The organism is Leptolyngbya sp. GB1-A1, assembly GCF_039962475.1.
GTDB lineage: Bacteria > Cyanobacteriota > Cyanobacteriia > Elainellales > Elainellaceae > Leptolyngbya_A.
Map to the genome: position 1 here is coordinate 230,686 of NZ_JAMPLI010000003.1, position 56,927 is coordinate 287,612.

The 56,927-nt window shown below is 52.1% G+C and carries 56 protein-coding genes (1 of these 56 running past the window's edge); 35 read left to right on the plus strand and 21 right to left on the minus strand.

The window, feature by feature from the left end; all coding sequences use genetic code 11:
- Both psaA and psaB read left to right on the plus strand, forming a co-directional pair.
- Positions 1–1,570, plus strand: the 3' portion of a protein-coding gene (gene psaA, locus NDI45_RS04820) for a photosystem I core protein PsaA (protein ID WP_190792056.1). The gene continues 698 nt to the left of window position 1, outside the view; 1,570 of the gene's 2,268 nt are visible here — the last part of the coding sequence; its start codon lies off the left edge, out of view; the stop codon is at positions 1,568–1,570.
- 208 nt (positions 1,571–1,778) lie between these two features.
- Positions 1,779–4,007: a photosystem I core protein PsaB gene (gene psaB / locus NDI45_RS04825; RefSeq protein ID WP_190792055.1), complete on the plus strand. Its 2,229-nt coding sequence runs from the start codon at positions 1,779–1,781 to the stop codon at positions 4,005–4,007.
- Positions 4,008–4,324: 317 nt separating this feature from the next.
- On the opposite strand, the gene NDI45_RS04830 is transcribed toward psaB, so the two are convergent.
- Both NDI45_RS04830 and NDI45_RS04835 read right to left on the minus strand, forming a co-directional pair.
- On the minus strand, positions 4,325–4,849 hold the full coding sequence (locus tag NDI45_RS04830; RefSeq protein WP_348246652.1) for a hypothetical protein: 525 nt from the start codon (positions 4,847–4,849) through the stop codon (positions 4,325–4,327).
- Positions 4,850–5,014: 165 nt separating this feature from the next.
- Positions 5,015–5,164 (minus strand): ribbon-helix-helix protein, CopG family, encoded by a 150-nt coding sequence (locus NDI45_RS04835; protein ID WP_348246653.1) that lies wholly within the window; start codon positions 5,162–5,164, stop codon positions 5,015–5,017.
- 102 nt (positions 5,165–5,266) lie between these two features.
- On the opposite strand from NDI45_RS04835, the gene NDI45_RS04840 reads away from it, so the two are divergent.
- Both NDI45_RS04840 and NDI45_RS04845 read left to right on the plus strand, forming a co-directional pair.
- Complete coding sequence (locus NDI45_RS04840) at positions 5,267–5,395, plus strand: hypothetical protein (protein WP_348246654.1); 129 nt, start codon at positions 5,267–5,269, stop codon at positions 5,393–5,395.
- Positions 5,395–5,601 carry a hypothetical protein gene (locus tag NDI45_RS04845; protein WP_348246655.1) on the plus strand — a complete coding sequence of 69 codons (207 nt, stop codon included), beginning with the start codon at positions 5,395–5,397 and terminating at the stop codon, positions 5,599–5,601. The genes NDI45_RS04840 and NDI45_RS04845 overlap by 1 nt, the downstream gene beginning before the upstream one ends.
- Positions 5,602–5,727: 126 nt before the next feature.
- On the opposite strand, the gene NDI45_RS04850 is transcribed toward NDI45_RS04845, so the two are convergent.
- Positions 5,728–5,979, minus strand: a complete 252-nt coding sequence (locus tag NDI45_RS04850) for a (2Fe-2S) ferredoxin domain-containing protein (RefSeq protein WP_348246656.1) — start codon at positions 5,977–5,979, stop codon at positions 5,728–5,730.
- A 56-nt stretch (positions 5,980–6,035) separates the two neighbouring features.
- Between NDI45_RS04850 and NDI45_RS04855 the strand changes: the two genes are divergently transcribed.
- Together NDI45_RS04855 and NDI45_RS04860 are read left to right on the plus strand one after the other, a co-directional pair.
- Complete coding sequence (locus NDI45_RS04855) at positions 6,036–6,242, plus strand: hypothetical protein (protein WP_348246657.1); 207 nt, start codon at positions 6,036–6,038, stop codon at positions 6,240–6,242.
- 18 nt (positions 6,243–6,260) lie between these two features.
- On the plus strand, positions 6,261–6,416 hold the full coding sequence (locus NDI45_RS04860) for a hypothetical protein (protein ID WP_348246658.1): 156 nt from the start codon (positions 6,261–6,263) through the stop codon (positions 6,414–6,416).
- A gap of 45 nt (positions 6,417–6,461) precedes the next feature.
- Here the strand turns inward: NDI45_RS04860 and NDI45_RS04865 are convergent, their stop codons facing one another.
- Positions 6,462–7,037, minus strand: coding sequence for a YraN family protein (locus tag NDI45_RS04865; RefSeq protein ID WP_348246659.1), 576 nt, complete (start codon positions 7,035–7,037; stop codon positions 6,462–6,464).
- A gap of 181 nt (positions 7,038–7,218) precedes the next feature.
- Between NDI45_RS04865 and NDI45_RS04870 the strand changes: the two genes are divergently transcribed.
- Entirely contained in the window at positions 7,219–7,686 is a 468-nt protein-coding gene (locus NDI45_RS04870; protein WP_348246723.1) for a pentapeptide repeat-containing protein, read from the plus strand.
- Positions 7,687–7,794: 108 nt separating this feature from the next.
- On the opposite strand, the gene dnaG is transcribed toward NDI45_RS04870, so the two are convergent.
- Entirely contained in the window at positions 7,795–9,789 is a 1,995-nt protein-coding gene (dnaG, locus tag NDI45_RS04875) for a DNA primase (protein ID WP_348246660.1), read from the minus strand.
- Between the two features lie 87 nt (positions 9,790–9,876).
- On the opposite strand from dnaG, the gene NDI45_RS04880 reads away from it, so the two are divergent.
- The 9 genes from NDI45_RS04880 to NDI45_RS04920 all read left to right on the plus strand — a co-directional run bounded on the left by NDI45_RS04880 (position 9,877) and on the right by NDI45_RS04920 (position 20,347).
- Entirely contained in the window at positions 9,877–10,005 is a 129-nt protein-coding gene (locus NDI45_RS04880; RefSeq protein ID WP_348246661.1) for a hypothetical protein, read from the plus strand.
- A 20-nt stretch (positions 10,006–10,025) separates the two neighbouring features.
- Positions 10,026–11,363 (plus strand): N-acetylmuramoyl-L-alanine amidase, encoded by a 1,338-nt coding sequence (locus NDI45_RS04885; protein WP_348246662.1) that lies wholly within the window; start codon positions 10,026–10,028, stop codon positions 11,361–11,363.
- Between the two features lie 103 nt (positions 11,364–11,466).
- Complete coding sequence (locus NDI45_RS04890; RefSeq protein WP_348246663.1) at positions 11,467–13,050, plus strand: NAD(P)H-hydrate dehydratase; 1,584 nt, start codon at positions 11,467–11,469, stop codon at positions 13,048–13,050.
- 136 nt (positions 13,051–13,186) lie between these two features.
- Entirely contained in the window at positions 13,187–13,948 is a 762-nt protein-coding gene (locus NDI45_RS04895; RefSeq protein ID WP_190792047.1) for a response regulator transcription factor, read from the plus strand.
- A 149-nt stretch (positions 13,949–14,097) separates the two neighbouring features.
- Complete coding sequence (locus tag NDI45_RS04900) at positions 14,098–15,528, plus strand: ATP-binding protein (protein ID WP_190792048.1); 1,431 nt, start codon at positions 14,098–14,100, stop codon at positions 15,526–15,528.
- A 303-nt stretch (positions 15,529–15,831) separates the two neighbouring features.
- The gene (locus tag NDI45_RS04905) at positions 15,832–16,635 is read left to right on the plus strand and encodes a pseudouridine synthase (protein WP_348246664.1); all 804 of its coding nucleotides are present in this window, start codon (positions 15,832–15,834) and stop codon (positions 16,633–16,635) included.
- Between the two features lie 39 nt (positions 16,636–16,674).
- Positions 16,675–17,514 carry a RodZ domain-containing protein gene (locus tag NDI45_RS04910; RefSeq protein WP_348246665.1) on the plus strand — a complete coding sequence of 280 codons (840 nt, stop codon included), beginning with the start codon at positions 16,675–16,677 and terminating at the stop codon, positions 17,512–17,514.
- A 238-nt stretch (positions 17,515–17,752) separates the two neighbouring features.
- The gene (locus NDI45_RS04915; RefSeq protein WP_348246666.1) at positions 17,753–19,372 is read left to right on the plus strand and encodes a 2-isopropylmalate synthase; all 1,620 of its coding nucleotides are present in this window, start codon (positions 17,753–17,755) and stop codon (positions 19,370–19,372) included.
- Positions 19,373–19,582: 210 nt separating this feature from the next.
- The gene (locus NDI45_RS04920; protein ID WP_242067313.1) at positions 19,583–20,347 is read left to right on the plus strand and encodes a carbohydrate ABC transporter permease; all 765 of its coding nucleotides are present in this window, start codon (positions 19,583–19,585) and stop codon (positions 20,345–20,347) included.
- 2 nt (positions 20,348–20,349) lie between these two features.
- Here the strand turns inward: NDI45_RS04920 and NDI45_RS04925 are convergent, their stop codons facing one another.
- From NDI45_RS04925 to NDI45_RS04950, 6 genes are all read right to left on the minus strand, one after another.
- Entirely contained in the window at positions 20,350–21,252 is a 903-nt protein-coding gene (locus NDI45_RS04925; RefSeq protein WP_348246667.1) for an ABC transporter permease, read from the minus strand.
- 82 nt (positions 21,253–21,334) lie between these two features.
- Entirely contained in the window at positions 21,335–22,066 is a 732-nt protein-coding gene (locus NDI45_RS04930) for a type II CAAX endopeptidase family protein (protein ID WP_348246668.1), read from the minus strand.
- Positions 22,067–22,101: 35 nt separating this feature from the next.
- Entirely contained in the window at positions 22,102–24,336 is a 2,235-nt protein-coding gene (locus NDI45_RS04935; RefSeq protein ID WP_348246669.1) for a glycoside hydrolase, read from the minus strand.
- Between the two features lie 163 nt (positions 24,337–24,499).
- Positions 24,500–24,730 (minus strand): NifU family protein, encoded by a 231-nt coding sequence (locus NDI45_RS04940; RefSeq protein ID WP_190791839.1) that lies wholly within the window; start codon positions 24,728–24,730, stop codon positions 24,500–24,502.
- An 85-nt stretch (positions 24,731–24,815) separates the two neighbouring features.
- On the minus strand, positions 24,816–25,472 hold the full coding sequence (locus tag NDI45_RS04945) for a DUF3386 domain-containing protein (RefSeq protein WP_190791835.1): 657 nt from the start codon (positions 25,470–25,472) through the stop codon (positions 24,816–24,818).
- 107 nt (positions 25,473–25,579) lie between these two features.
- On the minus strand, positions 25,580–27,529 hold the full coding sequence (locus tag NDI45_RS04950) for a serine/threonine-protein kinase (protein ID WP_348246670.1): 1,950 nt from the start codon (positions 27,527–27,529) through the stop codon (positions 25,580–25,582).
- Positions 27,530–28,072: 543 nt separating this feature from the next.
- Between NDI45_RS04950 and NDI45_RS04955 the strand changes: the two genes are divergently transcribed.
- Entirely contained in the window at positions 28,073–30,031 is a 1,959-nt protein-coding gene (locus NDI45_RS04955; protein WP_348246671.1) for a primary-amine oxidase, read from the plus strand.
- 71 nt (positions 30,032–30,102) lie between these two features.
- Here the strand turns inward: NDI45_RS04955 and NDI45_RS04960 are convergent, their stop codons facing one another.
- The 4 genes from NDI45_RS04960 to mnmG all read right to left on the minus strand — a co-directional run bounded on the left by NDI45_RS04960 (position 30,103) and on the right by mnmG (position 36,533).
- Complete coding sequence (locus tag NDI45_RS04960; protein WP_190791838.1) at positions 30,103–30,921, minus strand: hypothetical protein; 819 nt, start codon at positions 30,919–30,921, stop codon at positions 30,103–30,105.
- A 175-nt stretch (positions 30,922–31,096) separates the two neighbouring features.
- Entirely contained in the window at positions 31,097–33,037 is a 1,941-nt protein-coding gene (locus NDI45_RS04965) for a hypothetical protein (RefSeq protein WP_348246672.1), read from the minus strand.
- A 117-nt stretch (positions 33,038–33,154) separates the two neighbouring features.
- Positions 33,155–34,225: a hypothetical protein gene (locus NDI45_RS04970; protein WP_348246673.1), complete on the minus strand. Its 1,071-nt coding sequence runs from the start codon at positions 34,223–34,225 to the stop codon at positions 33,155–33,157.
- 397 nt (positions 34,226–34,622) lie between these two features.
- Positions 34,623–36,533 carry a tRNA uridine-5-carboxymethylaminomethyl(34) synthesis enzyme MnmG gene (gene mnmG, locus NDI45_RS04975; protein ID WP_190793098.1) on the minus strand — a complete coding sequence of 637 codons (1,911 nt, stop codon included), beginning with the start codon at positions 36,531–36,533 and terminating at the stop codon, positions 34,623–34,625.
- A 206-nt stretch (positions 36,534–36,739) separates the two neighbouring features.
- Here mnmG and NDI45_RS04980 point away from each other — a divergent pair, with 206 nt between their 5' ends.
- Complete coding sequence (locus NDI45_RS04980) at positions 36,740–37,681, plus strand: alpha/beta fold hydrolase (RefSeq protein WP_348246674.1); 942 nt, start codon at positions 36,740–36,742, stop codon at positions 37,679–37,681.
- 86 nt (positions 37,682–37,767) lie between these two features.
- Here the strand turns inward: NDI45_RS04980 and NDI45_RS04985 are convergent, their stop codons facing one another.
- The gene (locus tag NDI45_RS04985; protein WP_348246675.1) at positions 37,768–38,955 is read right to left on the minus strand and encodes an HhoA/HhoB/HtrA family serine endopeptidase; all 1,188 of its coding nucleotides are present in this window, start codon (positions 38,953–38,955) and stop codon (positions 37,768–37,770) included.
- Here NDI45_RS04985 and NDI45_RS04990 point away from each other — a divergent pair, their 5' ends adjacent.
- Positions 38,956–39,111, plus strand: a complete 156-nt coding sequence (locus tag NDI45_RS04990) for a hypothetical protein (RefSeq protein WP_348246676.1) — start codon at positions 38,956–38,958, stop codon at positions 39,109–39,111.
- A 411-nt stretch (positions 39,112–39,522) separates the two neighbouring features.
- On the opposite strand, the gene NDI45_RS04995 is transcribed toward NDI45_RS04990, so the two are convergent.
- On the minus strand, positions 39,523–39,993 hold the full coding sequence (locus NDI45_RS04995; RefSeq protein ID WP_190793109.1) for a tetratricopeptide repeat protein: 471 nt from the start codon (positions 39,991–39,993) through the stop codon (positions 39,523–39,525).
- A gap of 458 nt (positions 39,994–40,451) precedes the next feature.
- Between NDI45_RS04995 and NDI45_RS05000 the strand changes: the two genes are divergently transcribed.
- Positions 40,452–40,772 (plus strand): hypothetical protein, encoded by a 321-nt coding sequence (locus NDI45_RS05000; protein WP_348246677.1) that lies wholly within the window; start codon positions 40,452–40,454, stop codon positions 40,770–40,772.
- A 56-nt stretch (positions 40,773–40,828) separates the two neighbouring features.
- On the opposite strand, the gene NDI45_RS05005 is transcribed toward NDI45_RS05000, so the two are convergent.
- Positions 40,829–41,206: a hypothetical protein gene (locus NDI45_RS05005; RefSeq protein WP_190793102.1), complete on the minus strand. Its 378-nt coding sequence runs from the start codon at positions 41,204–41,206 to the stop codon at positions 40,829–40,831.
- 173 nt (positions 41,207–41,379) lie between these two features.
- Complete coding sequence (locus NDI45_RS05010) at positions 41,380–41,697, minus strand: DUF4090 family protein (protein ID WP_190793103.1); 318 nt, start codon at positions 41,695–41,697, stop codon at positions 41,380–41,382.
- 403 nt (positions 41,698–42,100) lie between these two features.
- Between NDI45_RS05010 and gndA the strand changes: the two genes are divergently transcribed.
- The gene (gene gndA / locus NDI45_RS05015) at positions 42,101–43,507 is read left to right on the plus strand and encodes an NADP-dependent phosphogluconate dehydrogenase (protein WP_348246678.1); all 1,407 of its coding nucleotides are present in this window, start codon (positions 42,101–42,103) and stop codon (positions 43,505–43,507) included.
- 418 nt (positions 43,508–43,925) lie between these two features.
- On the plus strand, positions 43,926–45,428 hold the full coding sequence (locus tag NDI45_RS05020) for an ATP-dependent DNA helicase RecQ (RefSeq protein ID WP_348246679.1): 1,503 nt from the start codon (positions 43,926–43,928) through the stop codon (positions 45,426–45,428).
- 154 nt (positions 45,429–45,582) lie between these two features.
- Here the strand turns inward: NDI45_RS05020 and NDI45_RS05025 are convergent, their stop codons facing one another.
- Complete coding sequence (locus tag NDI45_RS05025) at positions 45,583–46,818, minus strand: SpoIID/LytB domain-containing protein (RefSeq protein ID WP_348246680.1); 1,236 nt, start codon at positions 46,816–46,818, stop codon at positions 45,583–45,585.
- A gap of 415 nt (positions 46,819–47,233) precedes the next feature.
- Here NDI45_RS05025 and NDI45_RS05030 point away from each other — a divergent pair, with 415 nt between their 5' ends.
- The 12 genes from NDI45_RS05030 (at position 47,234) to NDI45_RS05085 (ending at position 55,620) form a co-directional block, all read left to right on the plus strand.
- The gene (locus tag NDI45_RS05030; protein ID WP_348246681.1) at positions 47,234–48,310 is read left to right on the plus strand and encodes a ribonuclease Z; all 1,077 of its coding nucleotides are present in this window, start codon (positions 47,234–47,236) and stop codon (positions 48,308–48,310) included.
- 101 nt (positions 48,311–48,411) lie between these two features.
- Positions 48,412–48,999 (plus strand): biotin transporter BioY, encoded by a 588-nt coding sequence (locus NDI45_RS05035; protein WP_190794045.1) that lies wholly within the window; start codon positions 48,412–48,414, stop codon positions 48,997–48,999.
- A gap of 4 nt (positions 49,000–49,003) precedes the next feature.
- Positions 49,004–49,492, plus strand: coding sequence for a signal peptidase II (gene lspA / locus NDI45_RS05040; RefSeq protein ID WP_190794044.1), 489 nt, complete (start codon positions 49,004–49,006; stop codon positions 49,490–49,492).
- Positions 49,493–49,612: 120 nt separating this feature from the next.
- Positions 49,613–49,948 carry a rubredoxin gene (locus NDI45_RS05045; RefSeq protein WP_190794043.1) on the plus strand — a complete coding sequence of 112 codons (336 nt, stop codon included), beginning with the start codon at positions 49,613–49,615 and terminating at the stop codon, positions 49,946–49,948.
- 213 nt (positions 49,949–50,161) lie between these two features.
- Positions 50,162–51,166, plus strand: a complete 1,005-nt coding sequence (locus tag NDI45_RS05050) for a photosynthesis system II assembly factor Ycf48 (protein ID WP_348246682.1) — start codon at positions 50,162–50,164, stop codon at positions 51,164–51,166.
- A gap of 261 nt (positions 51,167–51,427) precedes the next feature.
- The gene (gene psbE / locus NDI45_RS05055) at positions 51,428–51,679 is read left to right on the plus strand and encodes a cytochrome b559 subunit alpha (protein ID WP_190794041.1); all 252 of its coding nucleotides are present in this window, start codon (positions 51,428–51,430) and stop codon (positions 51,677–51,679) included.
- Between the two features lie 33 nt (positions 51,680–51,712).
- The gene (gene psbF, locus NDI45_RS05060; RefSeq protein WP_088893281.1) at positions 51,713–51,847 is read left to right on the plus strand and encodes a cytochrome b559 subunit beta; all 135 of its coding nucleotides are present in this window, start codon (positions 51,713–51,715) and stop codon (positions 51,845–51,847) included.
- 10 nt (positions 51,848–51,857) lie between these two features.
- Positions 51,858–51,986, plus strand: coding sequence for a photosystem II reaction center protein L (locus NDI45_RS05065; protein WP_088893282.1), 129 nt, complete (start codon positions 51,858–51,860; stop codon positions 51,984–51,986).
- Between the two features lie 122 nt (positions 51,987–52,108).
- Positions 52,109–52,228 carry a photosystem II reaction center protein J gene (locus NDI45_RS05070; RefSeq protein ID WP_088893283.1) on the plus strand — a complete coding sequence of 40 codons (120 nt, stop codon included), beginning with the start codon at positions 52,109–52,111 and terminating at the stop codon, positions 52,226–52,228.
- 508 nt (positions 52,229–52,736) lie between these two features.
- Complete coding sequence (locus NDI45_RS05075; RefSeq protein WP_348246683.1) at positions 52,737–53,870, plus strand: ABC transporter substrate-binding protein; 1,134 nt, start codon at positions 52,737–52,739, stop codon at positions 53,868–53,870.
- 112 nt (positions 53,871–53,982) lie between these two features.
- Complete coding sequence (locus NDI45_RS05080) at positions 53,983–54,810, plus strand: ABC transporter ATP-binding protein (RefSeq protein ID WP_190794039.1); 828 nt, start codon at positions 53,983–53,985, stop codon at positions 54,808–54,810.
- 48 nt (positions 54,811–54,858) lie between these two features.
- A complete protein-coding gene (locus NDI45_RS05085) occupies positions 54,859–55,620 on the plus strand; it encodes an ABC transporter permease (protein WP_190794038.1) in 762 nt (253 codons plus the stop codon).
- 25 nt (positions 55,621–55,645) lie between these two features.
- Here NDI45_RS05085 and NDI45_RS05090 read toward each other — a convergent pair whose 3' ends face one another.
- Positions 55,646–56,086 (minus strand): DUF1824 family protein, encoded by a 441-nt coding sequence (locus tag NDI45_RS05090; RefSeq protein WP_190794037.1) that lies wholly within the window; start codon positions 56,084–56,086, stop codon positions 55,646–55,648.
- A 431-nt stretch (positions 56,087–56,517) separates the two neighbouring features.
- On the opposite strand from NDI45_RS05090, the gene NDI45_RS05095 reads away from it, so the two are divergent.
- Positions 56,518–56,826 (plus strand): hypothetical protein, encoded by a 309-nt coding sequence (locus NDI45_RS05095; protein WP_190794036.1) that lies wholly within the window; start codon positions 56,518–56,520, stop codon positions 56,824–56,826.
- The last annotated feature ends 101 nt before the right edge of the window (positions 56,827–56,927 follow it).

Below are 56,927 nucleotides of genomic sequence, written 5' to 3' on the forward strand. Positions count from 1 at the left end.
TCCTCCGAATCAGATTCCCCTGCCTCATGAGTTTATTCTCAACTCCAGCTTGATGTCGGATCTCTATCCCAGTTTCTCGAAGGGTCTGACTCCCTTCTTTACCCTGAACTGGGGTGAGTACGCTGATTTCCTTACCTTCAAGGGTGGCTTGAACCCTGTAACTGGCGGTCTATGGCTGTCGGATACGGCGCACCACCACTTGGCTCTGGCAGTCCTGTTCATCATTGCGGGTCATATGTACCGTACGAACTGGGGCATTGGTCACAGCATCAGGGAAATCTTGGAGAACCACAAAGGTCCGTTTACGGGCGAAGGTCACAAGGGTCTCTATGAGAACCTGACCACCTCTTGGCACGCGCAACTGGCTGTTAACCTGGCAATGTTGGGTTCGCTCACGATTATCGTGGCGCAGCACATGTACTCGATGCCGCCCTATCCGTACCTTGCAACGGATTACCCGACACAGCTCTCGATCTTCACCCACCATATGTGGATTGGAGCATTCTTCATTGTCGGTGCGGGTGCACACGCGGCTATCTTTATGGTGCGTGACTACGATCCGGCAAGAAACATGAATAACTTGCTCGATCGCGTCATCCGTCACCGGGATGCCATCATTTCTCACCTCAACTGGGTTTGTATTTTCCTGGGCTTCCATAGCTTCGGTCTGTACATTCACAACGACACGATGCGTGCTCTGGGTCGTCCCCAAGATATGTTCTCGGATACGGCGATTCAGCTCCAGCCCGTGTTTGCTCAGTGGATTCAAAACATCCACACGCTAGCTCCTGGTGCAACTGCACCAAACCAGCTAGAGCCTGTGAGCTATGCCTTCGGCGGCGGTATCGCTGCAGTGGGCGGCAAGGTTGCCATGATGCCGATCGCCCTGGGCACGGCAGACTTCATGGTTCACCATATCCATGCCTTCACGATTCACGTGACGGTGCTGATTCTCTTGAAGGGCGTGCTGTTTGCTCGTAGTTCGCGTCTGGTTCCAGACAAAGCGAATCTGGGCTTCCGCTTCCCTTGCGACGGTCCCGGTCGGGGCGGCACCTGCCAGGTTTCTGGTTGGGATCACGTCTTCCTCGGTCTGTTCTGGATGTACAACTCTATTTCGATCGCTATTTTCCACTTCTCCTGGAAGATGCAGTCGGATGTGTGGGGTACGGTCGCACCAGATGGAACGGTTTCCCATATCACGGGCGGCAACTTTGCTCAGAGTGCAATCACCATCAACGGATGGCTGCGTGACTTCCTGTGGGCACATGCAACTCAAGTGATTGGTTCTTACGGTTCTGCGCTGTCTGCTTACGGTCTGCTGTTCCTGGGCGCACACTTCGTCTGGGCGTTCAGTCTGATGTTCCTGTTCAGTGGTCGCGGCTACTGGCAAGAACTGATTGAGTCGATCGTTTGGGCACATAACAAGCTGAAAGTTGCGCCTTCGATCCAGCCTCGTGCTCTGAGCATTATTCAGGGTCGGGCAGTCGGTGTTGCTCATTACCTGCTGGGCGGCATCGTTACGACTTGGGCGTTTTTCTTGGCTCGCATCATTGCTGTTAGTGGTAGCTAGTGATTCTTAAGCTGTCTCTCCTCTAGACCCCTGGATGCGAACGATGGGGGGCGAACTCTAAGCGAGGCTATGAATTTAATAGGATTCTTCAATGAATCTGAAAGGCTCTAAACCTTCGTATTGTTCAAACTCCATCGTCTACAGTCCAGATGGGCCAAAGCTAGATGGCGAAAAGCTAATCGCTAATTAAGAAAATCAATTCGGACTTATGGCAACAAAATTCCCAAAATTTAGCCAGGGATTGGCTCAAGACCCGACTACCCGTCGGATCTGGTATGGGATTGCCACTGCCCACGATTTTGAGAGCCACGATGGCATGACGGAAGAAAATCTTTACCAAAAGATTTTCGCTTCCCACTTTGGTCATTTGGCAATCATCTTCCTCTGGACTTCTGGTAATCTCTTCCACGTCGCCTGGCAAGGTAACTTCGAACAGTGGGTCAAAGATCCGCTCAATGTGCGCCCGATCGCCCATGCGATTTGGGACCCCCATTTCGGTCAAGCTGCGGTGGACGCCTTCACTCGTGCAGGCGCGTCTAACCCTGTCAACATCGCTTATTCCGGTGTTTATCACTGGTGGTACACGATCGGGATGCGGACCAACGGCGAACTCTATGCGGGTTCTCTGTTCCTGATGCTGCTGTCGGCGATCTTTCTGTTCGCAGGCTGGCTCCACCTTCAGCCAAAGTTCCGTCCGTCGCTGTCCTGGTTTAAGAATGCTGAATCTCGCCTGAACCACCACTTGGCTGGTTTGTTCGGGGTTAGCTCTCTGGCTTGGGCAGGCCACCTAATCCACGTGGCAATTCCTGAGTCGCGCGGTCAGCACGTTGGCTGGAACAACTTCCTGACGACCCCTCCCCACCCTGCTGGTTTAGTTCCTTTCTTTACTGGCAACTGGGGCGTGTATGCCGAGAATGCAGATACTGCTAACCATGTCTTCGGTACGTCTGAAGGCGCGGGTACTGCAATCCTTACCTTCCTGGGCGGCTTCCATCCGCAAACTCAGTCCTTGTGGCTGACGGACATGGCTCACCATCACCTGGCGATCGCGGTCCTGTTCATCGTGGCAGGTCATATGTATCGCACTAACTTTGGTATCGGTCATAGCATCAAAGAAATGCTGGATTCCAAAGCAGGTCTGACGAGTAGAAAGAGCGAAGGTCAGTTCAACCTGCCCCACCAGGGCTTGTATGACACCATTAACAACTCGCTGCACTTCCAGCTTGGTCTGGCTCTGGCAGCTTTGGGTGTCATCACCTCTCTGGTCGCTCAGCACATGTATTCCCTGCCGCCCTACGCTTTCATGGCGAAGGACTACACCACGCAGGCTGCGCTCTATACCCATCACCAGTACATTGCTGGATTCCTGATGGTTGGTGCGTTTGCTCATGGTGCAATCTTCTGGGTACGGGATTACGATCCGGCTCAAAACCGGGGTAACGTGCTCGATCGTGTTCTAAACCACAAAGAAGCAATCATCTCTCACCTGAGCTGGGTGTCGCTGTTCCTAGGCTTCCACACCCTGGGTCTGTATGTTCACAACGACGTGATGCAAGCTTTCGGTACGCCTGAGAAGCAAATCCTGGTCGAGCCTGTGTTCGCACAGTTCGTTCAGGCGGCTCACGGCAAACTGCTCTATGGGTTCGATACGCTGCTGTCTAACCCTGATAGCCTTGCTTCCACCGCTTGGCCCAACCATGCGAATACCTGGTTGCCCGGTTGGTTGGATGCTATTAACAGCGGTACGAACTCGCTGTTCCTGACGATCGGTCCTGGCGACTTCCTGGTTCACCATGCGATCGCTCTGGGTCTGCACACCACCACTTTGATTCTGGTCAAGGGTGCGCTGGATGCTCGCGGCTCGAAGCTGATGCCCGACAAGAAAGACTTCGGCTACAGCTTCCCCTGTGATGGTCCGGGTCGTGGCGGTACTTGCGACATCTCTGCCTGGGATGCGTTCTACCTCGCGATGTTCTGGATGCTGAACACGATCGGCTGGACGACGTTCTACTGGCACTGGAAGCACCTCGGTGTATGGCAGGGCAACGTGGCTCAGTTCAACGAGTCTTCGACTTACCTGATGGGCTGGCTGCGTGACTACTTGTGGCTGAACTCTGCTCAGCTAATCAACGGCTACAACCCCTACGGCATGAACTCGTTGGCAGTCTGGAGCTGGATGTTCCTCTTTGGACACCTAGTTTGGGCTACGGGCTTCATGTTCCTGATTAGCTGGAGAGGCTACTGGCAAGAGCTGATCGAAACGATCGTTTGGGCGCATGAGCGCACTCCGCTGGCGAACCTGCTTCGCTGGAAGGACAAGCCGGTTGCACTGTCGATCGTTCAGGGTCGTCTGGTTGGTTTAGCTCACTTCACGGTTGGCTACATCCTGACCTACGCTGCCTTCCTCATCGCATCGACTGCCGCAAGGTATGGTTGATAGGGCGATCGAGCTTAGTTAGATAATAGAGTCCCTCACCTTCGGGTGGGGGATTTTTGTTTGTGGGGTGTGTTGGATTCGCCCCCTAAATCCCCCAATTCTGGGGGACTTTGAGAGTTAAAGAGGAGAATTACCGTTAACAATAAGTGAGCTCTCTAATTTGCCAGGTAAGGCAACAGTTCAAAGTTACCTGTTGGAAAGTAAAGGATTACAATTCCTTTGGAGCAGAAGTTATGTGGGCAACCTGTATTAACCAACTCGCGCCGTTTTCGAATGAGTTAAGAGCAGAAGTGCCAAAGTTTATAAGGAAAGCAACTTTAAGATTGCACTAGACAAAACTTTACTAAGGGAGTATTAACTGTCCCTACCCAGAAATCACAAATCTCAACTGTGGTGTACGTAGTACCTGTATAGAGAGGAGTAGTGTATTGAGGAGAATGATTTCTGTAAGCGAGTTGAAGGTGATATGTACCAAGCTCAAGATTGGAAGTTGACCAGACTGCACCGTAGCTAATGTACCCGCTAAGGCGAAAACAACTTTGGGATACCCAGGATAGACCCACAGTTGTCCAGAAGGTTGCCCTCTCTCCTGGATCAATCAATGGAATGTCCTGATTAGTCATGCGTCGTCGCGCATTGCTATTTGCACTCGCCTGCACTTGCTGTCCACTGCTGTTAAAAATTTCTGGAAAAAATCCAGGGAGATTAAAGCGGTAGGAAATCAAACTTTGATTGATAATGTGAACGCCAAAATAGAAAGGAACATACTCTCCAGGCTGAGGTACTTGGATAGTCTGTACAGGTAGCATGGTTTCAAACAGAATGCCATCAATTTCAACCACGCTACTTCTCCCTGCTGAACTAATATTGCTAGCTTGCCCTAAAACCAATTTGTAGCGATGCTAACTCTGGGCTAATCCAACTCGTCTAATCTGTGCTTCTCGATCTTTTCTTGAATTTCAGGCTTACTGAGCCATTGCTCGATCGCCTCTACCACGATCGCCCTACTACTTTCCCTGTCTAGCCTGTAGTGCCTCCCTCAACAATTGCTCAATCACGAAGGTTAACGATCGCTGGTCTTTTGCGGCGATCGCTTCCAACTGCTCTCTCAGGTCATCTGGCAGATAGATACTTGTCTGACGCTTCTTAGTAGTCATAGCCTGCTCTAGAACTAACTTAGAGCGATGTTAAGCGAGCTATTGCAATTGAGGGTAATCTACACTAGATTAGATCAGATTAATTTATTTGAGGTTTCGCCTATGGTCACACTATCCGCCGATGAGGTCGCCGTCCTGAAGTCCATCCTCACTGCACTCCGGGGCATCAAGATTCGCGATATCGATAAAGCTCTCGTGATTCTGTCCAAAGCAGAGCGAGGAGCAAAATGATGATTGTTCTTACTGATACACAAGCGATCGTCGTTCATCGCTTGCTCACCTGTATTCTGCTGAACGAAACCTACGTTCTGTCCGATGTGGAGGATGCTTTGGTCTGGACGAGTCCAGAGAACCGACAGATTCTTTGTCCGTTCGATTCGCTTTGGGCGAGAAATCTGGCTCAGGAGATTGTGACCCAGTTGCGGCAGGGTTCGTGATTGAGGCGATTAATCAGGGGGCTGTTTGAGGCGTGTTTGCGATTTTGTAGCCCCCTCAATTCCCAACTTGTGACTGCCGCTCTAAAAGAGCAAGGGGAACTTTGAGTTATAGAGCAGCTTTGGGGTTTAGGAATCGATCGCCCAACGCTTCGCAATCTCGATCGCCTCTTCAGCCCGAACGCGCCGATACCAAATCTCATCCGGCAAAACCAGCACCATTGGACCATTACCGCAATGCCCTAAACAACCGCTACCAATCACAGGAACTTCTGAGATTTTGTGATTTTGAAATGCAGCGAGGACGGCTTTAGAACCTGATTTACGGCAGGCTTTATTTTGACAAACCAGGATTGTGCAAGGAGGGCGATCGACTGCCATAGAGATACTTATATAGCTTTGTATTGTTTGCTCAATTTCTAGCTAGCAGGAGTGAAATGACTAAGAAAATGAAGCTCTATTGTGAGTATGGAGGATGGCCACTTTGGGGTGTGGATGAGATTGATAATATCGATCCGGCTACGTTACCCCTTAGTGAAGGTTTAATCAATCGATTGAATCAATGGCAATCCGCCTATAATGCTACTCTTGCTGACTACCCACCCGAATCTGGCTTTCCTAGTGAGGAGGCGCGGGAGCAATGATATCGAGAAGGTGTAGAAATGTGGGTGCAGCTACAGCAAGAGCTGGGCTCAGATTACGAGGTGTACTATCCATTTGCTTATAACGGAGAAGGACGGCTCTTTAAGGTCGATGAATTGCCAGAAGAGTTGAGAGCTAAATGGTTAGACGGTGGTACTGCTGACTCATTTCAATAGCGATCGCTATTTCTCATCAGTAAGGTCTTCTTTATAGGGACGAAATTAGGGTTCTGAAAAGGCATTAACGATATATTGTTGAAGCGTTAACTCATAGCCATTAAAGACGATCGCCTGACCCAATTCGATCGTAAGCGGCAAAGAAAGCTGAGACTCGCTGTGAAGCACTTCCCCGTTAGGGGTAATCGACCGCTTCGCGCAGCCGCCATAGGCGGATCGCTTCACAGAACTTCGGACAGGTTTACAGGATAACAGAGCGATATCAAAGCGACAGGGAAGATCCGCCAGGTGAGGATGTTCGGCGAGGAAGAGTTGGGCGGCTTGCCAGAGTTTTGTCTGTTTTTGGGGGGTGATGGAGAGGAGACCGTTTTCGTCCCAGTTGCCTTTGCTGCGGGCTTTGACTTCCACAAAGGCTAAGGTGTCAGGCTGGGTTGCAACAACATCGAGTTCTCCGTAGAGGCAGTGCCATCGCTGGTGCAAAACAGTCCAGCCTTGAGCAGTGAGCCAGTGAGCTACAAAGGATTCTGCCAGATGTCCGGTCTGTAGTGCGGCTTGTTTAGCCCGATCGGCTGGCGGCTTCGCAGTTTCCCTTGCGGATAATCGTTTTCTGGGCGACTTCATAAATGGCAATAAGAGACTTTAAGCGAGCCGATGAGACGGTTAACAGATTCAGGTAGGATCAAATCACGTTCTGTAATGCAGGACTGATCTAAAACTGATTCGTCGTTTTTTTAGTCTGCCCATGTACGCTTGGTTGTGTCGGCTGCGATTTCTCCAAAAAGAGAGCTTCTTCGCATCGGTTATGTGTGGTGTCGTTTTGAGTTTAAGCCTGATTTGCCTGAGCGGTCTGCTGCCGTCGATCGCCCTGGCGGAGGACTACAATCGAGAATTCCTGGTCAATCGAGACTTTTCGGGCAAGGATCTGACCGACTCCAGCTTCACAAAAGCCAATATGCGCGGCAGCAATTTGAGCAATACCAATTTACGAGGCGTCAGCTTCTTTGGCGCAAATCTGGAGGATGCCAACCTGGAAAGCGCGAACTTAAGCACCGCAACCCTGGACTCGGCGCGAATGGTGGGAGCTAATCTAAAGAATGCCGTTTTAGAAGGGGCGTTTGCCTTCAACACCAAGTTCAACAACGCTGTGATTGAGGGTGCAGATTTTACCGATGTGCTGCTGCGCGAAGATATGCAAGACATCCTTTGCCAGAATGCAAGCGGTACAAACCCAACCACAGGACGCGAAACCCGCGAGACGTTGGGCTGCTAGAAAAGCATTTCTACCAATCTCAAAGTCCCCCAAAGTTGGGGGATTTAGGGGGCAATGTAGGACTTTTGCCACTTCTCTAAAAGCCTCTTAAAGTGAGCTATCAGGAAATCAAGGCATACTCTCAGTTTGATGCAGCTCCGCCTCAGAAGGATCGGTTGCTTCGCAGTCCCCCGAAGCGGTGATCGCCCCACCCAAATCAAAATCTCCAACCCACGGCACTCCTGCCAAATCTGCAAACGAAACCCGCCGCTGCTCTTGCTCCAGTTCACGGATGCGCTGCTTCTCGGCGTACATTTGCTGCTGGTAATACTGTGCCAATTCGAACGACTGAATACAGTCTGTTTGCTTCCACAGATCATTAAAGTGGCGATAGCGTTTTTCGCACATCACCTGCTCCAGGCAAGCCGCCGCTGCTCGAATGACCAGAGGGGCACGTAGAATATCTCGGTGTGATTTCTCGTCTAGCTGAAACAGCGGATAGAGTTGCGCGACCTTATCATCTGGACAGCTATCCTGTAGCAGATTGAGTAGATCGTTTGAGGCAATCGCCTGATTCTGAGCATCGAGAATTTGCTGCCACAAATAGCGATGGTGGGACAGGCTGAAGTCTAAATCCCGCTCGTCTAGCGCCTCCATGATCATCGATCGATACTCGGGTGCATGGAGATAGAGGCGCAAAAGCTGTGCTTCGGATTCTTCTAAAAGGCTTCGATCGCCCGGACGCTGCCATTTTTGCGATCGACCATGCCACCGCTGCCCCCGAACTTGAGTTCGCAAATCGGCTTCAAGCTGGACGGCAAATCGAGCATTACCCTGACTCAGAAGTTCCGCACAGCGATGGATATAGTGCGTTCTCAGGCTGGCGTTGGGCAGATTGCCCAGTAGCTTAACAATTTCTTGATTGCTTTGCTGAAACTGATCTGCCTTCTGAAGGTCTGCCTGTTGGAGAATCTGCTGAATCTGCCAGTCTAGCCACAGGGGAGCATTCTTAAGTAGATCCTGATAGTCCGCAGCGGAGTTTGCCTTGAGGAATTCATCCGGGTCTTTGCCCTGCGGCAGATTGAGAATGCGAAGCTGCACTTCTCCCTGATATGCCAGGTCTGCCACTTCCCCGATCGCCCGTTCTGCGGCTTTTACACCTGCTGCATCGGCATCGAAGTTAAACACAATCTGCTTTGATTCGGTGTAGCGCAAGAGCTGGCGCACCTGATGCAGGCTCAGCGCAGTTCCAAGAGAGGCAACGACATTCGTAATCCCGGCAGCATGAAGGGCAATCACATCAAAATAGCCTTCGACCACCACCGCCCGATCGCTTTTCGCAATAGCGCCTCTCGCTTTATCAAGCGCAAACAGCGTTTTCCCTTTGTCAAATAGTTCCGTCTCTGGTGAGTTCAGGTATTTCGGCTGCTCATCTCCCAGCGATCGTCCCCCAAAACCAATGACTCGCCCCTGAAGATCATGAATGGGAATCATTAATCGATCGCGGAATCGATCGTAATACCCCTTCCCTTCCTGACGCGGCACAATCAGCCCTGCCTGCTCCACAAGCTGAACGGCAAACCCCTTTTGCTCTACCAGATAACCATAGAGTGTCTGCCACCCTGCCGGAGCATAGCCCAACTGAAACTGCTGAATCGTGGTTTCGCTCAACTGCCGCTTTTCCAGCAGATAGGTTAACGCTGTTTCTCCCTGAGGTTGTCGCAGTGCGTGCTCAAAAAACCTTGCCGTCAGAGCCAACACCTCATAAAGCTGCTCCCGCAAAGAAAGCTGCCGCTGAAACTCCTGCCGTTCTTCGGGTTCGAGCGTCTTAATTGAAACCTGATACCGACGCGCCAGATCCAGCACCACATCGGCAAACGATCGCTTCCCCAACTCCATCAAAAACTTGATTGCATTCCCGCCTGCGCCACAACTAAAGCAGTAATAAAACTGTTTACCCGGACTGACGCTAAAGCTGGGTGATTTGTCGTCGTGGAACGGACATAGCCCGGTGAAATCCTTGCCTCGCTTCCGCAGCACCACATACTCCGAGACGACATCCACAATGTCTACTCGCTGTTTCACCTCATCGATCGTATCGGGATGCAGGCGGGGGATTTCCATAGTCGACGGGTTGAGTTGGGCAAATCGAAAATGATTCTAAGTCCACTTATAGTCTCTCAGATCCACAAATTTCGATCGCTTCTAGCGATGAGACTTTGGAATCTCGGCAGCATCTCATCGGTTGCTTCGCAGTTTCCCGTAGGGGTAATCGTGCCCAAAAGCGATATCGAAAAAGTTGTATCGATCGATGCCCGAATTCGCTACACTTCTGCTTGATCGACAGCTCAAAAACCACAATGACACGAATCTTTGTAGCAGCAGCCTACGGCGAACCCGAAGACCAGCACAGCACGCTTCCGGGTGAAATCGATCGCGTCTTGGCAGTCCAGGAGACGGTTCTGCTGCGCGATCGGGTGGTGCAGTTTTTACGATCGCGAAACTATGATGCTGTTGCCGTCCCCGATGAAATGAGTTTAACGCAGGCGATCGACTGGATTAATCGGCGTAGTCAGCAGGGAGATCTGGCTCTGTCGCTTCAGGTTGCTAGCTCGACCCATACGCTACGGGGAGCGGCTGTCTATCATGTTGCTTATAACGATGAGCGGCGGCTGCAAGCGTCTCAACTCCTGCAAGCCTATCTGCGGCGTGTCCCCCAGTTTTCGAGTCGCGGAGTCAAGTCCGACACCCAAACTCTGCTCGGTCGGCTCACCTTTTGTCGGGATACGATCGTGCCTGCCCTGCATCTGGAAGCAGGCTGTCTGAATCATGCAGACGATCGCCAGATTCTTCAGGGTCAGCGACAGGAAGTTGCGCTGGGCATCGCGGAAGGATTGGCAGTCTGGAGCCGATCGCTCAATTCAGGACAAACGGCAGGAAACTCACTCATTTCGCTTCAGGTGAATGGCGCAGAATATCCCGAAAAAGGAGTGCTGCTGGATGGCAATGCCTATATCCCGATCGATCTGATTGATCAGATGGGAATTGAACTGCCGCTCAGTCCGTCCATTCACCGCATCAACTACGGCAATGTGGTTTATGCACGAGCGATCGACCTGCGGGACTTTAATCTTGCTTTCACCTGGGACAGTAAGAATCAGACGCTCAATCTGCGATCGATTTTGTCTACTTTGCCCACGGCGATCGATCGGATTATGGGACGGGGAACCGCTTCCGAAGTGCAGATGATGATGTTCCTCAAAAGCTCTAACCCTGATAGCCTGACGAAGTTCTACGAAGTGCCCAAACTCTACATCGACGAAGGCAAAATTGAAGGCGTGAACCACGATATTGCCTTTGCCCAGATGTGCCTGGAAACCCAGTATCTTCAGTTCTCAGATTCCGTAAAGCTAGAACATCATAACTTTGCCGGATTGGGCGGCGCGACAGTGGACGAAATTGGAGCCAAATTTACGACGCCACTGCTCGGCATCCGGGCACAAATTCAGCACCTCAAAGCTTATGCCTGTGCAGAACCGCTCGTTCAATCTCCTGCCGACCCCCGATTTCACCTCGTCCGACGCGGCATTGCTCCCACCGTGGCAGATTTAAGCGGTCGCTGGTCGGCTGACCCAGATTACGGAACGAAAATTTTGGCGATCGTTAAACGACTCTACGAATTCGCCGATCATCTGTAGAACTTAACGATGTAGAACTTAATGACGTAGAACTTAATGACGTTACACTGCTCTTAACGCTCTGGTTTCAGGCATTCAGAAAAAACAGAGGGTTAGCGGCATCATGACGAAATCGATTAAACAGCGATCGGTACAAATCCAGCAGTTTGTCGTCACCGCAGCGCAGATGAGCCAGATCGAGGGGCGGATGTTTGCGGCGGGAATGCCTGTTGCAGCACTGATGGAAAAGGTGGCGGGACGAATTACGCAGCGTTTGATTGATTTGTATCCGCTCGATTGCTTTCCCCAAGTCGGAATTCTGGTCGGACCCGGACATAACGGCGGCGATGCGCTGGTCGTAGCACGGGAACTGCATCTGCGGGGCTATCGCGTGATTTGCTATCAGCCGATCGATAAACTCAAAGAACTGACCGACTGCCATGCCCGTTATGCGGCAAGTTTAGGCATTCCCACAACGGCTCAGGTAGCTGACCTGCAAGACTGCGATCTAATCGTGGACGGACTGTTTGGCTTTGGTTTAACCCGATCGATCGAGGGAGAACTTGCCGCCGCGATTCAGCAAATTAATCAAGGAAAGGGAGCGATCGTCAGTATTGATCTGCCTTCGGGACTGCACACTGATACCGGAGCCGCATTGGGAACCGCGATTTGCGCCGATTACACCTTTTGCCTGGGACTCTGGAAACGTGCATTTCTTCAGGATGCTGCTCTCGCCTATACGGGAACTGCTGAACTAATCGACTTTGGGCTGCCCCTTGCCGATATTTACGCCATTCTGGGAGACGTTCCTGCCCTTCAGCGCATTCTGCCTGCGGCTGCCCTGGCTGCCCTGCCGCTGCCTCGTCCTGCTGTCACCCACAAATACAAACAGGGACATCTACTGCTGATTGCGGGGTCACGTCGCTATTCGGGGGCGGCTTTATTAGCGGGACTGGCTGCTAGAGCCAGCGGGGTAGGAATGCTATCGATCGCTGTTCCCGAAGCTCTGAAGCCCATTCTGGTGGCACAGCTTCCAGACGCACTAATCATCGGTTGCCCAGAAGATGAGACGGGCGCAATTGCTCATTTACCTGAGGAAATCAATCTCAGTCAATACCAGACGATCGCTTGCGGACCCGGACTCACCCCCGAAGCGCGATCGATCGTTTCCCATTTGCTAAATCAGGAAGTTCCTTTGTTGCTGGATGCAGACGGATTAAATATCCTCTCCGGTTTGGGCGCAACGGCAACATTACAAGAGCGATTGGTTCCCACGGTTCTCACGCCGCACTGGGGCGAATTTAAGCGGCTCTTTCCTGAAATTGCAGAGACGCATAGCGGAGATTCGATCGCGGCAGTTCAGGCAGCAGCCCAGGCAAGCGGGGCAATCGTTTTACTAAAGGGGGCACGAACGGCGATCGGCAATCCGGCAGGTCAGGTCTGGCTCAACCCTGACAGTACCCCAGCGTTGGCACGAGGCGGCAGTGGGGATGTGCTGACTGGCCTAATGGGCGGCTTGCTGGCGCAGGGCAGAATGGGGGAAGCGGCAATCGAGGCGATCGCAGTGAGCGCAGCGTGGTGGCATGCGCAGGCAGGCATTTGGTCAGCCCGAGACCGCACGGAATTAGGAGTTGATCCGGTGACGCTGGCACAGTCGCTGTCGCCTACATTGCAGCACTGGCAGCAGCACTGGCAAAAGAATTATTAAGCTAGTCCAATTTTCTGTAACTTTAATAACAGTAATTAGAATAAGTTCCCGTTCCGACAGCGATTAGATGGGACTCTGGTAAGATGGGCAATAAAGTAACGCAAAATAAGTAATACAAAGTAAGCAACAATATAATATGCTGCCTACCTTTTCTCCAGAAACCGCAAGATACAAGCAGGAAGTTAAGCTCGGACGGGTTTTGCTCGTTGAAGACGAAGAGCTGATTCGAGAAACGATCGCCCTCACCCTGACTGAAGAAGGTTACGAGGTTACGACCGTAGAAGATGGTCGCAAGGGTCTAGACCTGATCAGTCGTTCTGGAGAACTGGGACAGTCTGAAGCTTTACCCTTTGAACTCATCATTCTCGATCTAATGCTGCCCTATGTCAATGGGCTGGATCTTTGTCGTCTGCTGCGGCACGAAGGAAGCAGTGTCCCAATTCTGATGCTGAGTGCAAAAGGCAGTGAAACCGATCGCGTGGTAGGACTGGAAGTGGGCGCAGATGACTATTTAACCAAGCCCTTTGGAATGCGAGAACTGGTTGCCCGCTGTCGAGCCCTGCTGCGTCGCCACTACCATACTCAGCAACAGGTTCAGGAGTCGGTTTTGCGCTTCCATGAAATAGCGCTTTATCCGCAGGAATGCCGGGTGACGGTTCGCGGCGAAGAAATTAATCTATCGCCCAAGGAGTTTCGCATTCTGGAACTGTTTATGGCAAATCCTCGGCGCGTCTGGTCTCGCGAGCAGCTAATCGAGCGTATCTGGGGTCCCGATTTTATGGGCGACAGTAAGACCGTTGATGTGCATATTCGTTGGCTGCGCGAAAAGCTAGAGCTTGATCCGAGCCGTCCCGAATACTTGCTAACGGTGAGAGGCTTTGGCTACCGCTTTGGCTAATCGGGTGGAAACGGATTTATTCCGTTGAAACAGCTATTTTTCCGGGTAATCGCCTGACCACTGCCGCAATTTACAGGTACGCTGGGGTAACACGATCGTAGATCAATCGTTTTCTGGCAACCTTCAACAAACTGGCAGTGATTTGAGCCGTGGCGGTTCTGTATTTCTGGGTCGGATTACTCATCGGATTAGTGCTTCTAGTCTGGCAACAGTCGCGCTCGAATGCGAGGCTGAAGAAACTGTTGCGCGAAGTTCGATCGCCTGATCAGGATGTTGATTTTTCAGCGACAACGCAGCTTTCCCGCGCTTTGACTTATCAGCGGCAGCAGCTTGAGCAGCTTCAGCAGGAAGTGCAAACCTATCAACAGGTGCTTCAAATTGCGCCGATCGGCTATTTGCAGGTAGACGACGAAAATCGGCTGCTCTGGTGCAATGCTCAAGCAAAAGGTTTATTGGGAATCAGCGGCGATCACCCTGCGGCAAAGCCGCGCTTGCTGCTGGAACTGGTGCGCTCCTACGAGCTAGATGATTTGATTGAGCAGACTCGCACTGCCGCAAAGCCCTGCCAGAGCCACTGGACGTTTTATCCGGTGAGTGCTGATCCGTCGCGGCTCTCGGAGCAGCCTGCCTATGCCGTGCGAGGCTATGGCATTCCCTTGCTGGATAATCAGGTGGCGATCTTTCTCGAAAACCGTCAGGAAGCCATGACCCTGCTGCAACAGCGCGATCGCTGGGCATCGGATCTAGCACACGAGTTCAAAACCCCCCTAACTTCGATTCGGTTGGTGGCTGAAACGCTGCAACTCCGCCTGGAGCCGAGCCTGCGTGGCTGGATCGATCGCTTGATTAACGAAACGGTGCGCCTGAGCAATCTAGTGCAGGATTTGCTGGATCTCAATCGCATGGAGCGCGGTTCGTTTGAAACCCTTCAGCTTCAGACGGTGGATCTGGTCGGTCTGCTGCATTCGGTTTGGGAAATGCTGGAGCCGCTCACCCGCGAAAAGCATTTGCACCTGGACTATCAGGGACCCGATGACCTGCTGATGCAAATTGACCCCGCACGAATTCATCGGCTGCTGATGAACCTGCTGGATAACAGCATTAAGTACAGCCCGATCGACTCTACGATTCAGGTGCGCGTTTCGCTGGAATCTGCTTCGAGCAAACCAATGACAGAAGGGCGAATGGCTCAAGAGGCGATCGTCCGAATTGACGTAATCGATGCCGGACAGGGGTTTCCAGAAAAATCATTGCCCCACGTATTCGAGCGATTTTATCGGGCTGATCCGGCTCGTGCCCGTCATCTGGAAGCAAATTCCTCTGAATCTCAGGAGCGACACAATCCGTTTGACTGGTATGCTCAGGGCGGGAGTGGGTTAGGGCTGGCGATCGTGTGGCAAATCGTTGAGGCGCATCGTGGCTCGGTCAGTGCCCGCAATCATCCTGAGACCGGAGGCGCATGGCTTCAGGTAAGGCTGCCGCTGCTGTTTACCCATCGGGCGATTACCCCTGCGGGAAGCCGCGAAGCAACCAACACTCCGATCGCGGCTCCCAACGCTTCATCAGAATCATCGGGATAGAATTACCGGGATAGCTCAATAAAATCGATAAGATGAATCGGTAGCGATCGGGTTGAGCAACGGTTTGAGAAGTCATCGCGGTCACCCGAACTGCCTTCCTGGCAGGTCAATTCTGGGGAAACTGCCTACTTCCAGGTCTCAAAGTTCCCTAGCATTGGGGGATTTTGGGGGGCAATGTAGCACCTCGAATCCTCCTCAAACAACCTTAAGGGGCAGGGGCAAAACCTCGATTGCGAAGCGTAATATCCTTGTCTTAGCTGAACTGGCAACATCGATCGATTCAATCCGCAATCACAAAGCAGCATGGCAGAACGGATACAAAAAATCCTATCCCAGCGGGGAATTGCTTCTCGGCGACAGGCGGAGCAGATGATTTTGGCTGGGCGCGTGCGGCTCAATGGGGAAGTCGTCGGCTTGGGGCAAGTGGCTGACCCGGAGCGCGATCGAATCGAGGTAGACGGGAAATCCATTTCGCGAAAACGTCCTCCCAGGCTCTACCTGCTGTTGAACAAGCCTGCTGGAGTCGTTTCAACCCGCCATGACCCAGAAGGACGTACCACCGTCTTAGATTTGCTGCCGCCAGAATTGCGCGATGCGGGCGTGTATCCGGTCGGGCGGTTGGATGCGGCTTCCACTGGGGCACTGCTGCTGACGAATGATGGAGAAATGACCCTGGGACTCACTCATCCCCGACATACGATTGCCAAACTTTATCGCGTTTGGGTGAAAGGGCATCCATCTCCGGCAACGCTGACTCGCTGGCGGCAGGGCGTGATGCTGGAAGGGCAAAAAACGCTGCCTGCTCGGGTGCAAATTGTGCAAACCAAGCCTGGTTCCCCTCAAGAGGGGAGTGCTTCGCAACGCACCCTGCTGCAAATTGAACTGCGGGAAGGACGCAATCGTCAAATTCGCAAAGTGGCAGATCTGCTGGGGCATCCGGTGATTCGGCTGCGGCGGATCGCCATTGGCGCGATCGATCTGGGACAATTACCGGAAGGACAATATCGATCGCTCACCGATGACGAGATTAGGGCTTTGAAGGCACAAATCAAACCGCGAACCAGGCAAGAGTCTGGGAGGCAGCACGGGCAAACTGAGCATCAATAAACTGAGCAGAATGGTGATGTGGAGCGGGCGAGGTAGACGATGACAAGAGAATCCCAGCGACAGCAAGAGCAGCTTGAACGGCTAATGCAGATTGGCGGCTATTTGCGCGAAGTCCGCGAAGCTCAGGGTTGGACCCTAGAAGAAGTGGCAGGGCGAACGCTGATTCCATCTCGTCTGCTGCGGGCACTGGAAGAAGGTAAGATTCAGCAGTTGCCTGAGCCTGTGTATATTCAGGGATTTATCCGCCGCTATGCGGAGGTTATGGGGCTGGATAGTCATGCGATCGCCGAAGCCTTTCCTGCCACCAGTACGATCAAGCAGGCAACGCCAACCTGGGGCATTTCTCCAGCACAGCTCCGCCCCGTGCATCTCTATATTGCTTATATCGTGCTAATCGTGGCATCGGTAACTTGGCTCTCGCATTTAATGAGCCGATCGGCTCCACCCCCCGTGCCGCAGATTAATTCTGCTCTTCCCGCGCCTGCAAATCCTGCTCGTCCTGCTGCCAGCCCCGCCGCATCCAAACCTAAGCCATCGCCCAATGCCAGCAGCAATGCAGCCGATCGCCAGCCCGTGCAGGTGGATGTGAAGCTCAAAGCGCAGTCCTGGCTTGAAGTTGAGGCAGATGGCAGGGTTACAATCGCCGAAGTTTTGCCCGAAGGCACAGAGCGAACGCTAACTGCAAATTCTCAGCTTCGGATCAGAGCGGGAAATGCAGGCGGAGTTCTGCTTTCAGACAACGGCGACGAACCGAAGCCAATGGGCAAACCGGGAGCCGTTGAGGAAAAAGTTTTTTCGGCAGCGGGAGGCGATCGATCGAATTCAAATTCACCAAACGAAAATGAGCAGGCGGCTGAGCCATCATCCGAAGCAGAATAGACGGATGTAGCTGCTGCAATCGTCAGGAAAATTTGATAAAGCACCAGAGGAAGCGCGATCGACCTCCTAAAATAGCAGTATTGTCAGCAGAATCTGTACTTTTGAAAGTGGCTGTTAAAGTAGCTGTATAAAGTAGCTATATTACAAAACAACTACAAGTGTAGTATCATCAATACAATAGATTCTTTTAACGTCTATTTCTTCACTGTTTTCACTCGTTTCACCCTAAACCTGAACTATGAACACTCCGTCCAACCCAGAGCGCATTATTATCTTCGACACAACGCTTCGCGATGGTGAGCAATCTCCCGGTGCGACCCTGAACGTTGATGAAAAGCTAACGATCGCTCGGCAGCTGGCGCGACTGGGTGTGGACGTGATTGAGGCAGGGTTTCCTTTTGCCAGTCCAGGTGACTTTGAGGCAGTCAGCAAAATCGCTCAGCAGGTCGGCACAGAAGATGGCCCCACGATTTGCGGTTTGGCCCGAGCCACAAAGCAGGATATCGAAACTGCAGCGAGGGCTTTGAGTGCGGCAGCGAAGCCCCGAATTCATACCTTCATCGCTACGTCAGATATTCATTTGCAGTACAAGCTGAAGAAAACCCGTCAGGAAGTGCTGGAAATCGCGCCAGAAATGGTGGCGTATGCCAAGAGCTTTGTCAATGATGTCGAGTTTTCCCCGGAAGATGCCGGACGTTCTGATCCCGAATTTCTCTATCAAGTGCTGGAGCGGGCGATCGCCGCAGGTGCAACCACGATTAACATCCCCGATACGGTCGGCTACACCACTCCAGAGGAATTCGGCGCAATCATTCGCGGCATAAAGGAAAACGTTCCCAATATTGATCAGGCGATTATTTCCGTCCACGGGCACAACGACCTGGGTTTAGCAGTGGCGAACTTCCTGGAAGCTGTCAAAAATGGGGCACGTCAGTTGGAATGCACCATCAACGGTATTGGCGAACGGGCAGGCAACGCTGCGCTGGAAGAGCTTGTGATGGCACTCCATGTCCGCAGACAGTATTTCAATCCCTTCCTGGGACGATCGCCCGAATCCGAAGCTTCGCTCACCCACATCGACACCCGCCAGCTCTACAAAACCTCGCGCCTTGTCTCGAACCTCACTGGAATGCTGGTGCAGCCCAACAAGGCGATCGTTGGAGCCAATGCCTTCGCGCATGAGTCGGGCATTCACCAGGACGGCGTGCTGAAGCACAAGCTGACCTACGAGATTATGGACGCTCAATCGATCGGCTTAACCGATAACCAGATTGTGCTGGGCAAACATTCGGGACGCAACGCCTTCCGCACTCGCCTAAAAGAACTGGGCTTCGACCTCTCTGATCAGGAACTCAACCGAGCATTCCTCCGCTTTAAGGAACTGGCAGACAAAAAGAAAGACATCACCGATTGGGATCTGGAAGCGATCGTCAACGACGAAGCCCAACAGGCTCCCGAACTGTTTAAGCTGGAGCACGTTCAGGTGTCTTGTGGCGATCATGCCCGCCCTACAGCAACCGTGATTCTTCGCATGCCAGACGGTCAAGAACTGATGGATGCGGCGATCGGCACAGGTCCAGTCGATGCCATTTATAAGGCAATCAATCGTGTCGTGAATGTGCCCAACCAGCTGATTGAATACTCGGTGCAGTCCGTCACTGCTGGGATTGATGCGATCGGGGAAGTGACGATTCGCCTGAAATATGACGATCGGCTCTACTCCGGTCACGCGGCAAACACCGATATTATTGTGGCTTCGGCTCATGCCTATGTGAATGCGCTGAATCGGCTCTACGGCAGTCTGCAAGGAGTAAAGTCACTGCATCCTCAGCATGGGGAAGTACAGGCAGTGAGCTAATCCGACGATTCGATTTGTGATATAACAGCTTGACGGGTGGGTTACGGCTCACCCTTTTTCATCTATTTTTTAACGATGGGCAAGCAAATTTCCTTTTCCAGTAAACCTGCGGCTCCTGTCTCTCCCTGGCAAAGGCTGAGGCGATTGCTGCAAAGCTCGCCTGTCCGCACGATCGCCACTTATCTGCTGCTCGGGCTGATTGCCCTGGTCATGCTGCTGCCCCTGATCTGGCTGGTCAGCACTGCCTTTAAGTCGTCCACTGAAGATATCTTTCAGTTTCCGCCCCAGTTTTTGCCCGCTCAGCCAACGATCGCCAATTTCATCGAAGTCTGGCAAACCAATCCATTTGGACGCTATCTGTTTAACAGCACGCTGGTTGCCCTGCTAACGGTGGGGCTGAATCTGCTGTTTTGCTCGCTGGCAGCGTATCCTTTGGCACGGCTCGACTTTCGCGGACGCAATGCACTGTTTACGCTGATTGTTTCCACGATTCTGATTCCATTTCAGATTGTGATGATTCCGCTTTATATTCTCACCGTTCAGCTCGGCTTGCGGAATAGCTATCTGGGATTAATCTTTCCGGCGATCGCCTCTGCGTTTGGCATCTTCCTGCTGCGGCAGGCGTTTCAGGGCGTTCCCAAAGAACTCGAAGAAGCAGCCCGGATGGACGGCTGTTCTGAACTGGGCATCTGGTGGTTTGTGATGCTGCCCTCGATTCGTCCGGCATTGGTGACGCTGGCAATCTTTGTGTTTATTGGTGCCTGGAGTGACTTTCTGTGGCCCCTGATTATTTTGGATCAGCCGGAATACTACACGCTGCCTCTGGGAGTTGCGAAGCTGGCAGGCGCGTTTTCGCTGGACTGGCGGCTGATTGCGGCAGGATCGGTGATTTCGATCGCCCCAATTCTGCTGTTCTTCCTGATTATGCAGCAATACATCGTTCCCACTGAGACGGGAAGCGGTGTAAAAGGTTAGCCTCACTTCATTGCCAAACGGCGCACGGCAAACAAACTTCCAATCAGCCCAACCGCGCCCCCCAGTCCCAGCAGCGACAGCGGCAGCAAAAGGGTTTCGATCGCACTCAACTGCATTCCCGCAGTCAAAAACTGAATCAGGGCAGGCTGCTGCGATAGCAATTTCTGCATAAACTGCTGCACGCCCAAAATTAACGCCCAAGCAACTCCTGCGCCGATCGCCCCTAGCGTAAGACCCTGCAAAATAAAGGGCATATAGATCCAGGCTGTGGTTGCGCCCACAAGCTGCATTACTTCAATTTCGCGCCGTCTTGCCATGACGATCAGGCGAATTGTGGTGGTGGTAACTGCGATCGCCGTAAGTGTGAGAACAATCGTCATCACCAAACTAATCCAGTGCAAGCCCTGATTCAGTTGCCCAATTCGCTGCACTGCCTCATCCACATACTGCACTTCATCCACGCCCTGAATCTGCTTTAGCTTCTCCGCCAGAGCCGGAACCTGCGTCGAGTTTTGCGCTTTGACCTTCAGTTCATCCACGAGGGGATTGCCGTTGAGCTGAGCCGTTGCCCCTTCAATGTCCGCCAGTCCCATTTCCTCTAAAAGCGAAGCCCAAGCAGATTCTTTGGTAACGGCTTCGGTGGATAGCACTTCAGGAATGGCTTTTACGATCGGCTGCAAATCGGCTGCCTGTACTCCAGTATCCAGAAAAACCGATACCTCAAGCTGACTGCCAAACTGATTCAGCAGCCCGTCCACCTGCCAGGAAAGCTGCAAACTTAAGCCAAACAAGAACAGCAGCACCGTTACCGTACTCGCCGCCGCCCAGTTCATCCAACCGCCGCGCCGCAGTCCCAGCACTGTCTCCCGTAGCAGATAGTCCGATCGCGTTAACCACTGCAACACTGGCTCACCCTCCCGACAAAACAGCTTTATTTTGGCATAGGGTTTGGCCAATCGATGCTAAAAATTAAATCTGCTAGCTCAGTCAAATTGGCAATTCATGCACTAAAGCACCTGCAAATAAGGCACCTTCGAATAGAAGATCCCAGCCAATCAGGGCGATCGCCAGATCTGCCAATAAATGACTGATGTAACACGCCCACAACGAGCGGTAGCGCAGATAGCACCATGACCAAACTGCTCCCGCCACAAAAACACCAATCGAACCGAATGCAACAATCAGCCAACTTCTAGAATAGGCTGTCAGGGCGATCGTGTGATGTAGTGTAAAGCAAAGGGCGGCGAGATAGACAGCTTTGTTTCCTGATACTAAAACTTCACATCTTTGATAGACAAACCAACGCCAAATATACTCCTCAACTAACGAATTAATGAAAGTAAAGTAGATGGCTCCAAGAAGATAAGAAATTGGATTTGCTAGCCCAATTTGTTGTGCTTTTGCTCGAACAATTTCAGGATCAATCCAATACTGTCCCGCGAGACAATAAGTACCCAAAATGACGCTGAACATGAAAATTCCTAATATTGTCCCAGCCAGCACGTCTCGCAGCGAGGGAGGTGACAGGGTGGCTCTGCGGCGATCGACCCGAAGAAACCAGATCAGAGGGAATACAAGTATCCACACCCTTGTTGCCGCAAAAAGAAATTGTCCTGCGATTCCTGGCCTATATAGCCTGGCAGCAATCCCGCAACTGGCAGCAGAGATCATCAGGAACAAAGCGAGTGCTGCATTTTGGCGAGAATTATTTTTGAACATGAACCGCTGAACGTGAACCACCAACCCCGATCGTCCTACGGCACGTTCACCGGAATCAAATCATCCTCCGGCAGGTAACTTACATATCGCCCTTCTTCCGCTAGCAGCACCACGAGACGCAGCGACCAATCTGGCTCGATTTCCTGTAAATCTGCCCAGGGAATTGCGACTTCCAGGCAGCTATCAAAGGCAACTTGAGCGCGGCTGCGGTGAGCGTGCCACTGAAAATGGTCCCCGGCTTCCTGAAACCAGCTTGCTTTTGTGGTCAGGTTAATGCCCAGATGGTGATGAAATTGGTAGTTCAGCGGCGGCTCGTCGGGCAGTTCTGCTAGGGGCGCAGGGCTGTTGTGCATGGGGCGATCGGGGTAGAACCAGAGCAGATGCACTTCCGGCGGAAAGTCAATTCCCGGTTTTGCGCCTGCCTTAAAGTCCACCCGCAGATAAAGATTCAGGTGATTGACACCGTACCAAACGCGTTGAACAACGCTGCTCTGGTGCATTGTGCCTCTGGCTCCGCCAACTTCGATTCGTCCCGCTTTGTCCCAGTCTTGCTCGTCGCCCAGTCCGTCGATCGTCGGATGAATGTAGCTCGAAGGACGATGATCTCCTTTTGCCGTATGGTCTTCGACGGCTTGCCGCAGGTAGGAAGGAACCGGGTGATTCAGGGCACGGTAGAGGGCCAATAGATGTTCGCGAAAAAGCTGGTCAAAAATGGCATCCTGGTTCGAGCTATGCCCTTCGCCAAACCACCAGAACCAGTCGGAGCCTTCGGCAGCGTCCAGAGCTTCCCAGGCTTCGGGATTGTTTTCCTCAGTCGCTTCGGGATGGCTCTCCAGGACGTGACGGGCTTCGGTGAGGTAATCCCAGGCGCGATTTTTTGCCGGATCGCCGATCCAGGTGGTGAAACTGCCGTCTACCCAGGAGCCGCTATGTAGGGCGTAGCTGGGCAAGCTTTCGGTGGGTGGGAATTTGGACAGATAATCGGAAACCGTTACCAGTTCGATCCCGGTATGATCGCTCAGCGTTTGATACAGGCTTTCCAAGAAAGGCTTGCCGTCCTGCTGATAAAACTCCCAGCAGTTTTCGCCGTCGAGGGCGATCGTCACGAGCCAGGGCTGCTCCAGCACAGTACTGCCGGAAGCCTGATGCGATTTAAGCTGCCGTGAAATGGCATCTAACTGTCCTACCAGATCTGCTGCCGCCCGACGAGGCTCCATTGCGCTGTAGGTAAAGCCGATTAAGTCCGACAACCGATGATCGCGAAAGACGATCGCCAAATCTCCCTCGGTGGTGTTTAAGCGATAGGGACGATACAACGCTTCCGGTTCTGAGACGGTGCCCAACGCATCCCGGTGAAAGAAGTGATCGATCGTCCAGCCCAGCACTGCCTCATCCGAACAAAGCCACTGAAAGCCCTGCTGCGCCACTTTTGGAAGAATTGCCGGACTCACCGATTGTTCAGAGGGCCACAGTCCCCTCGGGTCGCAGCCAAACCGCTCCTGGTACATTTGCTTTGCTTTGCGGAGATGGCGATCGATGTCCTGCGGAAACTGAAAGCGGAGCTGGGGCAGCTTCATTTGCGGCACTGCCACTCGTCCGGCGTTAGTGTCTGCCAGCAGGGGCAAGATCGGGTGAGTGTAGGGCGTCGTCGTGACTTCGAGCTGACCCGTCTCCTGCATCTGGCAATGCTGCGGAATAATCTGGCTGAGAATCTGACGCTGCTTCGAGTAAATTCGCTGGCGATCGCTCAGGGTAAAGCCACGTCCCTGCTCTAGCCATTCAGCAATTTCGGCATCGTTCCAAAACAGCGGATCAAACCACGCGAGGTTATGCCATGCCAGTAAGTCGCTGTAGTCTTCTGGGTTCCAATGCTCGACACACCAATCCCAGCCGCGATCGTGCCTTTGTCCATAAAGCTCGGCATAGCGGGGAAAGGGGTCGATCATCGTATGGTGGTTCGCATCAAAAAAATGCTCGACGATAAATCGTTTTTGCCCCTCGTTGAGATTGTCCGTGGGCTTGAGTGCCAGCGTCAGGTAAGGATCAAAGGCAGTTCCCGCTGCATAGTCTTCGATCTGCATCATCAGCGACGGCACGAGGTTCACCGTTTGACGCAGCCGAGGATACTGCTCTAGCAGCAGCACCAGATCAAGATAGTCTTTTGTGCCGTGCAGCCTGACCCAGGGCAGCCGATATTCCCCGTCTAGGCGACTTTTGTAAAGCGGCTGATGTTGATGCCAGATGAATGCAACGTAGAGCGGATAAGCCATAGGACGAGGATGAGATGGGGGGCGGTGAGGCGAATAAGGTTACAGGAAATAGCTTTTCGAGCTTTCAGCAGCACAAACAAAAAACAAACAGGGAAAACGCGATCGCCTTCCCTGCTTTAAATTACCTGGTTTGAAGTGGATAAAATAGCAAACTCGTCACCGCTTAGATGACTTGTTCCACTTCTGCGATTTCGGGGATGTATTCCCGCAGTCTGCGCTCGATGCCCATTCTCAGCGTCATGGTAGAGCTAGGGCAGGAACCACAAGCTCCCTGGAGGCGCAGCTTCACTACAGGACCATCGATATCAACTAGCTCGACGTTGCCACCATCCGATATCAGGTAGGGGCGCAGTTCGTCCAGCACCTTCTCGACGTTATCGGTCGTGAGTTCCATTGTTTGCATTGTTCACCTGCCGAATTTCGTTGACTTCATTGTAATGCAAAGGGTTGAGCGCAGTCGGGGGGGCGATCGATACGGATTACACGACCGCAGGCTGAAGCAGTTTGACGTTGGAGAAGCTGTATTCGTCAGTGTGAGTCTTGCCGTTTGCCTCGGTGGTGATGACGCGACCCACGAGGATAGAGTAGCCGTTTACGTTCTCGAAGGTGTCTTCAAACTGAGACACGCCGCCCTTTTGCTCACCTGTTTTCGGATCGTGGTAAACCGAGTCATAGCGATGAGCCAGATAGCCCTCGCTGGTCTGATTCACGCTAAAGGTGTTGATTGTCACAACGACCCCATGGATATGGCGATGGACTAGCGTGACAACGTTATCGCGCACCTTGTAGCGATCGCCCTCGCACTTGCCGCCGACTAGAATTTCTACTGCTCCGGTCTCGTCGGTTGCCCCGTAGGAAAAGGTATTTTCTTTATGGGTGTTTTCAAAGCTGTAGCGAACCCGGTGGATTGCGGTTTCCCACATTTGCGCCGCAATGGCTTTTTTAGCTTGCTCGTCTTCTACGTCCAGTACGTCTGCCTTGCTGTCGGGGTTGACGCGCACTCTGCCCGTATAAACGGTGTCACCTTGCTTGTAGGTTACATCTGCCGTGTAGCCGGGAAAGTTGCTGTCCCAGGTGTTGCGGTTTTCGTAAGCAGCCCGAAACAGATCGCGTGCGGTTTTCTCAGTCATTAGCAATCTCTCCTGATAACCTTTTCTAGTTTAGAGTTTGGCTTGGGCAATTGGGTGAAAAAAGTCGTTTCCTGGCTGATCCGCATCCCAATCTCGAGCTAAAACCAAACCGTTTACTGCCCCATTCGATCGTATGCCTGCTGACGCAATTTCTTTGCCTCGTGGCTGTTGGGTTGAAGTTGGAGGGCTTTGTCCAGGGCAGCGATCGCGTCGTTGTATCGCTGGAGGTTCAGCAGGGCAGCCCCTTTGGTAATCCAGGCTTCTGCCGCGTTGCGCTCCAGGGCAATGCCCCGATCAAGGACGTTGAGGGCTTCTGCCGATCGTCCCAGGGTTTGCAGCGCGACCCCCCGTCGCATCCATCCCTGCGCATAATCCGGTTTCAGAGCCGTCACTTCTTCGTAGATCTTGAGGGCTTCGTAGGTGCGGTTTTGCAGCATGAGCGCGTTGCCCTTGCTCCAAAGGGCGATTGGGTCATTGGGATTGTATGCTAGCGCGTCATTGCAAGAAACGATCGCCGCTTCAGGACGCTTCAGCAGGTTTAGCACTTCGCAGCGTTTGGTGTAGGCATTGGCAAAGTCCGGTTGGGCAGCAATTGCTCGATCGTAGAGCTGAAGGGCTTCTTCGTATTTTTTGCTGCTTTGAAGCTGGGTTGCCTGATCTACCAGTACGGTCGCAAGCTGCTTTGGATCACTCGGCAGCGGAGAAGGGCTGGTCGAAGGATTCGCCGTGATCGAAGTCGGAAAAGCAAGCGGGTTGCGCTCGAACCAGTTTCTGAGCGCCAGCGGCGATCGTGCCTGAAGCGCAGCCACAGACAGCCCGACCGCTGTTACCGTACCCAGCAAAAACCAGGGCTGCCATTGCCAGCGTTGTCCGCTCCAGGCTACTGACCCGATTGTCATCATGGGATCTGGGGCGTTGAGTTTGCCCAGAAGCTGGGTTGCGCCTGTTTGAGCAGGAATGCTATTGCCAAAAGACTCAGAGGGTATCCAGAGGGCGGTTGCCAGTTCGTCTTCTTCCGCTGTCAGAAAGTCGATTTTGTCAGCCTTGGGAGCGATCGTTTGAATGTTCCCCTGAAGGGTTGCTTGGGCGACGGCTTCTCCCGCAGAATTTTTCAGCCCTGCTTTATTTCCAGAAGCCCCTGCCACAGTGAAACGCTGGCGCATTGTGGCTGGAACAGGAACCAAGGGCGGTTCTGTCATGTCTTCAGCGACGGCAGCAGGCAGGTTGCTCAGGGCAGCCAAGGCTTCGGATGCAGTGGGATAGCGTTCGCGAAAATCGTACCGCACCATGCGATCGATCGCTTCGACCAGGGCAGGATGAACGTGCGCCGCAAAGGAATGCCAGTCGATTTCGCCGACCGCATCTTCGCCCAGATATTTGGGGTGCAGTCCGGTCAGTGCCTGGATTCCTAGCACGCCAACCGCATACACATCGCTGCTAAAGCGGGGTTTTCCGGCAAGCTGTTCGCTGGGCATATAGCCCTGAGTGCCGATCGAAATCGTGAGATTGGTCTGTCCGGTGTCGGGGTCAAGATTCTGGTTGCTGACTTGCTTTACTGCGCCAAAGTCAATCAGCACGAGTTTTTGATCGCGGCTACGTCGAATCAGGTTAGAAGGCTTGAGGTCGCGATGAATCACCTGCTCGCTATGCACAAATTCCAGCACCTGCAAAATTTCTTGCAGAAAGGTGAGGGTTTTTGCTTGCGACCAGGGCTTGCCTTCGACCAATTCCTGGGAAAGCGGTTCGCCTTCAATAAATTCCTGAGCCAGGTAAAATTCCTGGTGTTCCTCGAAGTGTGCCAGCAGGCGGGGAATGCGATCGTGAACGCCTAGCCGATAAAGCACCTGCGCTTCGGTGTTAAAACAGCGTCGCGCCATGAGCAGCGTATCTTCGCTTTTAACCTGGGGCTTGAGGTGTTTGATCACGCACTGCGGATACCCCGGCAAATGCAAATCAGTCGCCAGAAAAGTGCGTCCAAAACCGCCAACTCCTAGCTGCTGAATAATTCGATAACGTCCGCCCAGCGGCTTATTGGGACTGAGCGGGGAATGGGAGCGACTCATGTTAAGAATAGCTGCGCTGATGTTCCGTCACAACCGAGCTTTGAACGATAACAGAAGGAAAGTGAAATAGGGCAAAGCAAATCCAGTCAATTCGTTAGCTAAAGTTAACGAACTAAATCAACTGAATGAACTTAGTCTAATCACGAACCTGATGTAGATGCAGACCGACGGAATACAAACCAGGAAGTACGCAGCGAAAAGGAGCGCAATGTCAGCTTCCATTTCACGCGATTCCCCACAAGCATCTGTGAATGCTGAAGGGATACTAGAAAAGGGCAAGAAGCACGAGGTTTAGATTTTTATCAATCCTAATGCTATCTCTGCCTTTCAGGCTACCTCCTTCGGAATATCTCTGCGGCAATGCTCGCTCGGCTCCAAAAAAACTTTAGCAGGACAAATGGCATTCCGCTGGGGCTGAAGTAGGTCAAATCAAGACCCTGCTAAACTCGAAGGCAGCAACCCTATTTCTTCTTTCGGGCAAAAAAACTGTCGTCCGCAAGGAGTAAGCAACCGGATCGAAAAATTTTAGCTCAGCAATTTGTTATGACCAGTACGCATGAAGTGTTAAGACTTGCCCTAACCCAACCTGTGAATCACCCGCTGGAGCCGCTCACCGTTGAAGAAGTGGCTGCGGCAGTGGCTCTGGTGCGACAGGAGTCCAATCTAGGGGTTGATGTCGGGGCATCGTTTCGGTTTCCCTGTGTCACCCTGAAGGAGCCGCCGAAGTCTACGGTGCTGAACTTTCAGGTGGGTGATCCGATCGAGCGGCAAGCCTTCTTAATCCTGCTAGATAATGAGACTGGAACCACCTATGAGGCGATCGTTTCCCTGACCCAGAAGCGAGTTGTATTCTGGCAGGCGATTCCCGATGTACAGCCCAATATTATGCCGGATGAGCTGTCAGAATGTGAGGCAGCCGTGAAAGCGCACCCGGAATTTCGGGCAGCCCTGGCAAAACGCGGCATTACAGATTTGGATCTGGTGGTCGTTGACCCGTGGGCGATCGGCAATTTTGGCTTTGAGGACGAGAAGGGAATCCGGCTGTCGCGGGCACTGTGCTATTTACGCGAAAAACCCGACGGCAACTTCTATGCTCGCCCGATCGATGGTTTGGTTCCAGTTGTGAACCTGAACAAAATGGAAGTGCTGCGGATCGAGGATATGGACGTTGTCCCTGTGCCACCGGAAGCGAGTGAATATGCCGATCGCTTTCAGCCACCGCTCAGAACTGACATCAAACCCCTGCACATCACCCAGCCTGAAGGACCGAGCTTTGAAGTGGACGGACACCATATCCGCTGGCAAAAGTGGGATTTGCGAATCGGATTTACTCCCCGTGAAGGGCTAGTGCTGCACCAGGTGAGCTACGAGGACCAGGGGCGGCTGCGCCCGATTCTCTATCGCGCTTCTCTGTCGGAGATGGTCGTGCCCTATGGTGATCCCCGTCCGCAGCACTACCGCAAAAATGCCTTTGATGTGGGCGAGCATGGCGTGGGTGTCCTGGCAAACTCGCTGACGCTGGGCTGCGACTGTTTGGGCGAAATCCGCTATTTTGATGCTGTGTTGACCAACAGCCGGGGCGAAGTTGCAATTACGGAAAATGCAGTCTGCCTGCACGAAGAAGACTACGGAATTCTTTGGAAGCATACCGACTGGCGACTGAACGAAGCGCAGGTGAGGCGATCGCGCCGCTTAGTGCTTTCCTTCATTGCCACCGTTGATAACTACGAATACGGCTTCTTCTGGTACTTCTATCAAGACGGCACGATTCAGTACGAAGTCAAGCTGACGGGAATTTTGCTTTGCGGTACGCTGGTTGATTTTCCTCAGTATGGCACCGTTGTTGCTCCCGAGCTGAATGCCCTCAACCACCAGCATTTCTTTAACCTGCGGCTCGACTTTGACCTGGATGGCACAGGCAACTCGGTTTGTGAGGTGAATTCTTACGCTGAGGCGATCGGCCCCGAAAACCCTCAGGGCAACGCCTTTTATGCTCAATCAACGCTGCTCACAACCGAACAGGAAGCCCAGCGCATTATCGACCCCTTTACCGCCCGCTACTGGAAGGTCGTCAATCCGAACGTCACTAATCGACTCGGTCAACCCGTTGGCTTCAAAATTGTCCCTGGTGAAAATGTGTTGCCCTTTGCCCATCCCGACTCGCCGATTCTGAAGCGCGCCGGATTCATGACCAAACACCTGTGGGTCACGCCCTACGAACCCGATGAGATGTTCGCTGCAGGCAGTTATCCCAACCAGCATCCGGGCGACGAAGGCTTACCCCAATGGACGCGAGCCAATCGATCGATCGAAAACACCGATCTCGTTGTCTGGTACACCTTCGGACACCACCACATTCCCCGCCCCGAAGACTTCCCCGTCATGCCCACTGCCTATTCGGGATTTATGCTCAAGCCCGTGGGCTTCTTTGATGCCAATCCTGCGCTAGATGTACCGCCGTTGGTAAAGGGGAAGGAGCAGGGGTGTTGTCATGAGGGGTAGATGGGTGGATGGGTGGATGGGTGGATAGGTGGATGGGAAAGTGGGGATGAGGAGACTCCGCCCCCTGCCCGCTACGATCGCCTCACCACTGCTAACGCCCGCTCCGAACTAGTCGGCTGATACCCATCCACGGGATAGCGATCGAGATGACGATACATTACGGCTTCTTGTGCGCTCACCCGGCAGGAGAAAAATTCAACGGCTGCCTGTCCGTTAGGCAGGACGCTTGCTTTAGGGAACCAGTCTTTGGGCATTTCGGTGTGCCACTGCCAGGGAAGTTTGCTAGGCAAAGCCTGGATCAGGCGGTGGTGGCGCCATATCGATCGCTTGCCGATCGCCTCGGGGGGAGAACTGCTTTGCCTCGTCCCAAACTCTTGCAGTTCGCGCTTGAGTAGAGAAGCGACCATAAATGAAGCGGCTGATCGATCGCCGTCGATCGCAGCCATAAAGTGTGGCATTGCGCCTTCGGGCTTAGGGGGAGTGGCGATCGTGCTGTGGGTCAGGGCTTGTTGCAGGTGAGCTGTGGTGCTGAGTGCTTCGGGCAGGGCAAAGATTAGTCCGGCTTCTTTGGAAGCAGTGCGATACAGGTAGCCCACCAAGCAATATCCCGGTTTGAGCCATAGTCCGGGTAGCTTGAGCAGCACCGATGCCGGATTAAACGGACTAATTAACCACGGGCTTCGCTGCACAAAATCGGTTCTTTCTTCTTTCGATCGTCCGCCAAAGGTAAAAATGTCGCTCAAGTCGTCGAGGAATTCGGGTTCGGGCACTTCTGTACTGGGTTCAGGCCAGCTAGAGAGCTGAGTTTGGGTATTTGCTATCGCAAGCTCCGCTTGAATCGTGTTTCTGAGTTTTTGAATTGCTTCTAGGGGAAACTTCCGAATTGTCATAACATCTAATGTCCCAATCTTTGAAAAAGTAAATAAACTTTCTCATTAAGAAAAAAGTAAATGAGTGAGCAGCAGATATATCAGAAACAGAGAGATCTGAGCGAAAAATGCCAACGGTAATCGAAGAGCGATAAGTACTCATTCTCTCAGTTAGCCCAAATTTAATCGCAGAATCTTAACTTTTGTAGATCAGCAATTGAAAGCAATTTTCATCTTCAAATGATTGAGGACCCAAGGCACTCTGCGTCACCTGAACAATCAATTTAACGGGTCGAGTGTCAGGCGGAAAATTTCCCATGCGCTCCAGTCCCAGGGTGAAAACCATCTGGTAGGTTCCGGGCTGCTGGGGAAACACGATCGCTCCCATTGCTTTGGTGGCTTCTCCCGGACGGGGTGTCCCTTGGACAAAGAGCAAGTTTGGTGTTGAGTTAGGAATTCGCTGTTGATCGCGGTCGAAAAACTGCACCTTCACGATCGCTCTACCGCGCCTTAGTCCTGTATCGTAGCCAAACCACTGTGCCTTGCCCGTATTTTTGAGCTGCGCTTGCAGAATTATTTCCTGGGAAGGGCGAACGGTGATCCCTTCTGGAATCAGTTGACCGTTTTGGGTTTGAATTTTTTCAATTACGCCGTCGAGCTGGCGACGATAAACTCTAGGACGAGGAATCGGATCGTTAAACTTGAGCAGCAGGTTTTTAGTGTGTCTTGAAATTTGATTATCCTGCCAGTTCCACAAGCGATCGACGCTGAAATAAGGGGAAGTGTCCCAAATATGCCGATCGCTAAATGCGCCCACAACCTGCACAAAGGTTGAGTAAACTGTTAGTAATAAAAATACTGAAACCAGAAGAACAGAAACTCGTTTTCGGCTCTGCTCAAGCTGATTTAATAAATGCGCTAGAACGTAGGCGATCGGATAACACAGGACGGGCAAAAAATCGACGAGAAACCTTGATCCGTAGGTAATCGCTCCCCACCAGGGCACATAGAAACAGTACTGAATAAACAGCACCAAACAGGCAATCCCAAGCAGAATCAGCAGCCGTTCATCAGTTTGCGATCGTCTTTTGTAAACCTGATACCATCCCGGAATTGAAAATAGCAGCACCGGGGAAAAGATCAGCAAGCCACGACTCGGACTGATGAGATATCCCCAAAACGCCGTATTAAAATAGTTCAGCGTCCAATCATAGGTGCTTGAATGCTGAAATAGGCTGCTGTAGCCACCGACAATCAAAACCCGCAGACTGAATCCGAAATAATAAATATTCCAGGCACTATTGAACAAAAAAGACAGTCCGCCAATCAGAAAAAACAGCGTTTCCCTGCGATAGGTAACGACAACGTAGACCAATATTGCAGCAAGAAACAGTAAACCTGTTGGACGAATTGCAGGCAATAAACCGCTAAAAAAGCCGGCAGTGACCAACATGGTTTTGCGCCGATGCGAGAGACTTTCGCCCTCTAGTCGATTAGCTTTCCAGAGGCACAGCAGAATGCAAACCAGAGCCAAGTTTGAAAGTGTATGGGCCCAAAGTCCCTGAGAACTCACCGCCCAATTTAGTGTGGCAAAGCCGTAGATAAAGGTGATTAATAAACTGATCGATCGATCGAATTTCAGCCTTGCCAGTAGATAAAAAATAACGTTGGTCAGAGCAGCTAAGATGGCTCCGGCAAGCTTTTCATAAAACTGTCGCTGCGGCTCAAATGCCGGATTCGTAATGTCTAAACCCAGCGGTTGATGCTGAAGAATTGCGCTCAGCTTGAGGTAGAGAAAAAACAGCGCATAGAGCGGAAAACTGAGTAATGCAGTACCGATCGGATAAGCAGAAGTGAGATGTCCGGTCGGCGATTCGGTAAAGAAATAGGGAATACCGTTCTGCCCAAAAATATCATTGGGCATATAGTAATGTCCGCCGCGAAAAGCATCGAAATGCAGCGTATGATTCTCCAGCCAGTTAAAGGCAAGCAGGCTACTCGGCACACTGTCATTCGAGCTGATGATTGCTCCGTTCGCCAGATAGATAAACAGCGTACTGCCAAATAGCATTAGCCATTCAGCCCATTGTCCATAGCGAATCTGCCTCACCTTGGCCTGAGCGGGAAATGGTTTCATCTCTCCTGACCGATCGCGATCGTCCCAAGCAGACTATCACATTAGCAGAATGATTCTCCATCGCTATCGGTAACTGCCTCAGCAAGGATTTGAATTTGAAAAGTCAAAATCATTTCCCTAAAACTCCTGCCCCACGTAGATCGATCGCACTTCTCCGTTGCGCCGCACGATCGCTTCTTGATTTGAAACCGAAACCAGTATCCAGCCGCTATCGCCGATCGGTTCACCCACCTGTGCCCGGCGTGGACTGCCGTTAACTTCAAACAAGGCTGCCGATCGATCGCCCAGCTCCAGAACACCAATCAGTTTGTAGCTGGAAGCTGCCGCAATATTGGGCACGTTTGCCGCAGGTGCAGGAGTGGTCGGGGCAGTATTTGGGGCAGTATTTGGGGCAGTTGCGGAGGCACTGGGCTGCTGAATGACGACGTTAGGCTGTGCGGTGATCACCTGAGGCGGCGGATAAACCGGAACGTAGACCCGCTCTAGAACGGTTTGGGAAGGAGTCGGCGAGGCAGCGGGCTTTTCGGGCTGGTTTTGCTGAGCCAGTCGGTTTGCTTTGGCTGCTTGCCCAATGCGATCGAGCGAGCGATTTACATAGTCTAAAAACTGCTGCTGCTGTGCTGCCTGAATTTGTTCTGCGGTTGGCGGGGGAGCTTTTGCCACAGGTGCGGAAGTTTGCGCGGATCCATTTCTCCAGCGTGGAAGCTGATCTGTATTGCGAAGCCACAGCCAGAGAATTCCTGTGGTTAGCAAAGAAGCGCAGAGCGTCGAAAGCAGTAGCATATCAAACGATCGTCTTTTTGCCGCAGGATGGGCTGACTGACTGACTGCCAGCACCACATCCGGGTCAGGCTCCACCTCACCTGGAACAAGCTGACGCGGCGTGAGGCGAGGCATCAGGGCAGCGATTCCTCCAGGAGCGGCGATCGACCCCACAGGAAGTTCCGCAGGCGGAGCGGGCTTTTCGGCAGGCTCAGGCTCAACGGATAACAACGTTTCCCGTGCCAGAGCTTGCTCCAGTCCACCAAACAGGTCATCCATCAGGCGATCGGCACTCTGGTTAAACGGACTGCTTGCCGCAGATTCTAACGGCTCTAGCAGGGCTGTCTGCGCCATGCTTGCTTCGGCTTGTGCCTGAGCAGGCTGATCGTCGGTGGGTGAGGAAGGCTGAAAAGGAGGCTGGGACATAGGACGACAGGATGAGTGACAGTGATCAAGAGCGATGCGGAGAAGAACTTCTGGGATAATTCGCCCAAACATAAAATCCTTCTCGATCGAGACTGCCCTCTTTTATAACCTGTAAATGCAGCGTTGTAACCTATTGAAACTAGGAAACGATCGCTATTTGTAGTCAGTTCAAAGGTGCGGGCAGTTGAAAACTAGTATTTTTCTCCCAACTGTATCAGGATTGCCCCGATTTCTGAAAATGGTTTATAAAAATCAGCAAATCGGCCGGCTTCGGAGTTTGCTTCAGAGCTTGAGTGTCGTGGAGACGATCGGCGTGAACCTGACAATGAGGGACAAGTGGGGCAGTTCGGGTCACAAGGCTCTACCGAATGACTTCGTCTATCGATCTGGTGCGCGATCACCCCTTCAGGGAACTGCGAAGCATACGCACTTCCAGATACACCAGCAGCGCATTCACGTCTGCCGGATTCACGCCACCAATGCGGGCCGCCTGTCCAACAGTGAGGGGTTTTACCTTTGCCAGCTTTTCACGGGATTCTTTTGAAAGCGTCGAGATGGCGTGGTAGTCCAGATCGGGGGGGAGCGGGCGATGCTCCTGGCGGGCGATTTGCTCGATCTGGGTTTGCTGCCGCTGAATGTAGCCGGAGTATTTGATGTCGATTTCTGCGCCTTCTTGCTCTGCCAGGGCCAGGCTAGGGTTGCTGAGCTGATAGCGATCGAAATCCGCATAGTGAATTCCAGGACGACGCAGCAAATCTGCCAGCGTAATCGATCCTTTGATTGCCTGCTGAGTTTCTGCCGCAATTTGCTTGCCGATCGGCTCGTGTTCTTTGACGCGGGTTTCGTGCAGCCGTTCTTTTTCAGCGGCAATGTTTGCTTGTTTACGGGTGAAAAGTTCCCAGCGGCGATCGTCGATTAATCCAATCTCGCGTCCGAGGGGGGTCAGGCGTTGGTCGGCGTTGTCCGATCGCAGAATCAGGCGATATTCCGATCGCGAAGTCAGCATCCGGTAGGGTTCGCGTAGGTCTTTAGTACAAAGGTCATCAATTAATGTGCCAATGTAGCTCTGCTCACGCGGAAACACGATCATGTCCTGATGGCGGGCAAAGCGAGCGGCGTTGATTCCTGCCACCAAGCCCTGGGCGGCGGCTTCTTCGTATCCGGTTGTGCCGTTAATTTGCCCTGCACAAAAGAGCCCCTCAACGTTTTTAGTCATCAGCGTTGGGTAGCACTGAGTTGTGGGGATGTAGTCGTATTCCACCGCATACGCCGGACGCAGCATGACGCAGTTTTCCAGGCCGGGGAGCGATCGCAGCATTTGAAGCTGCAAGTTTTCCGGCAGTCCGGTTGAAAAGCCCTGAATATAAAGTTCAGGAATGTCGCGTCCTTCAGGTTCAATGAAAATCTGGTGTGATTCTTTGTCGGCAAAGCGGACGATTTTATCTTCAATGCTGGGACAATAGCGCGGACCTTTCGCATCCACCCAGCCACCGTACACCGGAGACAGATGCAAATTTTCTCGAATGATGCGATGGGTTTCCGGGGTGGTGCGGGTCAGGTAGCAGGGCAATTGCTCGCGTTCGACCCAGACTTCAGGATCAAAGCTAAACCAGCGCACGTTGGAGTCTCCGGGCTGGGGTTCGAGTGCGTCGTAGTGAACCGATCGCCGGTCTACTCGTGCTGGAGTCCCGGTTTTTAGCCGGCCGGTTTCAAAGCCCATGCGGTTCAGGGTTTCGGTTAAGCCCACTGCCGCAAACTCCCCGGCGCGTCCTGCCGCCATCGACTTGTTGCCGACCCAGATCGTGCCGCCTAGAAATGTGCCCGTGGTTAGGATGACGGCTTTGCAGCCAAAGGCAACGCCAAAGTAGGTTTGAACGCCAATAATTTCGTCATTTTTGCCCAACACCAGATCCGTAACCATGCTTTCGCGCACCATCAGGTTTTCCTGATTTTCAATGATGCGCTTCATTACGGCTGCGTATTCCCGCTTGTCAGTTTGCGCCCGCAACGCCCAGACCGCCGGACCCCGCGAGATATTCAGCACCCGCTTTTGCAGATAAGTGCGATCCGCGATTTTGCCGATCTCGCCGCCCAAGGCATCAACTTCATGGGTCAACTGCGATTTTGCCGGACCTCCGACCGCTGGATTGCAGGGCTGCCAGGCGATTTTATCCAGATTCAGCGTCAGCAGCAGCGTCCGACAGCCCATTCGAGCCGTTGCCAGAGCTGCCTCACAGCCTGCGTGCCCGGCTCCGACAACGACGACATCAAAATAGTCTTGAAAATCAGTGGGCGTTTGCACGGTCATAGCCTGAAAAGCTGCTCATCCGGGAGATCTTTCCCATTTTAGCGGGTTCGATCGGGCTAAAGAATGACGTTGCGATCGGGTTGTTGCCCGTGGACAGGGAGCATTCGGTTTCGTCTGATATCAATGCTTACAGTGTTATCACGCGGGTGGCGATCAGGCAGGCGGGTTTAAGCTGATGCTGAGTGAGCAGATTCAGGATAAGGTCTATGATGAATGCAGCCAGAAATTATCGCAAAAGCAGAAAGCGTCTCTTGCAGGTCTTACTGGTTGTTTTCTTCGCGCTCAATGTTTTGTCCTATGCAGGGGCTTATGCTCTGACTCACTATAATCCTCCTGGACAGTGGGGTTTGGGACGTCCTAGACCGACCAGTTCTAAACTCCCGCTCGATGTTGGACTTGAATTTGTCAAGCAGCGTATTTCCATCAATCCAACCGAGTGGCTGGAGACCTGGTTTATTCCTGCTCAAGGATCTATGTCTCGCGGGACGGTTCTACTTTTTCCTGGAAATGGAGGGAGCAAGGCTAAACAGCTTTTAGCTCCAGCCGAGGTATTTCACGAGCTAGGATATGATGCCTTGCTGGTTGATTTTAGAGGGGTTGGCAGTTCCAGTGGCAACACAACAACGATCGGTGTACGAGAAGCCAAAGATGTTGCCCTAACCCTGAGTTACGCTCAACGCTCAAACTTCAAGCGTCCATTTGTGCTGTACGGGGTGTCAATGGGAAGTGCCGCAATTCTGAGAGCAGTTGCCCGCGAGCAAGTGAACCCTGATGCAGTCATTCTTGAGCTTCCTTTTGCACGACTTTTAGATGCGGTTAGAAGTCGATTAAGAGCAGTCAGGCTGCCACCCTTTCCGATCGCCGAAATGCTTGTTTTCTGGGGGAGCATTCAACATCGATTTAATGGTTTTACGCATGATCCAGTTACTTATGCCACTCAGGTCAAATGCCCTGCTGTGCTACTGCACGGCAAACTCGATAAATGGACGACCTTAGAAGAGGTTGATCAGATTTTTCAGAATCTGAATGGCTCAAAGCAGCTCGTTATTTTTCCAAACACAGGTCATACTTTGCTCGTTACGGTCGATAAGCAACTTTGGAAGCAAGGGGTTGACCAACTCCTCACAGAAGTTCAAGGGAGATTTTAGATACAGGTTGCTTGCAACAAGGCAAAAGTAAAAAAAGAGGTAGATTGCTCTACCCCTCGCTCGGTGTTTTTCGTCTTTCAAGCAGTCTATCGTTGCCGTCTTTCTCGCAGCGGAGCCGTGCGAATTGTGAGCGACTGCGATCGTTCCCCGCGCTGCACATTTACCTGCAAGGGCTGACCGACCTGGCTGTGATCGACTAATCCCTGAAGCTGATCGGCAGAGGTGATCGCCTGCCCTTCAATCTGAGTAATTACATCGCCGCGTCGGATGCCTGCCTGGGCTGCGGGAGAATCAGGGACGACGCCTAAGACGATCGCTCCATTCACTTCGGGCAGCATTACTGTGGCATTGGGATCGCGGTTGTTTTGCCGTGCCAGATCAGGAGTGAGATCAGCAATTTGTACGCCCAGATAAGGATGGGGCACATCTTCGCCGCGTGCCAGAATCGGCATAATTTGCTTCGCCGTGTTGATCGGGATCGCAAAGCCAATGCCCGTCGCGTTTGCCCGAATCGCCGTGTTGATGCCGATCACTTCGCCGTCGGCGTTGAGCAAAGGTCCGCCAGAGTTGCCCGGATTGATAGCAGCGTCAGTCTGAATAAAGTCCAATCGCTTATCGGGAATGCCCACCAGCGCACTCGATCGATTCAGGGTACTCACGATTCCCAAGGTCACCGTATTATCCAGGCCCAGCGGGTTGCCCATCGCGATCGCCCAGTCTCCCACCTGCACATCGTCAGAGTCGCCCAATGCAGCCGTTGGCAGGCTGCTCTGCACCGGAATTTTGACGACTGCCAGATCGGTGACTTCATCCACGCCCAGCACTTCCCCATCCAGGCGGCGACCGTCTTTGAGAATCACCGTTACACGATCGGCATCGCTTACAACATGGGCATTGGTCAAAATCGTGCCGTTGCTATCCACAATAAAGCCCGAACCCTGTCCCTGAAGCCGCTCCTCACCCCCAGGCGGAAAGATGCCGTCACCAAAGAATCGCCGGAAAAAGGGGTCGTTCATGTATGGATCAGGACCACGACTAATCGTTCGCTCGGTATCGATTCGCACCACTGCCAGACCCACGCGCTCAACCGCTATTGCGACAAAGCTGCGGGTGCGCTGTATCGCGGGAGCCTGGGCAATTGTCTGCGGCATCTGGTAAGAGGATAAAGGGCTTGCCCAACTGGGAGAGGCAAATGCAAAAACAATACCCAGCGTGATTGCCAGAATGCGGGTCAGTTTCCCGACTATGAATTGTGCGAGTCTGCGGGTGATCATGTGCTATCCATCCCAAAATTTCATCGCGATCGAGCCATCAATGAGTACGTGATTCACCGGGAGAGTGACGCACCGATCGACAGCTATCTCAGAAGGCTGAAACGCTTTTCAATTCAGCAATTCAGCGTCACGTTTAATTTTATGGCACTGTCTTGAAAAGCCGAGTGCGGTTTTCCCACCTCAAAAGAATCTCTGTCTCTAGAAGGAGAAGGGGCTGAAGGGAGTTTGAGCAAGAGTTGAGACCTTGCATTGCTTCCTAAAGTCTCCATAAATCGGGGACTTTGAAACAAGAACTACGATCGTCGGTTCCCCCCTGGTAGGGTCTGCTGGATACCCACAAGCGATCGCAGCAAGCCAAAGTGTTTGATGAACTGCCCCCTCACCCCGAATGCTGGAAAAACTGCTCAAAGCTCCCTACAGGTGGGAAATTTAGTTTGATGCATTTGACACTGTTCAGCCAGCTCGATCGTGTAGGCATCCTGGATTACCGCGTTGGGCACGTCCCCCAGTACCTGATGCACCCGATCTTTATAGCGTAATCAATCGCAACACGCTTTAAACCACGTCCTAAGACAACCGTGCCGTGCATTCTAAAATTAATCGCTGATTCATCAGCGCGTAGGGCTGAATCTCAAGGGCGCGACGAAATGCCTGAATCGCCGCAGCATATTCGCCCAGTGCAGCATGACATAGACCCATTCCGTGCAGTGCGCCAAAATGCACCGGATTTAGTTCGACTACTCGCTGACAATCAGTAAGCGATCGACGATATTGCTTTTGCAGGTAATACAGCACCGCACGCCGATTCCAGGCTTCGGCAAAGTCGGGCTGATCCTGCACAAGATCAGTCAGCAGTGCCTCGGCTGCCTCTCGCTGATCTGCTTCGATCAATGCCTGACTTTGACTCAGGATTTCCAGTCCATAAGCCCCTTTTTGATGAAACCAAATCCGCCAAAGCTCCTCGGATGCCTCCTGCCGGGTTAGCTCATCGGGATTTTTCAGGTTATTCAAGAGGCGATCGATCGCGAGGTTATCCATGAATTTGCTTTCCTGCAAAACGGCTGCCCCATTGAATCTGAGTTTAATCTTCACAGCCCTTACACTTTTATCTTAAGTGTCATGCAGAAGCTTGTATCTTGAATTACGACATCGATTGGGCGTTGATTGAGCTTGGATTAAACTCTGATTAGACTCTGATGAGGCTCTGGTCTGTTCTGGCGATCGGCTTTGATCCCCGCAAAATGGATACCCGCTCCGCCCGATTGATTGTTCTTCCTGTACTGCTCTCGTCGCAAAATCAACAGAACCTCCTCTGCAATTCGACTTAAAACAGTCTGAACTTCGGGCACAGGATCACGAAAAATCGCTTAGGCTATAGTCCAAAGTTAAATCTTCTGCGGCGATCGAGCCTTACTTCCTTAATTCCCCAAATTCCCTTGTAAAAACTCCTGCGTATCGCACACCTTTGCTTTAAAAGTGCTTTAAGAGGTCAACCCGTGAAAATTGTCTGGGAACAGAGCGTTTACATCGGCAATGCCCCTGTCTTCTGTGCGATTTGCGGTCACAGAGCCTATCCAGTTCGTACCCGCCGCAATCGGCTTATGCTGGCAGTGCTATACGACGATCGCGACGTGATGCAGGGGGAAGCCTGCCGCGACTGCGTAACCTCCGGCTCTGCCGAGATCAAGACACGCTTACAGGAACGAATTGAAAAGCTGCAACAGCAGATGAACGCACTTCAGGCAATGGCACAAAGCGAAATCGAAACGCCCAGCTTGGAAGAAGAGTTCCAGTTTCACTGTCAGGACGCTTCCTGAGAATTTTGTATTCCCGAAGCTGATGCATTATGCTGCGTTAACCCATCCTACGCAAGCTAAATCATCCCCACTCGACGCAAAAACCACGCCACTGCAAACGACTCTCGCCGATCAATCCAGGGAATTTCTGGGCGGAAGTGCGTTGCGCTAATCATCAGGCAGACCAGGTTAATTGCCAGGCAAACCCCCGCCAGTGCAGGCAGGATGTAAGTGGGCAGCATCACCACTCCGATTGCCCACCAGCTAATAACGTGGATCATCATCAGCGTGGCATAGCCCAAGGCCGCACCAGACATGATCCCCACTTGAGCGATCGGGCGACCGATCCCTGTAAAGATCATGGCTTGCAGCGTCGAGAATAGATTCGCCGGAATGAGAAAGGCGCAAATCGCAATACAGTGCGATCGTGAGAATTCAAAGAGAAGCTCCATCATCGAACGTCGGTTCAACTGGAATGTAAGGAAAAGAGGCAGCCATTTCGCTCAGAAGGTTAACCTCAAACGATCGACCTGACCGTGAAGAACCTGATACAAAGAATCCAATGTCCCTCACGGTTTGTATCTGACGCTTAATGACTTCCCCTCAGCATACTGGGAGCCGGTAAAGCTCACTTGCTTCCGTAGTAAAACGCAATCTCTTTGTCTTTGAGCGGGGCAAACCCGGCGGCTTCTAGCTTTTGATTTAGCTCGTCCTGGGGAATGTGCTTCGCGCCAATTCGCACAATTCGCGATCGCATGGTATTTGACACGCCGCTGCGCTGCCGTCCGGCTTCGAGCCCCATCACCTGGTTGTAAAGATCAAGCTTTGCCGGCGGGATCGGTGAGCCGTCAAAATCGATTCCGGCTGCAATTGCCCGATCGATCGCGTCTGCTCCAGTGGTGGACTCAGAGGAGGATTGCGGTTCGGGCGTTACGTTCGTTGTCATGGAAAGCCTACCTAGTTACGTCTCCTCACTATTATCAGGCACGGTCTGCAACCAGAGATAGAGGCAAGCATTGATGGGGACGATCGCTAATAAAAGTGGAAAAACGATTTTTAACCGCTCGTATAAAGAAAACCTTTCGGCAACCCAGCTTGGCTTGAACCATTGTCTACCCTGAAGGGGATAAAGCAATTTGCCTGATCCGTTTCACTAATTTTCAGTTCGGTTCTCAGTTTTTCCAGTGGTTCCTTGAAGCGATCGGCTCACTGAGATCTTTCTGGTTGGTTGCGATCGAATCTTCGCTAGCAATCTCTTTTGTCTTAACTGCCCTGACCTCATTGTGAGGTCTTACAAGCCAGTTCCAGAGTCAGCAAACCCAGAGTAAGCAAAGAATAACGCAAGTCCTATGGCACAAAGTTTTGGTTTGATTGGTCTCGCCGTGATGGGAGAAAACCTCGCGCTCAACGTTGAGCGAAACGGCTTCCCCGTCTCTGTTTACAACCGCACGACCTCCGTGACGGACAAGTTTATGCAAACGCGGGCACAGGGCAAGAATTTTTATGCTGCCCATACGCTCGAAGATTTTGTTCAATCGCTGGAGCGTCCACGCCGTATTTTGATTATGGTGAAAGCTGGAAGCCCGGTGGATGCGGTGATGAATCAGCTCAAGCCGCTGCTGGAAGAAGGCGACATGATTATCGACGGCGGTAATTCGCTCTACACCGACACCGAGCGGCGCGTCCAGGAAATGGAATCAACCGGGCTAAGCTTTATTGGTATGGGCGTGAGTGGTGGCGAAGAAGGTGCGCTGAATGGTCCGAGTCTGATGCCTGGCGGTACAGAATCTGCCTATCGCGAAATTGAACCGATCGTCACCAAAATTGCTGCACAGGTGGATGATGGTCCCTGCGTCACCTATATCGGTTCGGGTGGATCGGGTCACTACGTCAAAATGGTACACAACGGCATCGAGTACGGCGATATGCAGCTGATTGCCGAAGCCTACGACCTGCTGAGAAATACCCTTGGACTCGATCATCTTCAGCTTCACGAAGTCTTTGCCGAGTGGAACACCACCGACGAACTCAATTCCTTCCTGATCGAGATCACGGCAGACATTTTTAAGAAGCTTGATCCCGATACCGGGCTGCCCCTGGTCGAAGTGATTATGGACGCTGCCGGACAAAAGGGCACAGGTCGCTGGACGGTTTCCAGTGCGCTAGAACTGGGCGTGAGCATTCCCACGATTACGGCAGCAGTGAATGCCCGGATTATGTCCTCGATCAAGCAAGAGCGGGTCGCTGCCTCGAAGGTGCTGGATGGTCCCACGGGCAAATACGACGGCAATGTAAAAGAATTCGTCAACAAAATCCGCGATGCCCTTTACTGCTCCAAGATCTGCTCCTACGCGCAGGGGATGGCACTGTTGGGCAAGGCTTCCCAGGACTTTAACTACAACCTGAACCTGGGCGAAACGGCGCGCATCTGGAAAGGCGGCTGCATTATTCGGGCAGGCTTTTTGAACAAAATCAAACACGCCTACGATGAAAATCCGCAGTTGGCAAACCTTCTGCTCGCACCGGAGTTCAAGCAAACGATTCTCGATCGCCAGGACGCATGGCGCGAAGTTCTCTCAACGGCTGCCAAGCTGGGCGTTCCCGTTCCGGCATTTAGCGCATCGCTCGACTACTTCGACAGCTACCGCCGCGATCGTCTGCCGCAAAACCTGACCCAGGCGCAGCGCGACTACTTCGGCGCACACACCTTCGAGCGCACCGACAAGCCCGGAACCTTCCACGCCGACTGGTTCTAAACAGGTCAAAACCCCTCCGATCCCCCCTAGCCTCCTTTTAGGGAGGGGGGAATCACTTAGTTCAGACACAATCCCTTTCAGAGACAATCCCTGCAACCCACAAAGCCAACTGCGCTCACCCCAGGCGATCGGCTTGATTTCAGTATCACCGCTCAACCGGAAAGGCAGTTCAACCAGAAAGGTAATTCAACCGAAAAGACAGTTCAACCGGAAAGGTAATTCAACCAGAAAAACAGTTCAACCCGAAGGAGAAGCAAACCGTCTGAGAATGGTTAGGTGCAATGGTGGTGCGAACGCAGGCAAAACAGCTGTGTTTGTGAATGCCTTAGGCGAGGTTTTTGTAGACTAAAATCGCCGTGAATTGACGAACTGAAACCGGGAACGCTGAATTTGATATCCCGGAATCAGGCTGCGTCCCATGACTCATTCCACCTCGTTCGACTGGCAGCAGGCGCGATCGACCCTTCAGCAAATTTGGGGCTACCCCGATTTTCGATCGTCTCAGGCAGAAATTATTCAGAGTTTGCTGACCGGACAAGATGCCCTGATCGTCCTACCGACCGGAGGTGGGAAATCAATTTGCTTTCAGTTGCCTGCCCTGATGCGTCCCGGACTGACCCTGGTTGTTTCGCCGCTGGTGGCTTTGATGGAGAACCAGGTGCAGGAATTGCGTCAGCGTCGGTTGCCTGCTGCCCTGCTGCATAGCGAGCTTTCTAGCAATGAACGCCGCCAGATTTTTTCGGCGATCGATCAGCAAAGACTGCGCCTGCTCTACCTTTCACCAGAAACTTTACTCAGCCCTCCTGTGTGGGAACGTCTGTCCCAACCTCATCTCGTCATTCACAGTCTCATCCTCGACGAAGCGCACTGCCTTTCTCAATGGGGAGACGGCTTTCGTCCTGCCTATCGGCGTTTAGGAACCGTGCGTCCTGCCCTGCTGCACCAAAAACCGCTCGGAACTCGCCTTTCGATCGCCGCTTTTACTGCCACTGCTGACCCACAGGTACAAGAGACGATTGCCCAGGTACTTCAGCTCACTCAGCCACAGAAATTTCTGCAAAGTCCCTATCGATCGAATTTGTCCCTAGCGGTCAAAATCGCCTGGTCTCCTCGCGACAGACGACAGCAGATCCTGCGGTTTATTCGTCAACGAGTTCCCCTGCAAGGGAATGGTAAGCAAGCAGGCACCGGACTGATTTATGCACGAAGCCGACACGATGCAGAAGACTTGGCTCGGTGGCTCACCACACAGGGTTACCTTACCGCGGCATACCATGCGGGGCTGAGTGCTCCAGAACGTCGCTCGATCGAACAGGATTGGATTAGCGATCGAATGCCCTTTGTGGTCTGCACCTCTGCTTTTGGAATGGGGGTTAACAAGCCAAACGTCCGCTGGGTTATCCACTTTCAGTCGCCGATGTTGCTGTCTGAGTACATTCAGGAAGTCGGCAGGGCAGGACGCGACGGCAAACCCTCAGAGGCACTCACCTTTATCAGCGAACCGACCGGATGGCTCGACCCTACCGATCGCCAACGACAGCAATTTTTCCAGGCGCAGTTCCGCAAACAGCAGCAATTAGCTCAAACCCTGATCCGCCAGATCCCAGCTCAGGGCAATTTAATCGAGGTCAGCCGTCAGTTTAAGCAGAGCGAGATTGCCCTTGCCCTGCTACACCGCACTGGCCAGCTAGAGTGGCAAGACCCTTTTCATTACGTGATTCGATCGCCTCACAAATCAATCACCTTTTCATTGCAGCAAGCCAGGCAAGCCACTGAACACTCAGCCGAACCCATGCGCCAGTACCTCACGACCAAAGCCTGCCGCTGGCAATTTCTGCTTCGAGCGTTTGGCTTTCCGACAGAGGCAGATCGACTAAAAGAAAATAGGAAAGGATGCGGACACTGCGATCGGTGTACCTGAATAGAAATCTTCACAGGGAATGCTTGAACACCAATGCTTACGACCACCCTAACCCTGCTATGGGTTTCAAAGTCCTCCAGCACTGGGGGATTTAGCGGGCAACGCAGGACATTGGCGACTACTCAAACACGCTCCTGGAATGACCCGATCTCCCCTACTGCACCTCGATTCGTGACAGCCTGACCCCAGTGTAGTAATGGCTTACAATCTGCTGATAGTTCCAGCCCTGCTGAGCCAGCTTGTAGGCACCGTACTGACTCATCCCGACCCCGTGCCCAAAGCCACTGCCGCTAATCTGAAACGTGAGCGGAGCCGCAGGCACACTCCCCGCACTGGCAACTTGTCCGCGCATTGGGTCGATCGAGAAAAGGGTGCTTTTTAGCTTTAGCTTGTTTCGCATCTCATCCCCATCGATCGTCACAGATCCGGCACTGCCGTCAATTTGCAGCGAGAGGACGCGCCCGTGAGGATGACGATTCACCATGACTGAATAAATCGTGCCGCTGTAGCCGATCGCCTCACTGAGTTCTTGCGCTGATACAGTGCGCGATTCCCACTGGCATCCCTGCATATCCTGGTCTGGGCTGACGACGCCTCTCAAATAAGGCAGCGGATTCGTCCAGATATCTTCCACGTTTTCGGTGTGTCCGCCCGCGCAGGAGTGGAAGACGGCGTTAATAATCTGCCCGTTATGAGTCAAAACCTGTCCTTTCGTAGCATCCACGGCGGCTCTGGTGCTGGCAGCTTCTTCCTCCAGTCCCCCGTAAACCTGCCACTGAGTTGTATCGCCCACGTCAAAGACTGCATTGGCACTGTTCTGACGCTGATACAGCACGTAAGAGCGAGCAGCAACCGCTTGAGCCTTCAGAGCCTCTAAATCCCAGTTTGTCGGCATTTCTGCACCCACAACACTGTAGAGATAGTGCTCTAGATCAACGTAGTTCACAGCCGTTAATCCGCCTGCAGTTGGCATCACCAACGTTCTGCCGCGATACCACTTGTCCCCAATAAAGACATAGCCGTCGGAACGCTTTGGCTCTACCCAAAGCTGGCTCGTTTCGACCTCGTTAACTGCAATTTGTCCGTCTTCTGACTGCGCCATCACCGCGTTCATGCCCGGAATCTGCGCCAAGACCTGTCCTGAACCGTCTCGCAACACTGCATCGGTAGAGCTGCCAACCTTCACCTGGCTCACGTTTTGTTCGATCGCCACTCGCAGTTCCAGTCCTGCCCATGCAGGCGCGATCGCCACCAGCCAAAACAAAAGGGTCATCCAGCCCGACTTTTTACCGTAATGCCAGAGCCACTTCAGCCCTTGAACCTGAGGAACTTGGATTCGATTGACTTGAATTTCATGGTTGGCTGCTGTTGCGTGGTGCGTCTTTGTCATTCGTCAGGCTCCTCTCCCCTCAACATTCATCATTGGCTTAGTATTGGCTTAATTTCGTTGAGTTTTTATACCGATCGAGCGATGCGGACTCCGCTGGAAACGAAATCACAATAATCCTGGTTCATCTTATTTCAACTTTTTAAGGTTTAGCTACAAAAATTCCGTAATTGCCGCGATCGCTCCTGTAGCTACTCAAAATTTCATCTCAACTTCATCATTCAACTCTTGCTTTCAGACTATTCCCCGCCACCTCAAGTTCCACAGCAGCTTCAACAAAAAATTCTTAAAATTAATCCACTGAATCTTTAAAGGTGACTCAGGACAAGCGAACTCTCATCTCCTCACCCTCCCACTCTCCTCGTCTTATGTCACGATAGATCTAGTCCAACACTGCGGCATTGGGTAGGTTTAAGCTTTGCAGATCACATTTTTAGGAACCAGTTCGGGTGTGCCCACTCGATCGCGTAACGTTTCCAGTGTTGCCCTGAGGCTGCCTCAGCGATCGGAGGTCTGGCTATTTGACTGCGGCGAGGGCACTCAACATCAAATTCTTCGCAGCGATCTGCGCGTAAGTCAGATCACCAAAATTTTTATTACCCACATGCACGGCGATCACATCTACGGGCTAATGGGTCTGCTAGCCAGCTGTGGACTGGCAGGGAATCCTAGCCGGATTGATATCTACGGTCCACCTAAGCTGGATGAGTATCTCAAAGCCGCAGGACGCTACTCCCAAACCCATTTTTCTTATCCGGTGAAGGTGCATACGATCGAGCCAGGTTTGGTGCTGGAAGAGGAAGAATTTACCGTCACCTCTGCGCCGCTGACTCACCGCCTACCTGCCTTTGGCTATCGCGTTGCCGAAAAAGACCGCTCGGGACGGTTTGATGTCGATCGCGCTCAGGCAATGGGAATTCCCGCTGGTCCGCTCTACGGCAGGCTGAAGCGAGGCGAAGTGATTACGCTGCCCGACGGACGCCTGATTAACGGAGCAGACCTCTGCGGCGAAACGGAAATTGGGCGCAAGTTCGTTTACTGTACCGATACGATTTATTGCGAAAACGCGGTAGAACTGTCGCAAGATGCCGATGTGCTGGTGCATGAAGCCACCTTTGCTCATCAAGATGCCGAGCTGGCTTATCAGCGGCTTCACTCTACTTCAACGATGGCGGCTCAAACGGCATTAGGCGCACAGGTGAAGCAGCTTATTATGACCCACTTTAGCCCCCGCTATGCTCCCGGAAATTCGATCGTCCTCGAGGACCTTCTGATCGAAGCCAGAGCCATTTTCCCGCAGACGATCATGGCGCACGACTTTATGACCTACGAAATTCCGCGTCGCCAGCCTGAGGCAGAGAAATCCGAAGCGCAAAAAACAGAAACTCAGGAAGCCACAAAACCAGAAAAGCCCAGGAAATCCGCCTCGAAGACCGCAGGCAAAGCGTCTACCTCTGCTGCCAAGCCAACTCCGGCGAAGTCAAAAGCTTTATGATTGGCTGCAGGGCTGCGTTTCAAGGGCAATTCTGGAGGCAGTGATGCGATCGAACAGGGGAAGAGTATAATCTCACTGACATTCCCTCACCCCGGTGTCCTGTGAAATTAACTGCACCCACCCAATTGCTCTGGGCTTTGATTGGGCTGATCCTGACGATCGGCGGAACCCTGGTTGAGGCGTTTATTACCATTCCTCCGTGGGCTTGGGGGCAGGGTGTGCAGCCTTTGTCACTGGGCGTAACCTGTCAGGTAGGGGCAGTGCTGCTGATTGGCTGTCTGGCGGGAAGTCGTCCGGCTGCCATTTCCCAAATTGCCTACCTGCTGCTGGGCCTCACCTGGTTTAATGTGTTCACGCAGGGCGGCGGCTTTGACTATGTGTTTCGCCCCACGTTTGGCTATTTGTTGGGGTTTGTGCCAGGAGCCTGGATCTGTGGTTGGTTAGCATTTCGATTGCCGGCTCGACTGGAATTTCTCGCGTTTAGCAGTTTGATGGGTTTGCTGACGATTCATCTCACAGGAACGCTTTATTTGCTACTGGCGCAATCGCTGAACTGGGCAAAATTGGGCAGTCTGACCATCGCCAACGCCCTATTCACCTATTCACTTCAGCCGCTTCCCGGCCAAATGGCAATCGTGTGTGCCGTGGCGGTGCTGGCTTTTCTCCTGCGTCACCTGCTGCTTTACTGATGGTATGAGACTAAAGAATCCGTCATTTTGGGCTGCCGCACTCGTCGGGCTGATTGTAGATCAGGTCACCAAACTTCTGGTGTTTAGCACGTTTGAGCTAGGGCAAACGATTCCACTCATCCAGGATGTGTTTCACCTTACGTTTGTAACAAATAAGGGCGCGGCATTTAGTTTGTTTAGCGAAAGCGGAGAATGGCTGCGCTGGCTGTCGCTGCTCGTCAGTTTAGGGCTGATTGCGCTGGGCTGGTTTTCGCGACTCAATCGCTGGGAGCAGTTTGGCTATGGGTTCATTTTGGCGGGAGCAGCAGGCAACGGGATCGATCGCTTCCTGCGCGGTGAGGTCGTGGATTTTTTTGATTTTCGCCTGATTCAGTTTCCGGTGTTTAACGTGGCAGATATCTGTATCAATCTTGGGATTGCCTGTCTGTTAATCGTGGCATTTCGTCCGCAGAACGGAAACGGTCAAGCCAAACGTCCGCCTACAAGAGATTAGCAGTAGTTTTTTTGCCTTGGGATCAATCCTCGGTGCTGGCAACAGTCTATGTCATAATCTTTAACAGAGTTTCTCAGATTTCTGTTCGATCGTTCTGTAACCTTTACGGTGAGTGCCGCTATGAGTACGGAAGCACTTGATCCCAAAACCCTCGATCGCTATGAGTGCGGAGCTTGCGGCTATGTCTATGAGCCAGTCCGAGGAGACAATACCAGCAAAATTGCTGCCGGAACTGCGTTTACGGAACTGCCGGAGAACTGGCGTTGCCCGGTCTGCACTGTACGAAAGAGCCGCTTTAGCAATATTGGTCCAGTCGGTAATCCCTCTGGCTTCAAAGAGAATTTGGGCTACGGGCTGGGAGTCAACACACTGACCCCCGGTCAGAAAAACATTCTCATTTTTGGTGGTTTGGCACTGGGCGTCATTTTCTTTCTCAGTTTGTACGGGTTAAACTAGCGCGGTTCATTCTGAGTCCAAGCTTGCTTAAACCTTGTTTGCTCGTCGTGGGCACGTCACTTGGTTTGTTTTAAGTCTGTTTGCCTGGTAGTTCCCGAAAGAGGTAATCGCTTCAACAGTTGCCCGCAGAGCGGTTCCTTCGGGGTTGCGCTTCGTGCTGATCACTGCCAAACTCATCTCTCCTGACCTGAATTATTCCTTCTAAAAAGTCCGATGTACTCATTCGTTAAGTCTTTTAAGCAAGTTGTGATTGTGCTGGTGGCAGTGCTGCTGTGTAGTAGCTGTGCCAGAGGCTTCCTGGCATCTGCGACCGAAAACCCGTGGCAGGTGCTCACCTTACCGACTGAAGCAACGATCGCCGATGTCGCCTTTACCGACGATGCAAATCACGGCTGGATGGTCGGCACGAATGAAACCCTGCTTGAAACGACAGACGGCGGCAGAACTTGGGAGCCACGCGAACTCGATTTAGGAGACAGCACTAGCTATAGCCTTTCGTCGGTCAGTTTCTCTGGGCAGGAGGGCTGGGTTGTTGGGCAGCCAAGCTTGATGCTGCATACCAAAGACGGCGGCAAATCCTGGTCGCGGGTTCCGCTGAGCGAAAAGCTGCCTGGTGCGCCGGATACGATCGTTGCTCTTGGTTCAAAGCAAGCCGAAATGACCACCAATGTGGGTGCAATCTACCGCACTAAAGACGGAGGACGCACTTGGCAGGCAATGGTTCAAGAAGCCGTCGGGGTGCTGCGAAACATTGAGCGATCGCCGGACGGTAAGTATGTAGCAGTTTCGGCTCGCGGCAGTTTCTTTTCTACCTGGGAACCCGGTCAGGATGCCTGGACACCCCACAATCGCACCAGTTCTCGCCGCCTTCAGAACATGGGCTATGGTCAGGATGGGCAACTCTGGCTGCTAGCAAGAGGCGGTCAAGTGCAGTTTAGTGATCCCAACGATCCCGAAAGCTGGTCGAACACGGTGAATCCAGAATTTGCCACAAGCTGGGGGCTACTCGATCTGGCGTACCGCACTAAAGATGAACTCTGGGTCGCGGGGGGCAGCGGCAACCTAATGGTGAGCTATGACGGTGGGCAAACCTGGCAGAAGGATCGAGACGTTGAGAATGTACCGTCTAACTTTTACAAAATTGTGTTTCTCTCGCCGGAGCAAGGATACATTTTGGGTCAGCGCGGTACGGTTTTGAGATATGAACAGCCCGCTTAAGGATTTGCCCTGGTTTGACTGTTGTAGGCTGTGCTCCAGGTCAGCGATCGATCGAATCCTATTTTTCGGTAGACTGCTTACGATCACGCCTAAATTCTGATAGAAATCAGTTCAGAGATGGGCTGGTTTAACTGTCTTGAATTATCCTGAAGAATAGTCTTGAAAAAAGGAAATGGAGAGGTAGTAATTGACTTGTGACCAACTACGCTCTCCCGTATGATAGAGAGTAAGATTTCAATTGTTTGACTGGGAGGAAACTGGATGGCAGGTACTACTGGAGAGCGTCCCTTTGGCGATATTGTGACCAGCATTCGCTACTGGGTAATTCACAGCATCACAATTCCGGCACTGTTTATTGCAGGCTGGCTATTTGTCAGCACGGGTCTGGCATATGATGCGTTTGGAACGCCCCGCCCCAACGAATACTATACGCAAACCCGTCAAGAAGTGCCGATCGTTTCCGATCGCTTTGAAGGGAAGCAGCAAATTCAACAGTTTTTACAGCAAAAGTAGCTTCTAGCATTAGGTAACTATCATCAGACTACTATGACGAGCAATACTCCAAATCAACCCGTTACTTATCCGATTTTTACCGTTCGCTGGCTAGCCGTTCACACGCTGGCAGTGCCCTCTGTTTTCTTCTTGGGCGCAATTGCAGCGATGCAGTTCATTCAACGATAGGAGTCAAAAGATGGCACCTTTAGACCGTTCATCCAATCCCAATAAGCAGCCAGTTGAGCTAAACCGGACCTCTCTCTATCTTGGCTTGCTGCTGGTGTTTGTGCTGGGTATTCTGTTCTCCAGCTATTTCTTCAACTAGCCCTTTTGGGTCGCGATATCTCATTTTTGCTGCGCTTTGTGCAGGAGTCGCAATCTCTTTTTGAGCTGCACGTTGTTTCTGGAACAAAAAAGTTCTTGATCTTGGGAGGATAAAGTAGGCTCATGCTGCAATCAGGTAGAATTCCGCTTTGGGTTGTTGCAACGATCGCTGGCACGGGTGTGCTGGTGGTAGTTGGTCTTTTCTTCTACGGAGCTTACGCAGGACTCGGTTCCTCTATCTAAGCTTTTCGTTTTCCTCGAAATAGATATCATAATTTGCCCTTTCCATTTGGCGAGGGCATCTTTTTTGCAGTTTTTAGGTTCTGTAATTTTTGCGATCGAATTCAGTTTTGCAAATTTGCAGTGTTAATAAATAATAAGAAGACAAAGAAATAAGAAGACAAAAATAAGTGCTAGAGGTGGCTGTTATCGCTCACTGTTACCGGTCATTGATCTGCGGTTCTCTGCAAAGGACAAAGGACAAAGAACCAATGACAAATGACAACCCCTGAATCTCCCTGGTTTCCCTATTTCTTCCCAATAATTTTGATTGAGTATTAAAAACGACCTGGTCAGAATTCCTTAGTAGGGTCATGAAAATGGGAAGACTGTAGTCCTTAACACAGAAAGCAGGCTCTATTCCAAAATTCAATGCCCTAGTAGCTGTGTAGTTGGTTTATTGCTCCTGAATGTTTTTTAATTGACTAATCGATCGCGCAAATTATCAGCATTAATGGGAATTTTGGAGTCTATGGTGAAGCGTTCTTCTCTCAAGCAATGGTCAGGAGTTTCCCTGCTGACTGCATCCCTGGTTATGTTTGCAGGCTGTACTGCTCCGACGGCAAACAATCCAACCGAAAATTCTGCGGTTCCTGCTGCCCAAACTGCGGCTCCGGCAAATAAAGAGCTAAAAACGGTTAAGGTGCAGTTGTCTTTCCTGAAGCAAAGTCTGGATGCGCCGCTCATTATCGCAATGAACAAGGGCTACTTTGCCGAAGAAGGGCTGAATGTGGTTTATGAGCGCGGCTTTGGCAATGCCGACACGATCAGCAAATTGGGAGCAGGTTCCTTTGACCTTGCGTTTAGCGATATCTATAACGCGATGGAGTTCAACAGCAAGAACCCCAACGATCGCGTGATTGCAGTCGCTTCAGTTCATAGTAGAGCACCCTTCTCAATCATCACTCTAAAGGAAAGCGGCATTAATTCACCCAAGGATTTAGCGGGCAAGAAGCTGGGCGCACCCGCAGGCGACGGACCCCGAAAACTCTTCCCGGTCTTTGCTAGCCAGGTGGGTATTGACCCAAACTCCGTGCAGTGGACAACGATGGAGCCAAAACTGCGCGAAAGCTTCCTGTTGCAAAAGCAGGTTGATGCCATTAGCGGCTTTGCGACCTCTGCCCTGCCCGGTTTGCTCAAGGGCGGCAAGCAAATGAGCGACCTCAACGTGTTTTACTACAACGACAATGGCATGGATTTCTACGGCAACTCGATCCTGACCAGGGCAAGCTTTGCCGAACAGAATCCTGAAGCCGTGAAGGGCTTTGTTCGGGCATATCTGCGCGGAATGCAGGATGTGCTGCGCGACCCATCTGCCGGGCTGGATGCTGTGATGGCATCAGACGACAGCAAGCTGATGGATCGCAACGCTGAAAAAGTGCGGATGGAAATTGCGCTGGAGCGGATGTTTATTACGCCAGAAGTCGAAAAGCTTGGTCTGGGCGCAGTTGACCCGAAGCGGCTCGAAACGACGATCGAGCAAACGGTGGAAGGCTTTGGTCTACCCAGCAAGCCAGCTGTTTCTGATGTCTTTACCAATCAGTTTTTGCCTGCTGAAGCCGATCGCCAGTTGCCCCCCGCCAGCGAACGTAAGCCCCTGAGCTAGAGCGTGTAGTTCTCAGGCGATGGATAGGGCGAGGCAGCTTTTCCGTATTTTGTCTTTCTACCCATCGTCTGCAGTTTGTTTTTCGGTTGTCCTTCACCCCTGTCGATTCCTTATGTTTCAACAGACCACCGATTCCGCCAAGGTTCAGCCCGTTTCTGCCCCTGGAGATCCTTTGCTGGAGTTTGATCAGGTTGGGCTGGAATATCCATTTGAAGGTTCAATGCGCTGCATTATCCAGGAGGTCAGTCTTTCGATTCAGCCGGGAGAATTTGTGGCGATCGTTGGTCCATCGGGCTGCGGCAAAACCTCGATTTTGCGGATGGTATCTGGTTTAAATCCTGCGCCGATCGGAGCGGTGCGCTACCGGGGCGAAACAATTCGCCGTCCGATGAAGAATGTTGGCATGGCGTTTCAAAATCCGGTGCTGCTGCCTTGGCGATCGACGCTGGATAATGTGCTGCTGCCGCTGGAAATTGTGCAGCCTTACAAGCGGGAGTTTAAGCAGCGCAAAGCAGAATTTGTGCAGATGGCGCAGGATTTGCTCAAAACGGTGAAGCTTCAGGACTTCCAAAAGCAGTTTCCCTGGCAGTTGTCGGGCGGAATGCGGCAGCGGGCTTCCCTTTGTCGAGCATTGATTCATCAGCCGGAGATTTTGCTGCTGGATGAGCCGTTTGGCGCACTCGATGCTTTCACCCGGGAAGAAATGTGGGTGATGCTGCAAGCCCTCTGGATGCGGGTTAAGTGCGTCAGCATTCTGATTACCCACGATTTGCGTGAAGCAGTTTTTCTTGCCGATCGGGTTTATGTGATGGGTGCGCGTCCCAGCTCAATTATTTACGACGTGAAAATCGATCTACCTCGTCCCCGCACCCTCGAAATGGAACTCTCCGACGAATTCAACCACTATTTCTCCACTCTCCGGCGGCATATCCAGCACTAACTGCTAAACCCGCCCCTACAGCAGACCAAAACCTTCACCCCCCTAGATATGAATCGATTCCTCAAATCTAAAACTGCTAGTTTTGTGCTGCCCTTTGTCGCGACGGTGCTGCTGTTTGCCCTGTGGGAACTGGCAGTCATCCTGTTCAAAATTCAGCCGTTTACCCTGCCTGCGCCCTCAAGCATACTTCAGGCAATGATTCAATTTGCGCCGCAGCTGATGGCAAATACGATGAGAACGCTGTGGACAACGCTCGTCGGCTTTTCGCTTGCGGTACTGGTCGGTGTAGTGCTGGGGTTTCTCATCGGCTACTCCCGCCTTGCCTACCAGACGCTTTACCCCCTGCTGGTGGCGTTTAATACGATTCCGAAGGCGGCAATTGTCCCCCTGCTGGCAATCCGGTTTGGCGCAAATGCAATTCCAGCAACGATTACGGCTTTTCTGCTGGCGTTTTTTCCGATCGCAGTGAATGTGGCTCTAGGGCTGGATACGGTGGAGCCAGAAATGAAAGACGTGCTGCGATCGCTAGGTGCAACTCAGGTCGAAACCTTCCAGAAGGTCGGCTTTCCCCATACCCTGCCTTACCTTTTTGCGTCGCTTAAGATTGCTGCCTCGTTTGCCTTTATTGGAGCCGTAATTTCAGAATCGATCGCTTCAAACGCCGGACTGGGATATTTGATTGTGCAGGCAACATCCGACTTCAACGTGCCCCTCGCCTTTGCTGGACTGGTGGTGCTGGCACTGATGGGGGTAATTCTCTACGGCTTCTTTGTGCTGGCTGAGAAAAAGATTATTTATTGGGCACGCTAGAACCAGGAAAGCTCAGGAGAACCGGCTAATCTACAAATAAATCGATCGGCAAATGTCCATACATCTCGTTGATGCCGTCTTCGTCTGCTGACTGACAGGAGACTAGCACGCCTCGATGTTGGCCCTCGTAAGGGCTGGCGTAGCAGGACATGGTTCTGGAATTGAACTTGATATAAACAGGTCCTTCGATCGGCTGAAGCTCCAGGCTCGGCTGATAGCCTAGTGCTTTAGTATAGGCAGCTAAGGCAGTGCGTCCCGCTTCAATCGAGTCTGCACAAATCCCCAGCATTTGATAATCAGACTCCGCTGTCAGTAGCATCAGGGCTTGTTGGAGCTGAGGACGATCGCCCAAGCGTGCTTCGTCTGCTTGTCTATCAGGTGGCTGCAAACCAGACGACTGCAAACAGCTAAATTGCTTAAGCAGTTGATGGGCTTCATCCAGCGTTAGAGCAGCAGAACTAGACATAAAGGATACTAATTGCAATCGTAAAAATTAGGAAAACTGGAGAAAGCTGATCTCAATCACTGTAATGGGCAGATCGTCAAGCGTAAATAGAAGTAGCTGCTTTATCCCCGCTCATTCCGGTTTCAAAATGACCGTAGATTGACCGGATGTTTTGAGATAGGCTTACTCGCCTGGCAGTAGGTTTAGCTTGATCCCCGCTGTGTTCTCGGCAAGAAATAGAAATTAACAATGGGGAAAGCACTGAGTTTTATAACTTAAGAGTCAGGATTAATTCCACGATTCTAAAGAGAATCTGAATACCGATCTACGGTCTGAGATAGGCCAAAGTCTCACCGGATAAAGACTTCCCGATTTTTTATTCGGGAAAATGAATCGCTAGCCTAGACGAAGATTGAGATTAGCTTTTTTAACCAATTAGACATTCACATCTTATGGATACGACGGTTAGGGGGGTTTCATCCTGTCGGCACTGCCAATTTTACAAGATGGAGGGGCGGCGTGGCGGTTTTTGCTATCAGCTTGGGGTGCTGGTTCAGGGACGCTGGCGGGCTTGCACGTTTGCCACTCCTCTGTTTGCTACCTCGGTTACTCCACGGTTCTCTGAAGGAGAGATTACTGCAGATGTCCCCCAATTAGTGTCTTTGCAGGAAGCCCTAGAGGAGGCGATCGCTGCTGAACCCTTCATGCCTTTGGAAGAATACCCTAATCCGATTTCTGGACTTATTGCGTCCAATTCGTAGCCTGTGTAGATTGTCCAGCAAAATCGTTCTTCAGTAAGGGCAAAGATTTTGTATCTTCACAAGCATCAACCTGGCAGCCAGACCAGACCTAGTGGAAAGCG

Coding starts and splice junctions, on each gene's coding strand:
- NDI45_RS04835 (WP_348246653.1), bottom strand. CDS start 5,164: ATGACTACTAAGAAGCGTCAGACAAGTATCTATCTGCCAGATGACCTG.
- psbF (WP_088893281.1), top strand. CDS start 51,713: ATGACGAGCAATACTCCAAATCAACCCGTTACTTATCCGATTTTTACC.
- NDI45_RS04840 (WP_348246654.1), top strand. CDS start 5,267: ATGGTCACACTATCCGCCGATGAGGTCGCCGTCCTGAAGTCCATCCTC.
- NDI45_RS05080 (WP_190794039.1), top strand. CDS start 53,983: ATGTTTCAACAGACCACCGATTCCGCCAAGGTTCAGCCCGTTTCTGCC.
- NDI45_RS05050 (WP_348246682.1), top strand. CDS start 50,162: ATGTACTCATTCGTTAAGTCTTTTAAGCAAGTTGTGATTGTGCTGGTG.
- NDI45_RS04995 (WP_190793109.1), bottom strand. CDS start 39,993: ATGGATAACCTCGCGATCGATCGCCTCTTGAATAACCTGAAAAATCCC.
- NDI45_RS04885 (WP_348246662.1), top strand. CDS start 10,026: ATGACACGAATCTTTGTAGCAGCAGCCTACGGCGAACCCGAAGACCAG.
- NDI45_RS04845 (WP_348246655.1), top strand. CDS start 5,395: ATGATTGTTCTTACTGATACACAAGCGATCGTCGTTCATCGCTTGCTC.
- NDI45_RS04980 (WP_348246674.1), top strand. CDS start 36,740: ATGATGAATGCAGCCAGAAATTATCGCAAAAGCAGAAAGCGTCTCTTG.
- NDI45_RS04955 (WP_348246671.1), top strand. CDS start 28,073: ATGACCAGTACGCATGAAGTGTTAAGACTTGCCCTAACCCAACCTGTG.
- NDI45_RS04950 (WP_348246670.1), bottom strand. CDS start 27,529: ATGAGTCGCTCCCATTCCCCGCTCAGTCCCAATAAGCCGCTGGGCGGA.
- NDI45_RS04850 (WP_348246656.1), bottom strand. CDS start 5,979: ATGGCAGTCGATCGCCCTCCTTGCACAATCCTGGTTTGTCAAAATAAA.
- NDI45_RS04930 (WP_348246668.1), bottom strand. CDS start 22,066: ATGTTCAAAAATAATTCTCGCCAAAATGCAGCACTCGCTTTGTTCCTG.
- NDI45_RS04935 (WP_348246669.1), bottom strand. CDS start 24,336: ATGGCTTATCCGCTCTACGTTGCATTCATCTGGCATCAACATCAGCCG.
- NDI45_RS05025 (WP_348246680.1), bottom strand. CDS start 46,818: ATGACAAAGACGCACCACGCAACAGCAGCCAACCATGAAATTCAAGTC.
- NDI45_RS04960 (WP_190791838.1), bottom strand. CDS start 30,921: ATGACAATTCGGAAGTTTCCCCTAGAAGCAATTCAAAAACTCAGAAAC.
- psbE (WP_190794041.1), top strand. CDS start 51,428: ATGGCAGGTACTACTGGAGAGCGTCCCTTTGGCGATATTGTGACCAGC.
- NDI45_RS05070 (WP_088893283.1), top strand. CDS start 52,109: ATGCTGCAATCAGGTAGAATTCCGCTTTGGGTTGTTGCAACGATCGCT.
- gndA (WP_348246678.1), top strand. CDS start 42,101: ATGGCACAAAGTTTTGGTTTGATTGGTCTCGCCGTGATGGGAGAAAAC.
- NDI45_RS04985 (WP_348246675.1), bottom strand. CDS start 38,955: ATGATCACCCGCAGACTCGCACAATTCATAGTCGGGAAACTGACCCGC.
- NDI45_RS04890 (WP_348246663.1), top strand. CDS start 11,467: ATGACGAAATCGATTAAACAGCGATCGGTACAAATCCAGCAGTTTGTC.
- NDI45_RS05045 (WP_190794043.1), top strand. CDS start 49,613: ATGAGTACGGAAGCACTTGATCCCAAAACCCTCGATCGCTATGAGTGC.
- NDI45_RS04905 (WP_348246664.1), top strand. CDS start 15,832: ATGGCAGAACGGATACAAAAAATCCTATCCCAGCGGGGAATTGCTTCT.
- NDI45_RS04940 (WP_190791839.1), bottom strand. CDS start 24,730: ATGGAACTCACGACCGATAACGTCGAGAAGGTGCTGGACGAACTGCGC.
- NDI45_RS04910 (WP_348246665.1), top strand. CDS start 16,675: ATGACAAGAGAATCCCAGCGACAGCAAGAGCAGCTTGAACGGCTAATG.
- NDI45_RS04920 (WP_242067313.1), top strand. CDS start 19,583: ATGCTGCTGCCCCTGATCTGGCTGGTCAGCACTGCCTTTAAGTCGTCC.
- NDI45_RS05065 (WP_088893282.1), top strand. CDS start 51,858: ATGGCACCTTTAGACCGTTCATCCAATCCCAATAAGCAGCCAGTTGAG.
- NDI45_RS04915 (WP_348246666.1), top strand. CDS start 17,753: ATGAACACTCCGTCCAACCCAGAGCGCATTATTATCTTCGACACAACG.
- NDI45_RS04865 (WP_348246659.1), bottom strand. CDS start 7,037: ATGAAGTCGCCCAGAAAACGATTATCCGCAAGGGAAACTGCGAAGCCG.
- NDI45_RS05085 (WP_190794038.1), top strand. CDS start 54,859: ATGAATCGATTCCTCAAATCTAAAACTGCTAGTTTTGTGCTGCCCTTT.
- NDI45_RS05020 (WP_348246679.1), top strand. CDS start 43,926: ATGACTCATTCCACCTCGTTCGACTGGCAGCAGGCGCGATCGACCCTT.
- NDI45_RS05005 (WP_190793102.1), bottom strand. CDS start 41,206: ATGATGGAGCTTCTCTTTGAATTCTCACGATCGCACTGTATTGCGATT.
- NDI45_RS05090 (WP_190794037.1), bottom strand. CDS start 56,086: ATGTCTAGTTCTGCTGCTCTAACGCTGGATGAAGCCCATCAACTGCTT.
- mnmG (WP_190793098.1), bottom strand. CDS start 36,533: ATGACCGTGCAAACGCCCACTGATTTTCAAGACTATTTTGATGTCGTC.
- NDI45_RS04855 (WP_348246657.1), top strand. CDS start 6,036: ATGACTAAGAAAATGAAGCTCTATTGTGAGTATGGAGGATGGCCACTT.
- NDI45_RS05095 (WP_190794036.1), top strand. CDS start 56,518: ATGGATACGACGGTTAGGGGGGTTTCATCCTGTCGGCACTGCCAATTT.
- NDI45_RS04860 (WP_348246658.1), top strand. CDS start 6,261: ATGTGGGTGCAGCTACAGCAAGAGCTGGGCTCAGATTACGAGGTGTAC.
- lspA (WP_190794044.1), top strand. CDS start 49,004: ATGAGACTAAAGAATCCGTCATTTTGGGCTGCCGCACTCGTCGGGCTG.
- dnaG (WP_348246660.1), bottom strand. CDS start 9,789: ATGGAAATCCCCCGCCTGCATCCCGATACGATCGATGAGGTGAAACAG.
- NDI45_RS05010 (WP_190793103.1), bottom strand. CDS start 41,697: ATGACAACGAACGTAACGCCCGAACCGCAATCCTCCTCTGAGTCCACC.
- NDI45_RS04970 (WP_348246673.1), bottom strand. CDS start 34,225: ATGTCCCAGCCTCCTTTTCAGCCTTCCTCACCCACCGACGATCAGCCT.
- NDI45_RS04870 (WP_348246723.1), top strand. CDS start 7,219: ATGTGTGGTGTCGTTTTGAGTTTAAGCCTGATTTGCCTGAGCGGTCTG.
- psaB (WP_190792055.1), top strand. CDS start 1,779: ATGGCAACAAAATTCCCAAAATTTAGCCAGGGATTGGCTCAAGACCCG.
- NDI45_RS05075 (WP_348246683.1), top strand. CDS start 52,737: ATGGTGAAGCGTTCTTCTCTCAAGCAATGGTCAGGAGTTTCCCTGCTG.
- NDI45_RS04965 (WP_348246672.1), bottom strand. CDS start 33,037: ATGAAACCATTTCCCGCTCAGGCCAAGGTGAGGCAGATTCGCTATGGA.
- NDI45_RS04880 (WP_348246661.1), top strand. CDS start 9,877: ATGAGACTTTGGAATCTCGGCAGCATCTCATCGGTTGCTTCGCAGTTT.
- NDI45_RS04895 (WP_190792047.1), top strand. CDS start 13,187: ATGCTGCCTACCTTTTCTCCAGAAACCGCAAGATACAAGCAGGAAGTT.